We start from the raw sequence: 56,624 nt of genomic DNA, 5'->3' as shown, positions 1-56,624 counted from the left end.
ATGGCAGCGATTGAGCGGGATGTCGAGGTTGCTGTCGATGATCTGGCCCGGATGATCGAAGTTGACACCTCATTCCCGCCGGGTCTGGGCTATGACGCTTTTGCCGATCTGATGGCCGAACTCCTTTCGCCCCTGGGGTTTGAGTTCGAGCGGGTCGTCGTGCCGCGTGATCTTTGGCACGTGGCCGGTGGGCCGGCATCCGGCGAGCGAACCAACCTGATTGCCACCCGCGAAACGGGAAAGCCCGTCTGCGGTCTTTATTATCACGTCGACACGGTCCCGGCCGCGCCCGGTTGGGCACGCGATCCTTTGAAACTGACCGTCGAGGGTGACGATCTGTTCGGGCTCGGCGCAGCGGACATGAAGGGCACGATCGCGGCAACCCTGCTGGCGTTGCGGGCTGCCAAAAAATGCGGCCTGCCTCTTTATTACGATCCGATGCTGCTCCTCTGCACCGACGAGGAAGGGGGCCTGTATCCCGGTATTCGCTATCTGGCGGAGCAGGGGAAGTTGAAAGGTCATATCCTCAATTTCAACGGGTCCGCGGCGCCGCGTATATGGGCTGGCTGCTTCGGTGTCTTCCATCTGCAGGTGACGATCAGGGGGCACGCCGTTCATGCAGGCGAAGGCAATCGCACCGGCGCTGGCATCAATGCTATCGAAGGCGCCTTGCCCTTGCTCAATGCCTTGATGGTCTTGAAGCCGGACGTGGCCAGCCGGGCATCCGCGCTGGCGCCGCCGCCGCACGCGTCAGGTCCGCTGCGACCGCAGCTTTCGATTTCGGCCGTGAATGGCGGCACCGCCGGCGGACAGGTGCCGGCGGAGATCAAGATTCTCGTGAGCCGACGTTATGCTCCGGAAGAAAACTATGAGATCGCGCGCGCCGAGATCGAAAGAGTGATCCGCGACAGCGTTGCCGGCACCGGGCTGAAGCTCGAAATTGATCTGGTCGGACACCTCATCCCGACGGGCGATCCGGAAGGTCCGCATTGGCCACGCTGGCAAGAGGCGCTGTCGCTGGGCTTCGGCTACAAGCCGGAAGACTTTCAAAAATGGGGCGCCGCAAGCTGCTCCGATTTCGGCTACGTGCAGAAGTCCGGCTTTGCACAGGAGGTGCTGCTGGGCGGGCTCGGCCGCCCGGAAAGCTGCATCCACAGTCCTGAAGAGCATACCACCCGCCAGGACATCATCGCCCTGGCGAAAAGCATACTGGCCTATCTCGCGGCGGACTTTGCCGCCGACGCCATTCCTGAAAACCGCGCCTGAACCATAAGGGACCTGAAAAATGCTGGAAATGAAACGTCGCCTCTTCCTCGCCGGCACCGCCGCCGTCTTTGCTGCACCGGCGCTTGGCCTGGCGCAGACCGCAAAGCCGGCCAAGGGCGGCACGCTGCGCATCTCCGTCGACCAAGCTGCAAGCGTCATCCATCCGCTTTTGACCCGCGTCAACCCGGAATACCTGGTGACCGAACTGCTCTATAGCAACCTGACACGCCTGAAGGTCGACATGTCGGTCGAGCCGGACCTGGCCGAAAGCTGGACGCCCAACGCTGGCCTGACCGAATGGACGTTCAAGCTGCGCAAGGGCGTGACCTTCCATGACGGCTCGCCGTTCACGGCAAAGGACGTCGTCGCCACCTTCAAGGCAATCCTCGATCCGGCAACCGCGTCGCCCGGCCGCAACAATGTCGGCCCGATCTCCGACATCGTCGCCGTCGACGATACAACGGTGCTGTTCAAGCTCTCCGGCGCCTATGCCGACCTGCCGGTCGCCATGGCCTACACCAACGCTCGCATCATTCCCGCCTCGATCGCCACCGGCGACCTCAAGAGTCTTGCCACCAAGGCTGTCGGCACCGGCCCGTTCAAGCTGGTATCCTACGAGCCGGACCGTCTGATCGTCGTCGAACGCAACCCGAACTATTACGACCCGGCACGCCCTTATCTCGATCGTATCGAAGTCCAGGTATTCCCGGATATCTCCGCCGAAGGCTCGGCGATGATCGCCGGCAATGTCGACATCATCTCGACGCTGCAGCCGACCGAATACCTGCGGCTTGACGGCAATGACGGCGTCGAGGTCTTGCGCACGCCGTCCGGCCAGTTCTGCAACATCAACTTCGGTTGCGACACCGCGCCGTTCAACGACGCGCGCGTCCGCCGTGCGATCGCGCTCACGGTCGATCGCGAGGCGATGGTCAACTTCGTCACAGAAGGTTTTGGCACGCCGGGCAACGACACGCCGCTGAACCCGTCCTACCAGTTCTTCAAGGCTGCCAAACAGCGCCAGAAGAATATCGCCGAAGCCAAAAAGCTGCTTGCGGAAGCCGGTTTCCCGAATGGCCTGCAAGCAACGCTCATCGCCTCCGACCGCCCAGCGGTGCGCACCCAGCTTGCCGTCGCCCTCAAGGAAATGGCCAAGGAAGCGGGCATTACTATCAACGTCCAGACGATGCCGCACGCCACCTATCTGGAGCAGGTGTGGAAGAAGGGCAGCTTCTATGTCGGCTTCTACAACATGCAGCCGACCCCGGACGGAATCTTCAAGCTTCTCTATACCTCGGATGCCTCCTGGAACGAGACGCGCTGGAACAACAAGGCCTTCGACGCCCTGGTCGCCGAAGCTCGCGGCACGATCGACGCAGCCAAGCGCACCGAGCTTTACACCAAGGCTCAGGAACTGATGAACGAGGAAGTACCCTCGATTATCCCGTCCTTCTTCGACGTGCTGTCGGCCAAGCGCAGCTGGGTGAAGGGTTACGAAGCGCATCCGCGCGCCTCGGTCTTCCGCCTCGACTACGCCTCCCTAACCGACAAGGCGCCCAAGCGCGGCTAACCCCAACTATGCCGGACGCTCTTCGAGCGTCCGGCTGGTGGAACAAGGAACACGACCGTGTCCCCGAATTATATAGCCAAGCGGCTGGTGATGATCGTCTATACGCTCTTCATCGTATCGCTCATCGTTTTCGCCATCACCCAGATCCTGCCGGCCGATGCCGCCGTCATGATGCTGGGTGAGAATGCGACACAGGACGCTCTCGCTGCGCTGCGTCAAAACATGGGGCTCAACGCTCCCGTGTGGCAGCAATATGCCATATGGCTCGGCCACGTGCTGCAGGGCGATCTCGGCACTTCGCTGCGCACCGGCCAGCCTGTCGGCCCGGTGATGTTCGAGGCGCTTGGGCGTTCGCTGCTTTTGGCCTTCCTGTCGATCGGCCTGATGCTGGTTCTCGCCATTCCGCTCGGCATCATCGCTGCCGTCCGTCGCGGCAAGATCGCCGACATGGTCGTCAGCCTGATCTCCTACGCCGGCGTGGCGCTTCCCGAATTCGTCACGGCGACCGTCGCCGTCCTCGTCTTCGCCGACCTGATGAAATGGTTGCCGCCGACCGGTTATGTGCCGCTCACCGAGAATTTCTCGAGCGGCATCGCGCATCTGGTCCTGCCGGTCTGCGTCATTTCGGTGATCCTGATCGCCCACGTCTCGCGGATGGTTCGCTCGGAACTCGTCGACGTGCTGCACACCGATTATATCCGTGCCGCCCGGCTGAAGGGAATTTCGCGCGGACAGGTCCTTCGTCGCCACGCACTGCGCAATGCGCTGTTGCCAACCATTACCATCGTTGCGCTCGATGTCGGTTACCTGCTCGGTGGCGTCATTGTCGTCGAAGAGATCTTTGCCATTCCCGGCATCGGCCGCCAGCTGATCGTGGCGATCCAGGCGCGTGACCTGCCGGCCATCCAGGCCGGCGTGCTGATCATGGCGGCCACCTATTCGATCGTCAATTTCATCGCCGACATCCTCTATGCCTGGCTCGACAAGAGGATCCAGTATGACTGATTTCATCAAACGCCTGCTGCGCACGCCGCAGGGCGCGATCGGTATGTTGCTTGTCCTGCTGGTGCTGGTGGTCGTGCTGTTCGGACCAATGCTCGCGCCGCACGACCCGGAAACGCTTGCACCGCTTGCGCGATACAAGGGGCCGAGCGCCGCCTATTGGCTGGGAACGGATCAATATGGCCGCGACATCTTCAGCCGCCTGCTGATCGGCGCCCGCGCCACCGTGGTCATGGCCGTGCTCGCAACCATCGCCGGTACGCTGCTCGGCGCCTTCGTCGGCACCACCTCCGCCTTCCTCGGCGGCCGGGCGGACGAATTGATCATGCGCACCATCGATGCCGTCATGTCGATCCCGAGCCTGCTGTTTGCACTTCTGGTGGTCAACCTTCTGGGGTCCAGCACGGTCAACGCGCTGATCGCCGTTGCCATCGCGTTTGCGCCGGGCATGGCCCGCATCACCCGCAGCGTCGCGCTGTCGGTGCGCAAGCAGGATTACGTCAATGCGGCGGTCGCCCGTGGCGAAAGCTCCGCCTACATCATCCTGCGGGAAATGCTGCCGAACGTCATCGCGCCGATCATCGTCGAGATGACCATCCGCATCTCCTTTGCGGTCATGCTGTTTGCGACGCTGAGTTTTCTCGGCCTCGGCGCGCAGCCGCCGGCGGCCGAATGGGGCCTGATGGTCTCGGAGGCGCGCCGCTACATGCACCTGAGTGCCGGCATCCTGATCTGGCCGAGCGTGGCGATCGCCGTCGTCGCCGTCGGCTTCAACCTTCTGGGCGACGGTCTTCGCGATGCCCTCAATCCGCGAACCTGAGGCCGCCATCATGACGACAAAACCAGAAACTCCGGTTCTCGCGATCGAGAATTACTCGTTGGATTACGACACGGCCACCGGCGTCTTCCATGCGCTCAAGAACATCGACCTTTCCGTCCACCGAGGCGAAATCCTCGGCCTGGTCGGCGAATCCGGTTCCGGCAAGACCTCGCTTGCCTGGTCGATCATGCGCTATCTGCCCAAGAACGCCCGCGAACCGGGCGGCCGCATCCTGCTGAGCGGCGAGAACCTGCTCGAAAAGACCGATGCCCAGATCGAGGCCTTTCGCGGCCGGCGGATCAGCATGGTGTTCCAGGATCCGAGCACGTCGCTCAACCCGACCCTGTCGCTCGGCACCCAGCTCGCCGAGGTGCTGGTCCGTCACCGCGGGCTGACACGACAGCAGGCCTGGAAGGAAGGCGAGGCGATGCTGGATCGCGTCGGCCTGAAGACGCCGGCCTCGATGATGAATCGCATGCCGCACGAGGCATCGGGCGGCGAGAAGCAGCGCGTCGTCATCGCATCGGCGTTTGCGTGCAATCCCGAATGCATCATCTTCGACGAACCGACGACGGCGCTCGACGTCATCACCTCATGCCAGATCCTCGACCTGTTCGTGGAACTGCAGGCTGAGACCGGTGTCGCCTCGCTCTACATTTCCCACGATCTGGCGCTGGTGTCGCGCACGGCCAGCCGCGTCGCCGTCATCCGTCGTGGCGACATCGTCGAGCAGGGCGCGGTGCGTGATATCTTTGCCAATCCGCAGCAGGATTATACCCGCGAACTGATCGCGGCGGTTCCCGATCCGGCCCGCAGGCTGGTCGGCGACATTGTCGTTGACACGGACAAGCCGCTGGTGCGTGTGGAAAACGTCAGTGTCCATTATGGCCGCAAGCCGTTTCTGGCGGCGCTGACCGGCCGCGCCACCGAACGCGTTGCCGGCAACAATGCCATCAGCCTCAGCATCAATCCGGGAGAAATTCTCGGCATCGTCGGCGAATCCGGCTCCGGCAAGTCGACGCTGGCGAAGGCGATGACCGGTCTCAACCGCTTCGAGGGCAAGATCTGGTTCGACGGTCGCGAGATCAGGAGCCTTGGCGACATGGACAATGCCTATCGCAAGGACGTGCAGATCATCTTCCAGCACCCCGACGCCTCGCTCAATCCCCGCCAGAAGATCAGCGAGATCCTGTCGCGGCCGCTGAAGCTGTTCGGGGACGCGTCTCATCTCGACCAGAAGGTCGGCGACATGCTGGAGCAGGTGCGCCTGCCGCGCACCCATGCCCAGCGGTATCCGCATCAGCTGTCGGGCGGCGAGAAACAGCGCGTGGCGATCGCCCGTGCATTTGCCTCCAAGCCGAAATTGGTGATCTGCGACGAGATCACTTCCGCGCTCGACGTGTCGGTGCAGGCGTCCATCGTCCAGCTGCTGCTGGAACTGCAGAAGGCCAGCGGCACCGCCTACCTGTTCATTACCCACGACCTCAACCTTATCCGCCAGATCGCCCACCGGATCGCCGTGATGTATCGCGGCAATCTCGTCGAGATCGCACCGGCAGCAGACATCGATAGCCAGGATCGCGCTGAATATACCCGCCGACTGATCGAGGCGGTGCCACGCGCGGCGGGCCAATACCTATGACAATGCATCAAGGAGTATGACAATGGACCCGAAATCCCTGGTGGATCGGATCGACGAAAAGGCCTGCCTCGACTTCCTGTCGAAGATGGTCCAGCACAAGAGCCATTCGGAAACCGATGGCGAGCGTGATCTTGCGCGCTACATGGCCGGCGAACTGGAAAAGATCGGGGTCGAAGCCGAATTGCAGCCGTTCGACGAAGGCCGCCGCTTCAACACGATCGGACGCCTCAAGGGTACCGGCGGCGGCAAGAGCCTGCTGTTCAACGGCCATCTCGACACCAATCCGGTTACCGAAGGCTGGACGGTCGATCCCTATGCCGGCCTCGTCGATGACAAGTTCATCTACGGTATCGGCGTGTCGAACATGAAGGCCGGCGATGCCGCCTATTTCTGCGCAGTCAAGACGCTGCTCGATGCCGGCGTCAAGCTCAAGGGCGACGTTGTCCTGACCTTCGTGGTCGGCGAACTGCAGGGCGGCGTCGGCACGCTTGCCGCGATCAAGCACGGCGTCAAGGCGGACTATTTCATCAACAGCGAGCCGAGCGATCTCGTCGCCGTCACCATGCACGCGGCAGCGCTCAGCTACGTCATCGAATTGACCGGCGACACGCGCCACCTCTCCAAGCGCGAGGAATCTGTCGACGCGATCGCCGCGGCTTGCGATATCATCCCGCGCATCAACGCCATGACCTTCAGCGGCGCCAGGAGCGACGTGCACCGGTCGATCAACCGCGGCCATGTCGGCGTCGTCCATGGTGCGCTCGGGCGCGGTCTGGAAGAATGGCGCCCGCCGCAGGTCGCGGATTTCGTCCGTCTCAAGGGCTCGTGCCGTTATGCGCCGGGGCAGACGCAGGAGGGCGTGCTGGCCGATCTCGAAAAGGAACTGGTGGCCCTCGAAGGCCGCTTCCCCGGGCTCAAGGCAAAGCTGGTTCCGGAGCTGATCGAGGGCCGCCCGCTGATGCCGCCCTTCGAGGTCTCGCCGACATCGCGCATCGTCAAATCGATCAACGCAGCCTATGAAGCCGTGCGGGGCGAAAAACAGCCGACCGGCGCGATCACGCCGACCCGCTTCTATGGCACCGATGCCGGCCATCTCTACAAGGAGCTCGGCATGGAAGGTATCGTGTGCGGCCCCGGCGGCCGTTACAACACCATGCCCGACGAGCGTGTCGACATCGTCGACTATCTCGACATGATCCGCGTCTACATGCTGACTATCCTCGATATCTGCGAGGTTGCCTAACCATGTTCTCCCGGGCGGAATTCGATCGCCGTATCGCATGCGCCCGGGACGCCATGGCATCCGCCGGCGTCGATCTGCTGCTCGTCGATAGCGGCGAGTTGCTGGCCTGGCTGACCGGCTACACCGTCTCCGAAACCATGTACCGCGCCGCCTTTTTGCCGCGCGAGGGCGATGCCTGGTTCACGCTGCGGGCGCTGGACGAGGCGCCGTGCCGGGAAAAGAGCTGGATTTCCGACGTGGTCGGTTTCGCCGATACCGACGACGCGCAAGCGGCCGTCGCTGCAAGCATCTGCGAGCGCCGATTTGCTGGAGCGCGCATCGGCCTCGATACCAATTCCTATAGCATGAGCGCTGCGACGTTCACTCGGCTTTCGGCGCTGCTGCCGGATGCGCGCTTCATTCCCATGCCGGGGCTCAGCGACAGCCTGCGTTGGGTCAAGTCGGAGGATGAGATTGCCGTACTCCGTCAGGCGTCCGCAATCGCCGACAAGGCGATGCTGGAGATCGCACGGCAGGCCCGTCCGGGAATGACCACCCGCGATGCGGCGGCGATCGCCTCGCAGGTCTTCCTGCGTGAAGGTGCCGATACCGGCGAAGTCGGCCCCGTCGTCAAGGCCATCGGCAGCCACGAGTTTCTGCATGGTGCGTTCAAGACCGAAACGATCATGCAGGGCGACATCCTGCATGTCGAACTCATCCCGCGCGTTGGAAACTATGGCGCCCGCGTGATGCGGCCGGTCGTGGTCGGGGAGCCGTCGGTCGCCCTCAATGCGGCTGCCGAAAAGCTCGTCGCCCTGCAGGATCGCCAGATCGCCGCGATGAAGGCGGGCGCCGTCGCTCGCGATATCGATGCCATCATGCGGCAGGGCGCGCTTAACGCGCATCTGCGGCCGACATACGAGAACGTGACGGCTTATACATTGGGCCTCTATACCCGCACGCCGCGCACCAGCGACTTTTCGAGGGTTTTCCTGCCGACATCGAACTGGGTTCTGGAAGAAGGCATGGTCTTCCATCTTTATGCGACGGCGCAGGGGCTTGGTTTCAGCGAGACCGTGGCTGTCGGAGCGGATGGAGGTGTCCGCCTGACGACCAGCCCGCGATGTGTTCTGACAGGTCTCGCCAGGCACTCATTCGAGCAGACGCTCCCGGGGTCATAGACCCCCTGCGCCTGCCGCGCCGCTCCTGGCCACTTTATGTAGGCATGTAGGCGCTCGCAGCAAAGCGCTGATTCACGCGCATCCGGACATCGCCTCCATACGCCGCGCAACGCTCCGGTGCGGCGGTTTTTTGGCGCCCGAGAATCTTGGGCATCTGGACTTGACAATTCTCAGCTAGGACATCAATCTGGCGACTAAGATATCAGTTGGTGAATAGATATGTCTGAAGTCGTGCAGATTCCTGCTCTTCCCCTTGAGGAATTGCTCCGGCCGTTCCTGATGGAAGGCACGGGCAATACGACCAACAAGGTCTATCGCCTGCTGCGGCAGCTTATCGTCGAAGTCAGGCTGCTTCCCGGCCGCGCCCTTCCCGAGAAGGAGGTCGCCGCGATCCTGCATGTCAGCAAGACGCCGGTGCGCGAGGCAATCATCCGTCTTTCGGAAGAGGGCCTGATCAAGGTCGTCCCGCAAGGGGGCACGTTCGTCGCGACGATCGAGGTGCAGCGTTACATCGAGGCCTGCTTTATCCGGTTCCGCCTGGAGGCGGGAGCTGCAGCGGAAGCGGCCAAGCGCCACACGTTCGAGGATCTCGGCCGCCTGGAACTCCTGCTCAACCAGCAGATCGAGGCCGTCGCGAGCGAGGACTACACCAGCTTCTTCGAACTGGACGAGAGCTTTCACAAGGCGATCTTTACGGCGGCGCGCCTCAGCGGCGTCTGGTCTTTCGTCAATCAGGCGAAGGGGGAAATCGACCGAATGCGTCATCTGAAGATGGTGTTCGGAGTGCGCCGCACCGGCGAGGTCATCGACGAACATCGTGCCATTGTCGAGGCCATCGGGGCTGCGTCCCCGGATGCCGCGGTGGCGGCGATGACCCGGCATCTGGGTTCGTTGGAAAGCAAGATCACGGAGCTTTCAAAAGATCCGAAGCTGTGGAGCTACATCGAATCCATCAATGCAACTACGACGGAAAAACGGAGGCCGCGGCGCAGTCTGACCTGAAGGCGGACGCAGCGGGAGGAAACTGAAATGTCTGCAGTGGAATTGAACGACGTAGTGAAACGCTACGGCGCACTCGAAGTCGTGCATTCTATCGATCTGTCGGTGGTGCAGGGAGAATTCGTCGTCCTGGTCGGCCCGTCGGGCTGCGGCAAATCGACGACGCTGCGCATGGTCGCCGGGCTTGAGGATATCTCCGGCGGCACGATCTCCATCGGTGGGCGCGTCGTCAACCGCATGGCGCCCAAGGATCGCGATGTCGCCATGGTCTTCCAGAATTATGCGCTTTACCCGCATCTCAATGTCGCGGAAAATATCGCCTTCGGCCTGCGCGTCCGCGGCGAGAAGAATGCAGTGGTTGAGGCAGCTGTCAGCGAGGCGGCGACGATCCTCGATCTGACGCCCTACCTGAAGCGCAAGCCCGCGGACCTTTCCGGCGGTCAAAGGCAGCGGGTGGCGATGGGACGCGCGATCGTGCGCAAGCCAAGGGTCTTCCTCTTCGACGAACCGCTTTCGAACCTGGACGCCAAGTTGCGCACCCAGATGCGCGCCGAAATCCGCCGGCTGCACAACCGCATGGGTGTCACCAGCATCTACGTGACCCACGACCAGGTGGAGGCCATGACACTGGCCGACCGTATCGTGGTGATGAATAGCGGCCGCGTCGAGCAGGTGGGCTCTCCCATGGAGCTTTTTCTCAATCCGGCGAATGCCTTCGTCGCGAGCTTCCTCGGTTCACCACCCATGAACCTGCTGAAAGCGACCGTGACCGCTGCGAACGGCGCAGCCGTCGCACGGATTGACGGGACCGATGACAATCCGGCGCAACTGACGCTCCCCGCCTGGAGCGCCGCCGCCCTTGACGCGGGCCAGCGCATTCTCGTTGGTCTCCGTCCGGAGCACCTGGAGATCGAGACGGGCACGGTCGCGGATGTCCAGAACATCCCGACGACAGTCGATCTCGTCGAGCCGCTTGGTTCCGAAGCCCTGCTGCATTGCCGGATCGCCGGCCAGCCGGTCGTCGCCAAGGTCGACACGCCGTCCGATGTCCAGAAGCTCGCCGAGGTCCGGCAACTGCTGATGCCGACCGACAGGCTTCACATTTTCGACCTGGAAACCGGCCGGGCCGTCAATGGCCGTTCGTGAGGTGGATGATGACATCGAGGATGACCCACTATCTGAAAGGCATAGGCGAAGATCTTCGCCGGGACTGGCAACTCTATCTGCTCGCCTTGCCGATGATCGTCTGGTTTCTGCTGTTTCTCTACAAGCCGATGGAAGGGCTGCAGATAGCCTTCAAGGACTTCAGCCCCTTCCGGGGCATCGCCGGCAGTCCCTGGGTCGGGCTTGAGAACTTCCGCACCCTTCTCGAAGACCAGATCTTCATCCGCGCCTTCATCAACACGATCACCATCAGCGGGCTCGGGCTGATCTTCGCTTTCCCGGTGCCGATCATCCTGGCGCTGATGTTCAACGAACTGCAGAACGAGTTCGGCCGACGGTTCTCCCAGACGATCGTTTACCTGCCGCACTTTATCTCGGTGGTGATCGTCGCCGGCATCGTCATCAATCTTCTGTCCCCCACGACGGGCGTGATCAATCTCATCCTATCCAGCCTGGGGTTCGAACCGGTCTATTTCCTCACCCAGCCGGAATGGTTCCGGTCGGTGTTCATCGGCTCCAACATCTGGAAAGAGGCGGGCTTCGAATCCATCGTCTACCTGGCCGCGATCGCCGGCGTCAGCCCGACGCTCTACGAGTCGGCGCGGGTGGACGGCGCCTCGCGGTGGCAGATGATATGGCGGATCACGCTGCCCTGCATCCTGCCGACGATCATCATCATGCTGATCATCCGCATCGGCAACCTCGTCGAGGTCGGGTTCGAATATATCATCCTTCTCTATCAGCCGGCCACCTATAGCACCGCCGACGTCGTCTCGACCTACGTCTACCGGACCGGTCTGCAGGGAACCCAATACGACCTCGCAACCGCGGCCGGCCTGTTCAACGCCGTCATCGCCTTCGCTCTCGTCTTCACGGCCAACCGGATCAGCCGGAAGGTCTCGTCAACCTCGCTCTGGTGATGTCATGGCACATTTCAACCTCTATTCCCGGGGCGACTGGATCTTCGGATATGCCAATGCGGCGCTGATCGGCATCTTCGTCCTGTCGACGCTCTATCCGTTCATTTACATCCTGGCGGTATCGGTCTCCTCGGGCGCCGCGGTCACCTCGGGGCAGGTTATCCTTTTCCCGAAGGACCTGACGCTTGCGGCCTACGAGTTCGTGCTGTCGGACCGGCTGTTCTGGATCGCCTACGGCAATACTTTCATCTACACGTTCGGCGGCACCGCGGTCAGCCTCGCGATCATGATCCCCGGCGCCTATGCCCTGTCCCGCTCACGGCTGCGCGGCCGCAAGTTCCTGAACCTGATGGTGGCGTTCACGCTCTGGTTCAATGCGGGAATGATCCCGTTCTTCCTGAACATGCGCGATCTCGGCCTGCTGGACTCACGCTTTGGGCTGATCATCGGCTTTGCCTGCAACGCCTTCAACGTCATCCTGCTGCGCAATTTCTTCGAGGCCGTCCCGAAATCCTTCGAGGAGGCCGCCAAGATGGACGGCGCAAGCGAGTTCCAGCTGCTCTGGAAGGTCTTCATTCCGCTCTCCAAGCCGGCGATCATCACGGTCGGCCTGTTCTGCATCGTGTCGCGCTGGAACAGTTATTTCTGGGCCATGGTGCTTCTGCGCGGCGAAGAGAAGATCCCGCTGCAACTCTACCTGAAACGGATCATCGTCGACCTGAGCGCCAATGACGAGTTCGCCAGCAGTCTGATGACGTCGCGCTATTCGTTCGAGACGGTGACGGCAGCGATCATGATCGCCTCGATCATCCCGGTCCTGCTCATTTATCCGAGCATCCAGAAATACTTCAACAAGGGCATCACCCTTGGCGGAGTGAAGGAATAACGCCGTCAAAGCCAATTCTGTTTAAGGAGGAGAAATGGATGAGACACTTTCGAAAAAGCCTTACCCTGCTGGCCACATGCGCCTTTCTGCAAGTCGGTACAGCCCATGCTCAGGACGCCTCGACCAAGATCGTCGCCAATCCGCTCGAGCTGACGATCCACTTTCATTTCCGTGACAAATACGTCTACACGGAAAACTGGCCGGTGGAGAAGAAGGCGGCCGAATGGACCGGCATCCACGTCAAGAACGTGGCGTCTCTCGCCACCAGCAACAGCCGCGACGCGTTCAATCTGTTGATGGCGTCCGGGAACCTGCCGGACATCGTCGGCGGCGACGTCACCGGCGGCCTGAAGGACGATTTCATCCGTTACGGGATGGAAGGAGCATTCCAGCCGCTCGACGACCTCATCGCGGAACATGCCCCCAATCTGAAGAAGTTCTTCGACGAGCACCCTGTCGTGCGCCAGACGATCAGCGCCCCGGATGGCCATATCTATTTCATCCCTTATGTCCCGGAGGGCGAATATTCGCGCGCCTGGTTCATCCGCAAGGACTGGCTGGAGAAGCTGGGCCTCAAGGAGCCCGGCAATGTCGACGAGCTCTACACGGTGCTCAAGGCGTTTCGCGAGAAGGACCCGAACGGCAACGGCAAGAAGGACGAGGTTCCGTATTTCGCCCGCGAGCCGATCGAGGCCGTGCGGTTGATCAACATGTGGGATGCCCGCGTCTCGGGGTCGGAGCGTTATGGCGATTTCATGGTCGAGAACGGCAAGATCGTCCATCCCTGGACGACGCCGAACTACAAGACCGGGATTTCCAAAGTCGCCCAGTGGTTCAAGGAAGGCTTGATCGATACCGAGATCTTCACGCGCGGCGCGCGTGACCGGGAATACATGCTCGGCAATAATATCGGCGGCATGACGCATGACTGGTTCGCCAGCACCTCGAACTATACCGAAGCTTTGAAGGACAGCGTTCCCGGCATCAATTTTGCGCCGATGCTGCCGCCGAAGACGGTTTCCGGCAAGCGGTTCGAAGACAGCCGCCGCGCCACCGTGCAGCCGGCCGGATGGGCGATCTCCTACAGCAACAAGCATCCGGTCGAGACGATCAAATATTTCGACTTCTGGTTCTCCGAGAAAGGCCGCATCCTGTCCAACTGGGGTATCGAGGGCGTCAATTACGACATGAAGGACGGCAAGCCGCTCTACAAGGACAGCGTGCTGCACAATCCGAAGCCCGTAAACGCCCAGATGTGGGAGATCGGCGCCGGCGTACCGCGCGGCTACTGGGCCTCCTATCCGTCCGAGGAGCAGTGGACCAACAAGATGGCCCTCGACGGCATCGCCATGTACAAAAAGGAGCCAGGCCTCCTGCAGCCGGAATTCACCGGCGTCTCCATGGATGCCAAGGAGCGTGCCACCTACGACAAGTACTGGCCGAGCCTGCTTACCTACATGACCGAGATGCAGCAAACCTGGGTGCTGGGCGCACAAGATGTCGCGGCATCCTGGGACGCCTACCAGGCCCGTCTCGAACAGCTTGGCCTCTCCAAGGTGATCAAGGTCATGCAGACGGCTTACGACCGCCAGTACGGCAAGAACTGACGCCTCCGGGCGCGGCCGGCCCGCGCCCTCTTCTCCATAGATTTAAAGGATCTCACTGCGATGCCCAAAATCGCCGAAGCCCCCCGTTTGCAATATCTCGACGAGCCGAAGCCCGGCACGCTGACGATCACATACCAGCCGGACGGCGCCCCCATCCAGGAGAACCCGCCGCGCTTCAGCTGGCTGCCGGCGCTTGACGATGATGCCCGTTACGTTCTGAAGGTCTCGTCCGATCCGGACTTCGCGCCCGGGGTCACGCACGTCTTTGACAATCTGGCCTGGAACTTCTTCACGCCCGACGTGATATTCGAGCCCGGCTCCTATTCCTGGGCGTTCGCGCTCTGGGACGCCAAAGCAAAACGCGTCGCCTCGGGGTGGAGCAGCGTCCGGTCGTTCGACATCACTCCCGACCTGCCGCAAACGCAGCTGCCGCGCGCTGAAGCCCGGCTTCAGGCGAGGGACCTTCGCCATCCCCGTCTATGGCTCAATCCCGATGGGGTGATCGCCTTTCGGGAGAAGCTCAAGTCGGCACCCGATCACTGCGGCTGGCAGAATTTCTTCCATAATTCCGTCGAACCCTGGCTATCGCGCGCGATAATTTCCGAGCCTTCCCCTTATCCGGACAATATCCGCATCGCAACGCTCTGGCGGCAGATGTATATCGACTGCCAGGAGGTCATCTATGCCATCCGCCATCTGGCCATCGGCGGCGTGATCCTGGATGACCCCGCCCTGATTGCCATGGCCAAGACCTGGCTTCTGTCCGTTGCCGCATGGGATCCGAAAGGCGCGACGAGCCGCTCCTACAACGACGAGGCGGCCTTCCGCGTCGTCACCGCGCTCGCCTGGGGGTACGACTGGCTACACGACCATCTGGATGAGGATGAGCGCAAACAGGTCCGAAATGTGCTGCTTGCCCGCACCCGCGAGGTGGCCGACCATGTCCTGTGGCGCGCGCGCATCCATGTCTTTCCCTATGACAGCCATGCGGTACGCTCCCTTTCGGCGGCATTGACGGCCGCCTGCATCGCGCTGGCCGGCGAGGAGAAGGAGGCGGAGGGCTGGCTGGACTATACGGTCGAATTCCTCTTCACCCTCTATTCCCCCTGGGGCGGCAAGGATGGCGGCTGGGCCGAGGGGCCGCATTACTGGATGACCGGGATCGCCTATCTGACCGAGGCGGCCAACCTGATCCGCGCCTTTCTCAAGGTCGATCTCTACCAGCGGCCGTTCTTCCAGAAGACCGGTGATTTTCCGCTTTACACGAAGGCGCCAGGCACGCGCCGCGCCTGTTTCGGAGACGACTCGACACTCGGCGATCCGCCGGGCCTCAAGGTCGGATACAATGTCCGTCAGTTCGCCGGGGTCACGGGCAATCCCTATTACCAATGGTATTACGAACGCCTGAACGCGGGGGCGGCCGGCACCGCGATGGAATTCTATAATTATGGCTGGTGGGATCTCAATTTCGACGATCTCGTCTATCGCCACGATTATCCGCCGGTCGAAGCCAGGGCGCCATCCGACCTGCCGCCGGTCAAGTGGTTCAAGGACATCGGCTGGGTTGCCGTCCAAAAACACATGGACGACCCTGCTCGGCATATCCAGTTCCTGTTCAAGAGCAGTTCCTTCGGCTCCCTCAGTCACAGCCACGGCGACCAGAACGCCTTCCTTCTTTATGCCTTCGGCGAGGACCTGGCGATCCAGAGCGGCTATTATGTCGCCTTCAACTCCACCATGCACCGCAACTGGCGGCGCCAGACGATCTCCAAGAACGCCGTCCTGATCGAAGGCAGGGGCCAGTATGCGGACGGCGACAAGACGATCGCCAAGAAGGCCGGCGGCCGGATCCTCGCGGTCCGGGAAGAAAAGACACATGTCTTCATCAGCGGCGATGCGACGGCCGCCTACCATGCCGCCGATCCGGATGTCCTGCGCGCCGAGCGAGATATCTATTTCTCGCACAGCGATTTTCTGGTGATCGTCGACCGTGTCGAATGCGCGACTGCCAAGTCGATCCAGTGGCTGTTCCATGCCACCCGATCCATGGATGTCGGATCGAACAGCTTCCGGCTGACCGGAGAACGCGCCGGGCTCTACGGACAGTTCGTCCATTCCACGTCCGGAGCGCCCGAAGTTCGGCTGGTGGAAGGCTTCGAGGGCGTCGATCCGGTCGAAGTCGAGGGGCTGGCGACGCAATTCCATATCGAGGCAAGCCTTCCCCCGTCCACCAAGCACACGCTCGTGACCCTACTCGTCCCTTATTCGCTGAACGAACCGAGGCGGGTCTTCCACTTCATCGACGACCAGGGCTTCAGCGCCGACATCTATTTCACCGATGTCGACGACAACCAGCTGCGGATCGTCATCCCGAAGAACTTCTGACTGCACGAGGAATTTTCCATGAACGGATTGAAAGACAAGGTCATCCTGGTGACCGGCGGCGGACGCGACATCGGCAGGGCCTGTGCTGAATGGCTGGCTGAGGAGGGCGCCCGGGTGGTGGTGACCTATTTCGGCTCGGCCGCTGGGGCGCAGGCCAGCATCGCGGCCATTTCTGCCGCAGGCGGCAGGGGCGTCGCCATCAAGGCGGATATGACCAAGGCTGCGGATGCGCAGGCTGCCGTCGACAAGGCGCTGTCGGATTTCGGTAGGCTCGACGGGCTGGTCCACGTCACTGGGGGCATCGTCGCGCGCAAGACATTGGCAGACATGGATCAAGCCTTCTTCCAGGAGGTCATCGACCTCAATCTCACCTCGCTGTTCAACGCCACGAAGGCGGCCACAGCCGCGATGGCAGGCCACGGCGCGATCGTGACCTTTGCCTCGCAGGCAGGGCGCGACGGCGGCGGCCCCGGCGCGCTCGCCTATGCGACCTCGAAAGGCGCGGTGATGACCTATACGCGCGCACTCGCAAAGGAGCTCGGTCCAAAGATCCGGGTCAATTCGGTTTGCCCCGGCATGATCTCCACAACCTTCCACGATATGTTCACCAAGCCCGAAGTGCGCGAGCGCGTCGCTGCGGCAACGCCTTTGAAACGCGAAGGCAGTTCGCAAGAGGTCGCAAGCCTCGTCGCCTTTCTGATGTCGGACGACGCGGCCTTCATTACCGGCGCCTGCTACGACGTCAACGGCGGCACCGTGTTCTCGTGAGACCGGCAGACATGACCCGCACATTGCCGATCCATGGCCCGATCAACGGCCGCCGCATCGCGTTGCTCGGAACATCGCTTGTCCAGCAGAACCACCATGCCGGCGAACGACATATCTGGTCGTCGGCACGCGGCTGGGTCACCTGGGCGGAGGTGCTTTCGGCAGGCCGGCTCGAGATCGGCGTGTTTCACGATCCTATCGTGCATCCAGGGTGGGAACCGAGCGGCAGGGTCGGCGTCACCCGCGGCTTCGGGGGATTGAACGCCGGCGTTTCGGGCCAGAAGGCCCGCGACATCGCCCTTCGGCTGGACGACGTGCTCAAGCTCGACTTCGACCTCATCATCGTCGATGCCGGCACGAACGACATGATGGTCGAAACCAAGGAAGTGATCCAGGCAACCCGCGAGGCGATCGTCGACCGGCTGCTTTGCGCCGGCAAGCTGGTCATCCTTCTGCCCATCCTCGCCCGCGGCACGCAGAAATGGGCCGTCGGTGGTCCGGAACGGGCAAAGGCGCATTGGATCAACCAGAAGAGCCTGGCCTTCGCGGCGCAACGGGCAGGGTGCCATGTCTTCGACTGGAACGAGCCGTGGATCGACTGGAGTTCGGCCGACGGGGTTCCGCAGGCTGGGTTTTCGGACGACGGGACGCATTTCTCGGTGCCGGGCGGTTACGCCGTCGGCAAGGCGCTGACCGCCTATCTGGCGGATTTCCTTCCCCCACCAAGTGTCCTACGCCCGGCACCGGACGACAGGTTCGATCCGGTCAACAATCCATTGGGCAATCTTCTGCCCAACCCTTCTCTCGGCGGCACCGGATCGCTTCGCGACGAGATCAGCGTTTCCGGATCCGATGTGGTGGTCGACCGACTGGCCGGATCAACGGACGGCCAGGACGGTTGGCAAGTTTCGCTTTCCGAAGGCCAGGCCTCAATCGATGTTCTCAATCGTGACTACCTCAATCCACTACCGGCCGGCGCCTGGGTTCAGGCAAGCTGCCTCGTGGAGGTCGACGCGCATGACGGCTGGCGCGAGATTTCGCTGGAGCTTCAAGACCAGGCGCCGAAAGGGCTGACCGCCCGGGCACTCGCGCCCTTCGATCTCGGGGAGGGGACACTGGCCCCTTATCCCGGCGAAGCCTGGAAGGGTCTGCTGCGAACACCGCCGATCCAGCTGAAGACGTCCATGCAGAGCCTGCGCCTCAGACTTTGCCTGCAACTCGCGCCATCGCCTTCGCGTGCGAGCATGCGGTTCGCCGCACCCGTCCTTCGACAGGTTGTTCCACCGTCACTCTTCTAGGAAGGCAATTGCCGCTCCGCCGCGTTAAAGCGGCGATGGCTGGAAGCAGGCTCGCGAGCGCGAGATCAACGCCAGGTACCACCGCCTTCATTCATCCGGAGTGTATCGCGAATAGGCTCCGGGCGACGTGCCGACATGCCGGCTGAACGCCACGCTGAACGCGCTTGCCGAGCCGTAGCCGACGCGTCGGGCAATGTCGGCCAACGCAACATCACGACGAAGGAGTTTCTTCGCCAGCGCCATGCGCCAGGTCGTTACATATTCCATCGGTGCTACGCCGACCTCGCATCGGAACCGGTCAAAAAAGGTGGACCGCGACATGGCTGCATCCCGCGCCAGGGCTGCCACTGTTATGTTGCCGCCCGGATCGTCGTGAAGACGACGCAATGCGGCTGCCAGTTGCGGATCGGCAAGTCCGCGCAACAAGCCCGGCGGAGCCGTTTCACCGCCGACCGAGCGAAGAGCTTCGATGAGCAGTACTTCGAGCAGCCGACCGAGCACCATGTCGCGGGCGACGCGGCCGCTGCGTGTTTCATCGTGAATCAAACCGACCAGCGTGGTCAGCCGATCCTCGCCGTGAACATGGATTACCTCCGGCAGCAGCGAGACGAGCAGAGTTCGCTCGCGAGCGACGAAGGCACAATGCCCCACCATGGCCCTGACCTCGACCGGAGCCTCGGGATCCCCCAGTCGGAATACGCCCGGACTTGTCTCGAGACGCTGCGGGGGTGCAGCGCGAGATGGCAGGTCCATGCTGCTCATCGTGAACGAGTAGATATCCGGCACCAGGACGAAATCGCCCGCGGTGAGCAGGATCGGCTGGCGGTCGGCGACGCTGAGGCGGCAACGGCCTTCGACGACGGCGCAGTAGAAGGGACTTCCGAGCTCTGTACGTTCGACGATCCAACGACCGCCTCCGGTCACCAGCTTCGATATCGACGGGCTCGGCTTCAGCAGGGAAACTACTTCAGCGAGAGGGTCGGACATAATTCGGACTTTCACTAATCAATGTCGGATCATTGAATATAGAAAGTCCATGCCGATTGGTCCATCTCTTCAGGGCACACATCATCGGGAAACAAGCACAGATGTCCAAGATACTCATTACAGGATGCTCCTCCGGTTTTGGTCTCGCCATCGCGGAGACCTTTCTTGCTGGGGGATGGGAGGTCGTCGCGACCATGCGGAGACCGCGCGAAGATCTGCTGCCGAGCCACGACCGGCTTAACATCCTTCCCCTGGACGTCACGGACGCGGATAGCATCGCGAAGGCCGTGGAGGCGGCGGGCGCCATCGACGCTCTGGTCAACAATGCCGGGGTCGGCATGCTGAACGTCCTGGAGGGCGCCGACATGGGGAAAGTCCGCGAGCTGTTCGAGACGAACGTCTTCGGCGCGATCGCCATGACGAAGGCCGTCCTGCCGCAGCTTCGCGCACGCGGTTCGGGCATCATCGTCAATGTCAGTTCCAGCGTCACCATCAAGCCACTGCCGGCGCTTTCCGTCTACAGTGCCAGCAAGGCGGCGCTGAACGCCTTTACCGAAAGCCTGGCATTGGAGGCCGCATTGTTCGGTGTGCGTGCGCGGCTCGTGTTGCCCGGTTCGGCGCCGACGACAGGGTTCGGGAAGAATGCCATGGCGCGCATGGGAATGGATATTCCCGAGCCTTACAGCGCATTTGTTCACAACTATCTCCAGGAGCTGCGCTCCGGGAGCGAGGTGACGACGCCGGGAGATGTGGCGCAGGCTGTCTGGCGTGCGGTGACGGAACCTGACGCGCCGATGCGAATTGCCGCCGGCGCCGATGCGCGGACATGGTTCCGCGAAGCAGGTCTCTCTGCCGGCTGAGGCATGTCGGCTTAAAAGCCGGGCCGACTTGATCTGGTCGTCGAGGCGCGTGTCGGATCTGATCTTCCCGACGCCGCACGATACTTCTCAGCTTCCGCGGATGACGTAGTCGCGCATGACCGCACCGAGCTTGGCGAGATTGGCCTTCACCTCGTCATAGCCCTCGATCTTCTCGCGGGTTTCCTCATTCATGTATAACCGTCGATTGAGTTCGATCTGGATACTGTGCCGGTTCTTGGCCGGCGCAGAATAGGCCGAGACCAGTTCGGCACCCTTGAAGGGCACGTTGAGCGATACCGAATAACCAAAGCCCTCCAGCGTCTCGACGACCAGTCTCACGAAATCCGGTTCGCTCGACACGCCCTCGTAATCGCCGACCACGATATCCTTGCGGACAGTGCCGGCGGGATCGGGCGAGAGCACATGGCCGATCGCCGGCATCGAGTGGCAGTTGACGTGATAGACCTTGCCGAAGGCCGCATGGGTCTCGTCCAGCAGCCGTACCATTTCGCGGTGGTAGGGCCGCCAATAGGTGTCGATGCGGTCTTCCAGCTCCTTCACCGTCAACTTGCGCCCGTACATGGGCGTATCGCCCCAGGCGTAACGCCAGGTGAGCCCCATGCCGCGGCGAGCCGAGGCGCTGTCGCGGGTTGGGTGAGGCCATTCCCCCTCGACCATTTGCAGGTCGACATCCTTCAGCGACCGGTTGAGATCGAGGAAACTGCGCGGAAAATGGGCGATCAGCAGCGGCGCGCCGAGCGACGGCGCAAAGCCGAAAAGGTCGTCCACATAGGTGTCGGAGGCGACGCGCACCAGTTCGTCGGAAACCGTTCGCTCGAAATCCGGCAGTGTCAGGCCGCTATGCGGCGAGTCGAACACCAGCGGGACGGCCGGTGCCGTCGGCGGAATGATCTTCAGAACGCCGTCGATCTCGACGGGGGCAAAAGTCAGCTCTGTCATCTTGGTCTCGTTCAGGCTGTGGCGGCGTAGGCGGCCGGATAGGTGATGTCGGGCATGCCGATGAAGGCATTGCCGCGCCTTCCCACCATGCCGGGAGCGGCGAAGGGCCGGGGATAAACGACGGCTGCGGCGGGCTTCACCTTGGCGATCTTTTCGAGTGCCTCGATCTGCTCGGCGGGCATATCGACATTGACGATGATGTCGTTGTGCGGGCCGGTGGTCATGCGCGGCAGGTTCATCGCCTCCTCGATGTCGAGGCCGGCATGCAGGATCATGCCGGTGAGCTGGGCTAGCGACGGCACGATCTGGTTGCCGCCGGCCGCACCATAGGCTGCGAAAGCCCCGTGTTCGTCGGTGATCGCCACCGGGCACATGTTGCTCGGCGCATAGGCGTTCGGCGTCAGCGAGTTGGCGCGGCCGGGTGTCGGGTCGAACCAGGACATACCGTTGTTCAAGAGGATTCCGGTCGAGGGCGACAGGGCGCGGGCGCCAAAACGGTTGAGCAGCGTGAAGGTGATCGCGACCATACGACCTTCGGAATCCACCGCATTGACCTGCGTCGTGCTGGTCTTGTTGGTCGTCTCGGCGGGATTGAGGCGTTTGCGATGAGCGCCGAAACTTTCCCAGAGGGCTTCGGCCATGACTGTGAAGAAACCAGCGTCGACCGGGCCTTTTCCGCGCTTCCTGTCGAAGTGATCGAGCGCGTCGAAGAGCCGCTGGCCGGCGCTGGTTTCCCCCGCCACATGCAGGGTTTTGCCCTGCAATGGCATGGTTCGGGACGGATAGAGGAGGGGGGCGTAACTGGCCATGTCCTCCAGGGTGATTGAGCTGCCGCCGGCATTGAGGTCGGCGACCAGCCTCTCGCCGATCGCGCCGCCATAAAGCGAATCCGGGCCTTCGTTGGCCAGTTGCTCCAGCGTCTGGGCGAGCTGGTGGAGCGGCAGGGTGGCGCCGGGTTCCGGCGCATGGCCGCTCGGCAGGAAGATCGAACGGGCGCCGGGATCCATGGCGAGTTCGCCTTCGGCGATCGCAATGGCCAGCGTCGTATGCCAGTCGACATACATGCCCTTGCGGGCACGATCGATCGCGGGCTGAAGTACGCGATCGAAGCCGATCGAGCCGTAGCGTTTCAAGGCTTCCGCGAAGCCGCGCACGCAGCCCGGCACGACCGCCGCTGTGAAACCGCGGACATTGCGGTTGTCGATCGAAGCCGGGTGGCCGATGAAGGTCTTGATGCTCGGATCGGGCTTATAGAATTCCTCGTCGAAAGTGGAAGGTACGCGCCCTGTGAATTCGACGACCTCGACCTTTCCGTCCGGCTGGGCGACCAGCATGTAACCGCAGGCGGCGAGGCTGGTCATCCAGGGTTCGACGGTCTGCAAGGTGAAGGCGGCAGTCACGGCAGCGTCGACGGCATTGCCGCCCGCTGACAGGACCGCCGCCCCAGCCTCGGCCGCCGCGTAGTGCTGGGAGGTAACGACGCCGCGTTCGCTGACGCCGGCGACCTTGCGATAGACGCCGCGCTCGACGCGGAGATGATTGTATTGCGGATTTTCCATCATTTCGGCTCCAGCGCAGCGGCAACCAGACGGCTGGCACCCGAGAGGTCGCCGAGCTTTTCGCCGGCTGCGATCTTGTCCTTGTTGCGGCCCGCCCGGGCCTGGCGCGCGATTGCCTCCTCGACGACATCTTCAGCTTCATCGACCGGGATCACCACGACGCCGCTTGCATCGGCAACCACGATATCGCCCGGCATGACCGGGACGTTGCCGCAGGAGATCGGCAGGTTGAGCGAGCCGCCGAGATCGTTGAGCCGTGTGGTGATACCGGAGACACCGCGTGACCAGAACGGCAGATCGAGTTCAAGAATTTCCTCGACATCGGTGCAGGGACCGTCGAGCACGACGCCGATGGCGCCGGCGGTCTTGATCGCGAAGGCGACGCCGCCGCCGATGCAGGCATGCCGGTCGTCACCGAGCCTGTCGACGAACAGGAAATCGCCGGGGCGGATGAAACCGATCGCGTGGTGGAGAAGGGTGGAGTCGGTTGCCGGGATCGCCACCGTTACCGCCGTGCCGACCAGCGTCCTGCCCGGCTCGACAACGGGGGAAATCGAATGATGCACGAAACCGCGGTGGCGAAAATGGCCGATGGTCGCCACTTCGACGCTTTCGAATTTGGCGATCAGTTCCGGGTCGACCTGTTTCGGCACGCTGCCGATATGATATTTCTTCATGGGGTTTCCTCCCGGGATTTTACCGTCCCGGCCTCGTTTTCACTGGAGTGACGCTGCCAGCCCTTGCCGGGCACGGCGGCGAGCAGTTCCTTGGTGTAGGTTTCCTTCGGCGCACCGAACAGCGAGGCCGGATCGCCGCGCTCGACGATCCGTCCGTTGCGCATCACCGCGATGTTGTCGCAGATCTGGCTCGCGACGCGCAGGTCGTGGGTGATGAACAGGATGCCGAACCCAAGTCTCTCTTGCATGTCGGCGAGCAGTTTCAACACCTGCGCCTGCACAGAGACGTCGAGGGCGGAGACACTCTCGTCGGCGATCAGCAATTCCGGTTCGACCGCGAGTGCGCGGGCGATGCAGATGCGCTGCCGCTGGCCGCCGGAGAACTCGTGTGGGAAACGGGTGGCCGAAGCGCGGTCGAGGCCGCAGGCTTCGAGCAGGTCGAGGGCGCGCGCCATCGCCGCCTTGCGGTCTAGGCCGTGGATGACCGGGCCTTCGGCGATGGAATCTCCGACCTTCTGCCGCGGATCGAGTGCGGTGTACGGATCCTGGAAGACGATCTGAACCTTGCGGCGTGCCTCGCGCAGCGCCTTGCCGTTGAGGCCGGCAAAATCGCCGCCGGAGATCAGGATGTCGCCGCTTTCCGGCTGCACGAGGCGGATGACGCATTGCGCCAGCGTCGATTTTCCGGAGCCGGACTCGCCGACGAGCCCCAGCGTCTCGCCACGACGGATGGTGATATCGACGTCGTCCACCGCCTTCACGGTGCGGCCGCCGCCGAAGAGGCCGGAGCGGGCGAATGTCTTGACGATGTTCCTGGCGATCAGCACTGGGTTGCCGAGGCCTTCGCGTTCTTTTCGCGGCGTCAGTGTCGGCACGGCGGCGAGCAGGCGGCGGGTATAGTCTTGCCTGGGGTGGTTGAGGATTTCGTCGCGGGTGCCGATCTCGACCAGCTTGCCCATCTGCATGACGGCGACGCGGTCGGCGATCTCGGCGACGACGCCGAAATCATGGGTGATGAAGACGATGCCGGTATCGTGTTTGGCGCGCAGGTCCAGCATCAGCTTGAGGATCTGCGCCTGGGTGGTGACATCGAGCGCGGTGGTCGGCTCGTCGGCGATCAGCACGGACGGATCAAGGGCGAGGGCGGTGGCGATCATCACCCGCTGGCACTGACCGCCGGAAAGCTGATGCGGATAGGAATGGTAGATCTGCTCGGGATTTGGGAGCTGAACTTCGCGGAAGAGATCGATCACCTTCTTGCGGATCTCGGCCCCACTCAGCGACGTGTGGATGCGGAATGTCTCCGACACCTGTTCGCCAACCCGGAAGATCGGGTTGAGTGCCGCCGTCGGCTCCTGGAAGATCATGGCGATGCGTCGGCCGGTAATGTCCCGGCGGGTCGCCTCGTCGAGGGTCAGCAGGTCCTTGCCCTCGAACATCACCTTGCCCGCCGGCCGCCCGAGGTTGCGGGGCAGGAGCCCCATTGTGGCGAGTGCGGTCAGCGATTTGCCGGAGCCGGATTCGCCGACGATGCAGAGGATTTCGCCCTTGCTGACCGATAGTGACAGGTCTTCAACCGCAAAGGCGCGATCGGCGCCGCGTGGCAGCAGCACGTTCAGGTGCTCGATGGAAAGCCGCTCGTTGCTCATGAGGCCGCCTTGTCCGTCTGCGGTGAAAAGGCCGTCACCGAGCGCATGTCGCAGCGGCGCAGGTGCTCGACGAAGCGGGCGCAGAAGCCGACGAGATGTTCGACCATCTTCTCGCCCTTTTCGGCACTGGCGAGCAGCGGATCGCCGCCGAGCATGCCATCGGCATTCACCTCGTCGCAATTGAGCGGCACATGCACCGGCATGCCCTCGAACTGGACATTGTTGACGCCGCCGGTCGGCAGGCCGAAGGCTTTTTCGCGCACCGAGGGGCGGGCGAGATCCATGCGCATCAATTCGGGGAAGAGATGCAGGTAGATCGACGTCAGCGGATCGCCGCCATGGCCACGGGCTGCGGCGGCAGAAGAGCCGTGCAGCTCCTTCCAGAGGGTATCCGGGATTGCCTGCCAGAGATTGATGAAGGCGACGGAAACGCCGCGCTCAGCGCGGATGCGGCGAAGCGTCTGGTCGAAAAGCGGCGCATTGCTGGTATGGCCGTTCAGGATCAGGATATGCTCGATGCCGTGATCCAGAAAGGCGGTCACGGTGTCCTCGACCACGGCCGAGAAGGTCGAGGCCCGGAACTGGATGCCGCCCGGAATGGTCTTGAAGAAATCGGCATAACCAAACGGGATGATCGGCGCGACGATCGCGTCGGAGGCTTTCGCTATTTGTCCCGCCACCGCTTCAGTCAGCATGAAATCGCCCATCGGGGCGTGGGGTCCCTGTTCCTCCTGGCTTCCGAAGGGCAGCAGGATGACGGGCTTTTCGGAAAGACGTTCGCGGAACTCCGCGAACGTCATGTCCTTCAGCGCATGCTTGCGTTTGATGCTCATCATACGAACTTGAAGTAATCGCCGTAGATGCGCATCTCGCCGTTCGGCTTGAACTTGAACTGGATGCCGGCGCGGTGGGCGCAGTTGTAGACGCTCTTCCACATGTAGTAGCCGGGCGTCACCTTCTGCCAGGCGTCCGAAAGTTCCAGATAGGCTTTTTTTCGGTCCTCGAACTCGATCGCCTCGTCGAACTTCTTGCCGGCAGCCAGATATTCCGGCGTCGGATCCCAGGTCTTCCAGGTGGCCGTGGAGCGCGATGCGGTCGGGCCCCAATCGAGCCACAGCGGCTGATAGGGATCGCCGGGGATGAAATCCGAGCTCATCGACATGTTCATCAGATGGTAGGGGCGGCGGTAGACGAGTTCGAAATTGTCGAGGATCTGCGCCTCGACATTGATGCCGACCTCGCGCCATTGCTCGACCATGATTTCGGCTGCCGCCTCGTAGTTCGGATAATACTGGCGGGTGATGTGCCAGAGGAGCTTCTCACCCTTGTACTTGGTCTTGGCGACGAGCGCCTTGGCGGCTGCGACATCGTAGGGGAGTTTCACCGGCAAGTTCGGGTCATAGAATTTGCCGTATTCCGTAAAGTTGAACGGAACCGCCGGGTGTTCCGTCGTGCCGTTGAAGAGCGCCTGGACGATCGCGTTCATGTCGATCGCCTGGACCATGGCGTAGCGCAGGTTCGGATCGACCAGCGGATTGTCAACCGGGTCCGGACGCGTGTTGAAGGCGAGAGCCGGGTAATTGTCGGCCAGAACGCGCTTCAGCGTCACGCCGTGATATTTTTCGAGCGCTGCTTCCTGGTCGGTCGGAATGTTGACGATGAAGTCGAATTCCTTGGAGACCAGGCCAGCCATGCGGGCGGCAAATTCCGGAACGATCTTCCAGGAGATCTGCTTGACCGGCGGCGGACCGTCCCAATAGTCGTCGAAGGCTTCGAGAACCATGATTTCGCCGGAGCGGAAGGTCGTCACCTTGTACGGACCGGTGCCGATCGGCTTCTGGCCGAAGGCGTCGACGCCGACTTCCATGTAATATTTCTTCGGCACCACAAAGCCGATATAACCAGTGAGCTTGCTCGGGATGTTCGGATCCGGCCGCTCGGTCTCGATCTCGAACGTATATTTGCCGGTCGCTTCGACGCGCTTGAAGCCGGCGGTAAAGGTCTTGCCGCGCGGTTCGAACGGCTTTGCGCCCCAGAGGCGTTCCGGCGACAGCGTGAAGACCGCGTCTTCCGCCGTCATCTCCGTGCCGTCGTGGAACTTGACCCCTTCGCGCAGGGTGAACTTCCAGACGTTGCCGTTCTGCTCCCATTTGGTGGCGAGCTTCGGCGCAAAGATCAGGCCGTTCTCGTCCTTGATGTAGTCGCGGTCGACGAGGTTGTCGTAGAAATTCGGGAAGATACGGCGCGACGTCGTCGAGATGCCGTTGATCGTCGCCATGTTGGCCCAGAGATTGTCGACCGCGATATTCAGCGACGGCCTGTCCGCAGCGTTTGCCTTCGGAAGGTTGCCCACCATCGACAGGGCCCCCGCTCCGAGGATGAGACTTCCCACTTCACGTCTTGTAAACATCGTTCCACCTTCCCTTGTTCATTTATATTCGAGCGGCATTTTCAGGTTGTTCGGGCACGCAGCATCGGATCGAGGCGGTCACGCAGCCAGTCGCCGACGATGCTCATCGAAAGAGTGACGAGAAAAATGACCAAGCCGGGCCAGACCGAGATCCACCAGGCGGTCGAGAGATAATCGCGGCCGTCGCCGAGGATCTGGCCGAGGCTGGTCTGGGGCGCCTGGATGCCGAGACCCAGGAAGCTGAGCGAGGTTTCCAGCAGGATGATCTGCGGGAATGTCAGCGTCACCTGGACGATCAGGGCGCTCGCCACGTTCGGCAGCACGTGTTTGAGATAGAGCCGGCCGTTGCCGGCGCCGAGCGCGACGATCGCCTTGGCATAGGGCTGGTTGATCGCCGACAGCACCACGCCGCGGGAGAGGCGGGCGTATTTTTCCCATCCGAACAGGCCCATCAGGATGATGAACAGCGTCATGCTGTTGCCGAAGAAGGCAAGCAGCGTCAGCGTGATGAGGATGAAGGGCAGCGATGCCTGGAAGTCGACCAGCATCATCAGTCCTTCCTCGACCCAGCCGCGGAAATGCGCGGCGATAAAGCCGATCGCGGAGCCGACGACAGCGCCGATGATCGTGCCGGCGATCGCCACCGAAAGCGACATCCGCAGGCCGGCGATCACCCTTGCCACCATGTCGCGGCCGATGCGGTCGGTGCCGAGCGGGAAGCTCGGACTGCTGCCGGTCATGAAGGCCGGGGGCTTCAGGCGGGCGAGCAGATTCTGCTGCGACATGCCGTGCGACGTGAAGACATTGCCGATGATGGCGACGGTCACGGCGGCCGCCAGGATAATGATGGCGAGAACGAGAATGGGGGAAACGCGCTTCATTTGCCGGCCTTCAATTCTGCACGCGGATGCGCGGGTCGAGGAGGCCGTAGAGCAGGTCGACGACGAGGTTTGCGAGCACCATCGTCACCGCCATGATCAGCACCAGCCCCTGCACGACGGCAAGGTCGCGCGAAGAGACGGCGGTCACCAGCAGGCGGCCGACACCTGGCCAGGCAAATACCGTTTCGACGACGATGGCGCCGCCGATCAGCTCGCCGAGATTGAGGCCGATGATCGTGACGAGCGGGATGCTGGCATTCGGCAGCGCGTGGAAGATGATCCGTTTCCAGTAACCGACGCCCTTGGCGGCCGCGGCCCGGATATAGAGCTTGTCCAGCACTTCCAGCATGGCCGAGCGCGTGAACCGCGCCAGCGTTCCGGCCGTGAAGGTTGCAAGCGTGATGGCGGGCATGATCAGATGCCAGACGGTGCCTGTTCCCGAGCTGGGAAGCCATTGCAGGCTAAGCGAAAAGAGCAGGATCATCAGGATGCCGAGGAAGAAGTTCGGCAAAGCGAAACCGAACACGGCGGTCGCCATGATCAGATTGTCGAAGGTCGAGCCGCGCTTGATGGCAGCGATGATGCCGGCCGGAACGCCGATCAGGATGGCGCCGATATAGGAGAAAACGCCGAGGATCAGCGTCCAGGGAACGCGCTCGACGATGATGTCGATGACTTCGCGGCCGTCGCGGTAGGAAATGCCGAACTGGCCGGTCGCCATCTGGATGACGTAGCGGAAATACTGAATCCAGAGCGGATCGTCGAGACGCCAGAGCTGGCGGAACTGTTCGACCTCCTCAGGTGTGGCATCGGCGCCGACAAGTGCCACGACCGGATCCCCGGACGTTCTCAGTACCACGAATGCGAAAGTCACCACGAACCAAAGCGTCAGCACGGTGCGCAGAATTTTTAATACCCAGAAACGCGTCATCACGCTCCGTTCCGGGAGCCGAAGCTCCAGCTGTTCCAACTTTATCGTCTTTTTTTTGAAAACTAATCACGGGAATAGATTATTATCTATTACAAAATCGAGCGAGCATTGATATGTTTTAGATATGAAATACGGCATCGAATTTCGTCACCTCCACTATTTCGCCTGCGTCGCCGAAGAGCTGCATTTCAGCCGAGCCGCAGACAAGCTCGGCATGGCGCAGGCTCCGCTCAGCCAACAGATCCGTCAGCTCGAAGATCGCCTCGGCACCAAGCTCTTCCGCCGCACGACGCGGCGCGTAAAACTGACGCCGGCAGGCGAAATCTTCCTGCGCCACGCCCAGGAAATCCTAGGCGGGATCGACAGGGCGGTCACGCATACCCGTTCCATTTCCGGTGATGATAGCGGAACGATTTCCGTCAGCGGCGTGCATGTGGCGTTATCGCATGTCCTGCCGCCGGTAATTTCGGACTTTCGAAAGCGCTATCCGGCGATGACCGTCGACGTGCAGGTGCTCGGCACGGCACAGCAGCTCGAACTGCTCCAGAACAACAAGGTTCAGGTGGCCTTCATCCGCCCGACCAACCCGGCAGGCTTTCTGAAGACCGAGCATATCCTGCAGGAAGGTTTCGTGGCGGTGCTGCCCAGGGAGCATCGGCTGGCGCAGAAGGAAAACCTGACCGTCAAGGATTTCGCCGGCGAACCCGTCATCACCTATGCCCCGACCGTCGGAGCGAGCTACTATCACGCGATCATGGGTGCGTTGCGCCGCGCTGGCGTCTATCCGGTCATCGTGCAGGAGGTCTCGCATACTTTGGCGATCGGCACGCTGGTGGCGGCCGGCGTCGGGATTGCGATTGCGCCGTCCTGGCTCGCCCACAATCCCAGCCCATATCTCGTCTACCGGCGGCTCGACGACATCCCCGCCGAAGTCGAATTGCTCGTCGCCTGGCATGCGGAGGAAAAATCGAAGATCGTGCTCGATTTCGTCGAGACGACGCGTCGGGTTGCAGCAATGAAGGATGTGAGAACCGCGATCAGGTGGCCGATCAAGTCTATCCCGCCGACCCAATTGGAATCGGTCGACGGATGATGGTCAACTCGGCCAGGCACATCGTGCAGCCTTGATTGACAGGGAGCCTGAAATCTGGTGCGATTGTCGCGCGGCTTGAGGAGGCTGCGTCACGGAGGAGGACGATCGGATATGGTCAAGCTGCTTGTAGCCACAGCTTTTGTTGCCCTCATGCCCGGCTTGACGCCGGCCGTCGCCGCGGATTCTTCGCCCGAAGCCCAATGCTCGGCGGCGAAGAACCTTCAGCTGCCGACTTTCGACATGAAGGTCGCGAGCGCCGATCACGTCAAGGACAAGGGACCAGCGCATTGTCTCGTCAGCGGGTCGTTCGAGCACCGGACCGGCGCGGACGGCAAGCCTTATGCGATCGGGTTTTCGATCGCCCTGCCGGACAATTGGACCGGAAGGTTTCTGGTGCAGGGCGGCGGGGGCCTGAATGGCGTCGTGCGGCCGGCGGTGGGGGACGTGGCCTCCGGAGGCAAAAATGCTCTTTCCCGCGGTTTCGCCGTCATTTCCCATGACAGCGGCCATAAGGGCGAGGTCTGGGACACCTCCTTCAGGGCGGACCAGATAGCCACGCTGAATTTCGCGGGCTGGTCGGTCGAGAAGGTCACGGCCCTCGGCAAGGCATTGGTCGCCGCCTATTACGGCAAGGGCGCCGATCGCTCCTATTTTGCAGGGTGCTCGACCGGCGGCCGCGAGGCGATGGCCTCCGCGCAACGCTTTCCCACATTGTTCGACGGCATCATCGCCGGGGCTCCTGCCATGCGCACAAGCCGTTCGAACATGTCGCTCGCCGCCAAGAACGTCGCGATGAACAAGATATCTCCGGCCGGTGCCGATGGCGCGCCGGACCGCTCGAAAGCCTTTTCGGATGCCGACCGCGATCTGGTCCTCAAGGGAATACTGAAGGCCTGCGATGGCCTTGATGGCCTCGAGGACGGAATGATCGCAAATCCGGGCGCATGCAAGTTTGACCCGGCGAGCCTTGTCTGCCCTGCCGGTAAAGTCGACGGTTGCCTCACGAAGCAGCAGGCGGACGTCGTGGCCGAGACGTTTTCGCCGACGCTTGATGCATCGGGCCGGCCGGCCTATGTGGCGTTTCCCTACGATACGGGCGTCATGAGCACGACAGATCCTATTCCTGGGCTCATGCGGTTCGATGACAAGCGCAATCGGCAGTTCAAGAACAACGCCATGAGTTTCGATGTGGACGATGCCGTCGAGAAAGCCGATATCGGCGATCCGCAGCAGCGGCTGATCAACGCCGACCAATGGACGGATCTCAGTTCCTTCGCCGCCCGAGGAAGCAAGATCATTTTCTTCCATGGGGTGAGTGATCCGTGGTTTTCCTCCAACGATACGGTCGGTTTCTTCAACCGGATGAGCACTGCGACCAAGACAGGTAAGCCGGTGGAGGACTGGGCGAAGCTCTATCTCGTTCCGGGCATGAGCCATTGCAGCGGCGGACCAGCCGGTCTCGACCAGTTCGACATGTTGACCAGGCTGATCGACTGGGTGGAAAAAGATGAAGCTCCACGAAGCGTCGAAGCGTCGGGCAAGGCTTTTCCGAACCGCACACGACCGCTATGCCCCTATCCGTCGCACGCGCAATACAAGGGAGAGGGGAGTGCCGACAGCGCGGCAAGCTTTGAGTGCCGCAATAACTGACGCGGGCGCGTCCATGAGATGCCCGCACAGCGGTCGGAACTTCATGTGAATAGCGCGGCCGTTTCCTGCGCGTAAATTTTCAATCTGTCATCCCTGCTGACTTCACATCAATCTGCCCCAGGCCGGGTCCCACTGCACCCCTTCGGAAAGCTCGACGAAGATCGGCGGCTTGTCCGGTCCGCGGTTCTTGTTTTCAGCCATTCGGAAGGCGGCTTCGGGCTCCATTTCCTCGCCCGGAAAAATCGCGTCGTCTTCGGAGGGCTCGGCGATCTTGCGAATGAAGCCGCGGATCTGGTCGCCGGAGTGATAGAACTTGATGATGAGAGCGCCGGGCGCGGGTGCGCCGCCGTGATAACGGTAATAGGTATGCATGGGTCTCCTCCATAGTCAGAGCCTTATACCTGACGTCCGGGGAGCGGAAATGTTCCGGCGTGCGAGGCGTGATCGTGGATCAGGTCCTTTTGCCGGTCGGCCGGTGCGGCGTCTTGTTCCAGAAGAAGGGTTTTGACCGCAGCTCGATCACCGCCCGCCAGGCGGCGGCCGAGGTCATCATCCAGTAGAGCGGCACGCCGATCCAGCGCCAGCCGACCAGTCGCCGTTCGTGCTCGACCATCGGGCCTCTCCCGAGCCCGACGAAGATCAGATAACTGCCGAGGATGTTGATGGTGTCGATGATGAAAAGCGAAAGCACCCCGGCTGGAATGCCGTCCGCCGGCGCGTCCAGCATGGAATAAGTGCCAACGCCCATGAAGATGATGATCAGCGGATGCAGGAGCGACGAGACCAGCATGCCGCCGATCATCAGCTGAAAGATGCAGAAGGCTGGAAACCCCATCTCGCCGATCAGCCGGCGCGGGTCGCGCATCAGCACCAGCCAGGTCTGCAGCCAACCTTTGAACCAGCGGCTGCGCTGGCCCATCCACACGCGCATCGTGGTCGGTGCGTCTTCAAGTGTCTGGCGGGTGATGACATCCGAGTGATAGCCGAGGCGATACAGGCGAAAACCGAGATCGGCGTCCTCGGTGACGTTGAAGGGATCCCAGCCGCCGGCGGCACGCAGCGCTTGGGTTCGGAAATGATTGGACGTGCCGCCGAGCGGCAGCGGCATCTGTCTGCGCGCCAGCATCGGCAGCAGCCCGCGGAAGAGGCCGCAATATTCGAGCGAAAACAACGCGCTGATCCAGGATTCCCGGGCATTGGTGATGATCAGCGGCGCCTGAAGGCAGGCGACGTCCGCTGCCGAGGCGCGGAAGCGTGCATAGGCCTCGCGCAATTGCTGCGGATGCGGCCTGTCCTCTGCGTCGTAGATCACCAGAAACTCGCCTCGAGCAGCCATCAATGCATAGCTGAGCGCCTTGGGTTTCGTGCGCGGCGTCGCGGGCGGTACCTCGACGATCTCGAAATGTGAGGCGGGCTTCAGCACCTTCAGCGCAGCAATTGTACCCTGGTCGTCTGCCTCGCAGACGAGCTTGATGTCGAGCAGGGAGGGCGGCCAGTCGAGCCGCCCGAGGCTGGCTATCAGCTGTTCTGCCACCGCAGCTTCCCGGTAGAGCGCGACCATCACCGTGTAACAGGGAAGCGCATCCTCTCGAGGCGGCGCGGCTGGCGGGACCGGCCCTGCGAATTGTTGCCGGGTGAAGGCGGCGAGCCGCAGGACAAGGGACGCGAAATAGATCAGCGACAGAAGAATATGCAGGAAAAGCAGGGTCTCGATCGGCACTGCGATCAGCGCAGAGGCGAGGGCGGCAAGTCCAAGCCCGGCATAAAAACCCTGAGAACCGGAGAGCACGATGCGGGCCGAAAACTCGGGAAAACGGTCGAAAAGCCCGTCAATCGTCTCGCGCACGCGCCGCGCCGCGCCGGTTCTCCAGACAGCTCCGCGGATTGCTGATGGAGTGGTGATCGCAAGGTCCTGCCCGAGCAGCGGCATTGCAAGCAGTGCCGCCTTGAGGTCGGCAAGCCGCGTCGCTTCGGGCACGACCGCCACCTGCGGCGCCTTGTGCCGATGGTTGATCCTGATCTGGTTCGGGCGTTGCAACTGCGTGTCGAGCCCCGGCATATCGGCGACTGAGCCCGGATCGATCTCCGCGATGAAGGGCAGGCGAAGGTAGCGCGCCATGGCGCCGTAATAGGCCGCCTCATCAACCTGACGGCTGTGAAGCAGCTCGCTTTCGATGCTGGTGCCGTTGCGCCGTGCCCTGTCAGTGAGCGTCGCAAGCAATGGCTTCGAAAAGCCGAGCGCCGAAAGGGCGACGAGTTCCGGATCGTCGGCCGCAGTGCCCTGGTCGCTCGGCAGATTTCCGATCAGGGCCGGATTATGCCGCGCATCGTCTTGCACCGGCAGCGTTGCTGGCGGATATTCCCCTAACCGCATGTTTCTGCTACACCGCCCGCAAGCGAACGCCCCAACCTGTCCCGATCTGGATCATAGAGATGCATCCCATGATTGCATCCCCGAAAATCAAGGGGGTTTTCAATCTTCTGCAGCTTTGCCTTGTAGCCGGCGGGATCGTTTCCGCCGCAATCCCGGCCCGTGCCGCCGAAGGCAGCAATCCGCTGCCTTTGATGTTCGATGCCAAGGAGCGGCTCGCCCGCCCTGATCTTTCCACGATCATCCGGGTGCGCATCCTGACGAGCGTCGATTTCCCGCCGTTCAATTTCGCCGACCAGACCGGCCGGCTTGCCGGCTTCAATATCGACCTCGCCCGTGAAATCTGTTCCGAACTGAAGATCGAGGCGAAGTGCCAGATCCAGGCGCTGCCCTTCGACGAATTGGAAAAGACCCTGGAAGGCGGGGCCGGCGAAGCCGTCATCGCCGGCATTGCCGTGACGCCGGAGCGGCGCCAGCGGTTTGCCTTCTCGCGGCCTTATCTCGGCGTGCCGGCCCGTTTCGCCCGCAACCTGAAGGCCAGGATCGACGGCGATACGGCGGCAGCGCTTTCCGGCAAGCCGGTCGGCGTTGTCCGGGGCACCGCTCACGAGCTGATGCTGAAGGCGTTTTTCCCGAAGGTCACCGCCACGCCGTTCGACACTTACGAGGCGATGCTGGAGGCTTTGAAGATCGGCAAGGTGGATGCCGTCTTTTCCGATGGCCTGAGACTGCCCTTCTGGGTCGCCGGCGAAGGTTCGGCGAAATGCTGCGCCCTCTTCGACGGTCCCTATCTCTCGGAGAAATTCCTCGGCGAAGGCCTGTCGATAATGCTGCGCAAGAACGACCCGCTTCTGACGGCCGCCGTCGACCAGGCGCTCAGCGTTCTGTCGCGCAACGGCCGCCTGCAGGACATCTACCTGCGTTATTTCCCGAACGGGCTTTACTGATCGGCGAGTAGGAGCAGTTTCCTACCCGCTATTCAAGCTCACTGGCTCGCCCAGATGATGCGGGCGATCCATTCCACGTCGGAAAGATCGAAGCTGCGGTTCGGATGTTCCGGGTTGAGCGAGAGCAGTTCCACGGTCCGGGCGCTCTGGCGGGCGAGCACTTTTGCCATCACCTCGCCTTCCTTGGTCTTGAGCACCACGCGGTCGCCGCGGCGCACCTGGGCGCCCGGTTCGACGATCAGCACGTCGCCGTCGCGATAAAGCGGCATCATCGATTCGCCCTGGATTTCCAGCGCATAGACGCCGGCCTTGCGGGACGGGTCGACCGGAAATTCCACCACGTCCCAGCCCTGGCCGGCCGGAAACCCGCCATCGTCGAAAAAGCCGCCGGCGCCGGCCTGCGCAAATCCGAGCAGCGGGATGGAGCCGCCCTGCGGCGGGAAATTGCCGTCCGGTATCGAGGAGCGGCCGGGAACGGCGGGCAGATAGCTCATGAACTGGTCGATCGTGGCACCCGTCGCTTCGAGCACCTTGGCGATCGATTCGGTCGAGGGCCAGCGCAGCCGCCCGTCCGGTCCGAGGCGCTTCGACTTGTTGAACGAGGTGGGATCGAGGCCGGCGCGCCGCGCCAGTCCGGAGGGCGTCAGCTGGTGGCGTTGGGCGAGCGTATCGATCGCGCTCCAGATCGTATCATGTGACAGCATCGTCGTCCGTACCCGTGACCGGTGCGCGAGACAAGCCGGACAAGCCAGCGCTCTGCGAACCTCTCGCCCTTGACCGATCAGACTTTTGTCGACCAGACTCTCTAACGCTCCGTTCCAGCGGGCTGCCGGCTCGCGCGCACACCCCGAATTTTAACGGAACCGCAGCTTCGCGTAAAGGGACGAGAGGAATAAAATCCTGTTCCCGCGGCGGCCCTCGTCAGGCCACCAGCGCCATGTTGATCTTGCCGAGCTTGATTACCGCCTGGGTGCGGCTGTCGACATTGAGCTTCAGGAGGATTGCCGACACATGCGCCTTGATGGTCGCCTCGGAGACGCCGAGTTCATAGGCGATCTGCTTGTTGAGCAGCCCCTCGCCGAGCATCGAAAGCACACGGTTCTGCTGCGGCGTCAGCGTCTTCAGCCGCTCGATGATCTCGGTGAGGCCCGGGTCTTCGTCCGGTGCGGTGAGGTAACCTTCCGGCACCCAGATGTCGCCTCTCAGCACCGCCTGGATGCCGGCGCGGATATCGTCGAGCCCGGAGGATTTCGAGATGAAGCCGGAGGCGCCGAGTTCCAGCGCCCTGCGGATGGTGGCGCAATCGTCGCTGGCCGAGACGATGACGATCGGCAGGCCGGAAAATTCGGCGCGGAGCGACATCAGTCCGGAAAAGCCGCTGACCCCTGGCATCGCCAGGTCGAGCAGCATCAGGTCGGCATCGGGATTGTTTTCGGCCGCCCGTCGCGCCGCCTCGAAATCGCCAGCCTCGATGATCACGAGTTCTTCGGCAATGCCCCGCACCGAATGGCTGAGCGCGCCGCGAAACAGCGGGTGGTCGTCTGCGATGATGATCGTGAGTGTCTGCATTTCCACGCCCCCTCCCAAGAGCATAGTCGTGCCAATGAATCTTAGTAGGTTGTAAACCTCTCCCAGACCCGAAACAAGTGCGGGAAATCACGTACGATTGGGCTGTGGTTTATCGGGCTCTTTTTCGTTCGCGAACTCACCGACGATCGCCATGAAGCGCCGCATGAACTTCTCCATGATCGATAGCGACCGGTCGACTTCCTCGTCGCTCGGCAGCGCTTTCGGCAAGGCATCCGGCGGAATGTTGCTGAGCCGCTCCTCGAGCGCGGTGACGCGTTTTGCCAGCCGGTCGAGTTCCTGTTCGTAGGCCGCCCTTTCGTCGGGCTGCATGCGGCAGGCGAGCGTGCCGTTCTCGTCGCGGCAGAGCGTCATCGCGCCGGTTTCGGTATCGAGCCGGACGATGCCGGTTTCGGTGCGCTGAAGCTGGAAACGGTTGGTCTGCGGCTGCTGCGCCGAGGCGGCGAGCGGCAAGAGCAGTGCGCAAGTCGTCAATGCGAGCGTTTTCATGTTGTGGTCCTCCTGCTGTAACGGTGGACAAGCGCCGGGCTTTGCGGCAAACGGTCGGAGAATAGCAGGTCTCCGAGAGTTGATGATGACGGATATAGTGTACAAGATCGTGCCGGAAACGCTTTGGCGTCAGGCAAAGCAGAAAGGTGTCTTCGAAGGCGCCGAAATCGACCTGAAGGACGGCTTTATCCATTTTTCGACCGGTACACAGGCCAAGGAGACCGCCAGGCTGCATTTCGCCGGCGTCTCGGGCCTGATGCTGGTCGCGGTCGATGCGACCCTGCTCGGCGAGGAACTGAAATACGAAGCCTCGCGCGGCGGCGATCTTTTCCCGCATCTTTACGGCACGCTTCCGGTGTCCTCGGTCCTCTGGGAGATGCCGCTGCTGATCGGCGTCGATGGCCTGCATGCCTTTCCGGAGAAGATGCCATGATCGGCCCCTTCGCCGGACTTGCCTCGCGCAGCCTCTTTGTTTTCGATCCGGAAACCGCCCACGGCCTGTCGATCGCCGCGCTGAAGACGGGTCTCGTGCCTGCCTGCCGCTTGGCCGCCGATCCGCGGCTTGCCCAGACCGTCGCCGGTATCCGTTTTGCAAATCCGGTCGGGCTTGCGGCCGGTTATGACAAGAACGCCGAGGTGCCGGACGCGATGCTGAAGCTCGGCTTCGGTTTTACCGAGATCGGCACCGTGACGCCGAAGGCTCAGACGGGCAACGACAAGCCGCGCATCTTCCGCCTGGTGGAGGACCGCGGCGTCATCAACCGGCTCGGCTTCAACAACGAGGGCCATGAGGCGGCGTTCACGCGCCTGACCGCGCGGCGCAATGCGCCGGGCATCGTCGGCGTCAATATCGGCGCCAACAAGGATGCGGTCGACAGGATCGCCGACTACGTCGCCGGCATTCGCAAATTTTATGCGCTCGCCAGCTATTTCACCGTCAATATCTCCTCGCCCAATACACCGGGCCTGCGCGATCTTCAGGCGCGAGACAGCCTGAAGGCGCTGCTTGAGGCCGTTCTTGCTGCCCGCGCCGAAGAGACGCTGCGCCATGGCCGCACCGTTCCGGTCCTTCTGAAGATCGCACCCGATCTGACCGAGGAGGGTCTCGACGACATCGCGGCTGAGGCGACTGCCCATCCACTCGACGGGCTGATCGTTTCCAACACGACGCTTGCCCGAGATGGATTGAAGGACCAAGCCCAGGCGAAGGAAGCGGGCGGTCTTTCCGGCGCGCCGCTCTTCAAGCGCTCGACTGCCGTTCTCGCCAAGATGCGCAAGCGCGTCGGGCCGGATCTCGCCGTCATCGGCGTCGGCGGCGTCTCGAGTGCTGCGGATGCGCTTGAGAAGATCCGCGCCGGTGCCGACCTCGTGCAGCTCTATTCCTGCATGGTCTATGAAGGTCCGGGCCTGCCGGCGACAATCGTCAAGGGGCTCTCCGGCCTTCTGGACCGGGAGAAGGTCTCCTCGATCCGCGAATTGCGCGACACGCGCTTGGATCAATGGGCCGAGACGAAACTCTGACGCGCCTTGCGCGGCACCATGGCCGCCAGGAAAAAGCCGCGCATCAGCAGGAACAGGTTGAGCGACAGCCAGAGCCCATGATTGCCGATCATCGGCACGAGCACGGCGAGACTGGCGCAATAGCCCGCAAATGACGCGAGCATCATGTTGCGCATCTCGCGCGACCAGGTGGCGCCGATGAACACGCCGTCCATCTGGAAGGCGAGCGCGCCGGACAAGCCGGTCACCGCCGCCCAGCCGAGATAGACATAAGCCTCCTGCCGCACGTCTTGCGAGGTGGTCAGAAGCTCGATGATCGGCTGGCCGAAGACCACGAAGAACAGCCCGACCACGCCCGCCATCACGAAGGACCAGAGGCCGGTCAGCTTCAGCGCCCGATCGAAGGACGGGCGGTACTGGGCCCCCACCGCCCGGCCGGCGAGCTGTTCGGCGGCGCCCGCGAGCCCGTCGAGGAAGAAGGCCGACAGCATGAAGATGTTCATCAGCACCGCATTCGCCGCCAGCGTCACCGCCCCGAAGCTCGAACCAACGCGGGTCAGCACCGCAAATGCGCCGTTCAATATCAGCGAGCGGATCAGGATATCGGCATTCAGCTGGAAAAGCTGGCGCAGCTTGGCCGCATCGAAAATGTCCGCCCGCGTCGGCCGGTAAGCGGCGGAAAATTGTCGGCTGACGATGACGAGGCCGATCACCACGGCGGTCACTTCCGCCGCCGCGGTCGCCCAGGCGACGCCCGCCACCCCCCAGCCCAACACCAGGCCGAACAGGATGGCGAGCACGATATTGGTGCCGTTGAGGATGATCTGCAGCGTAAGCCCGAGCACGCCCTGGCCCCGCCCGAGGACGAAACCGAGGATCGCGAAATTGGCGAAGGTCGCTGGGCTGGTCAGCACCCGGATCGCGAAATAACGCCGTGTCACTTCGGCGACGGTCGGGTCGCTGGTCATCAGGTCCGGCGCGTATCGAAGGATCAGCGGCGAGAGCGCCAACATAATCACCCCAAGGCCGATCGCGCTCAAGAAGGCCCGCCAGAACACTGCCTGCTGTTCTCGGCTGTCTCCTCGGCCGAAAGCCTGCGCCACCAGTCCGGTGGTCGAGGTGCGGAAAAAGCTGGGGCTGCCGTAGATAAGGTCGAAGAGGATGGCGCCGATCGCCAGACCCGCGAGCGCCTCCGCCTGGCCGAGCTGACCGACCACCGCCGTATCGGTAAGGCCGAGCAGCGGCGTCGTCAGGAACCCGAGCGTCATCGGAATGGCGATGCCGAGCACCAGCCGGTGCGTTACATCGAACGGCTTTACCGACCCAGTCTCGTGGTTACGCCCCCCGCTCTCCATCGGTCAGCCGGAAAGGACCATGGCCCAATAGGGCCGGGCGCCAGCGGAGGTGCGTGCCATGGCAACCCCGAGCCCCCGGTAGGAGCCGAGCATGTTTTCGAGATGTTTGGGCGAATCGATCCAGGCCTGAACGGCGGCCGCGACCGTATCCTGCCCGCTGGCGATGTTTTCGGCTGCCGGCAGCGCCACGTCATTGCTCTTCATCCGGGCGCCAAAATCGTCGCCGAAACCGATCAGGTGCTTCATTTCGTTGGCTTTCGCCATACGAACCGCCTGGCGGGCCGCCGCCTTGCGCGCCGGCATGTCGAGCGTCAGCGTGGACAGGCCGCGGCTCTGCCGCAGCTTGTTGACCATCGGAAGTGCGGCCTGGGTCTCGTCCTCGGCGCCGGCCGCCGGCGTCAGGACGGATGTGGTGGAGCAGCTGGCAAGCACCAGCGCCATGCCGGAAAAGACGAGAAGGTCCCGCCGGGAAGGTTTGATCAGTGAAGTCATGTCAGCGGCGGTAGCTCATCAGGCGCAGGATAACGAAGATCGGAATGACGATGATCGCGCCGAGCACGAGATAATTGCCGACCCGTCCGAGCGCCCGGAAGCCGTTATACCAGAGGTCCAGGAACCAGTAGCGGATCTCGCTGACAATATTGTCCGGCGTGAAGCCGAAGAATGCCAGCACGAAACCCACAACCAGGCACACCACGATCAGCTTGACGATCGTGCGACCTGGCGTATCGCCCAGGAACTTGTTGACCCCGTCCGCCATCCTTGTCCTTCTCCAAATTGCAAATGAGAGATAGTCGGCAGCCATTGCCACCGCAAGCGTTTCCCCTCAGATAGAACTTGAGTTTTTTTGTGGCTTCGGCAAAGAACCTCCACCTCCGAGGATCATCCATGTCGCCCAGCCCGTTTTCCAGCCAATTCTCCTCGGGCGATGCCACCGCCGATCGCCGCGCCGATTACGCCCGCATGCTGGCGGAGGGCGGAGATTTCGCGGCTGCGGCGGAACTGATCGAACAGGCGCTCGAACTGACGCCCGACTGGGCCGCCGGCTGGTTCCGGCTCGGCGAATATCGCGACAAGGCTGGTCTCGGCACGGCCGCGGACGCCTATCGCCAGACACTGGCCTTGCGGCCGGACGATGTGTTCGGGGCCCGCCTGAAGCTCGCGCTGATCGGGGCAGAGCAGACGCCCGACCGGCCGCCGAGCCGTTATGTCGAAGGCCTGTTCGACGACTATGCCGACCGGTTCGATACCGCGCTCGTCGAAAAGCTCGGCTATTCCGTGCCCGGCAAGCTGGCGGCGCTGGTCACACCGCACGGACCTTTCCGCAATACCGTCGATCTCGGCTGCGGCACCGGCCTGTTCGGTGCCGAAATCCGTGACAGGACCGAGCGCCTTGGAGGTTTCGACATTTCGCTCAACATGCTCGCTAAGGCGCGGGCCAAGGGCCTTTACGACCATCTCGGCCAGTCCGACCTCAGTCTCGCATCGAACGAATCCGGCCTCTTCGGCGACCTGGCGGCCCACCGCGCCGATCTGGTCTCGGCAGCCGACGTGCTGATGTATCTGGGCTCGCTCGAAACCGTCTTCCCGCTGGTGCTTGAGCTGTTGTCGCCGGCTGGTCTCTTCGCGTTCTCGGTCGAGGATGCGGGCGAGGGGGAGGGTTTCGTGTTGCGGGATTCCCTGCGCTATGCTCATTCCGAGGCTTTTATCCGCACGCTGCTTTCCCGCTTCGGCCTCGATCTCCTCAAGGTCGAAAACACCGTCATTCGCATGGATGCCGGAAAACCCATCCACGGCATTCTGTTTCTGTCGCGAAAGCGCGGTTGAACCGGCCGTTTCTTGCTTTTTTCAGTGCTCGCCGATGATCGCTTGAAGACCCTTGCCGACGGTTTTATTGCAGTGCAATATCACCGAAAACCTGAGGGGTTCACATTGGCTGAGCAGCAGAGGCGCGGTCTCGGATTTTACAGCGCCGATCCGGCACAACACACGCTGCTGGAAGATGGGCAAGGCCTGTTCATCGGCGCCATGGTGTCGGCGCTCGGCTTTTATTTTCTAAACGAGGTCGGCCTTTTGACCGGCGGCACGGCGGGCGTCGCCTTCCTGCTGCATTATGCGTTCGGGATTTCGTTCGGCCTGCTGTTCTTCATCGTCAACCTGCCGTTCTACTACCTGTCGTTCAAGCGCCTCGGCCTCGCCTTCTCGCTGAAGACATTCATCGCCATCGCGCTGGTCTCGGTCATCACCGAACTGGAAAGCCATTTCTTCCTGATCCAGTACCTGCACCCGTTCTGGGCAGCCCTTCTCGGCGGACTGGTGCTCGGTTACGGCCTGCTCGGGCTTTATCGCCACCGCGCCTCGCTCGGCGGCGTCGGCATCCTGGCGATCTATATCCAGGATCGCTTCGGCATCCAGGCAGGCCTCATCCAGCTCGCCTTCGATCTTTGCGTCATGCTCTGCGCCTTTGCCGTGGTTTCGCCCATCACCGTCGCATGGTCGGTGCTGGGCGCCGTCGTGCTCAATCTTGTGCTCGCCATCAATCACCGCTCCGACCGGTATATCGTCGCGCGGTGATCGAGGCGGGAGCTTGCGTCAGGCGGCCCCGATCAGGCCGCTTTGCTGGCCGGCTTATCGACCGGATGCTGGTTGCGGAAGCCGACGGCAAGCCGGTTCCAGGTGTTGATAACGCCGAGAGCGACGGTGATCTTGACGATCTCTTCCTCCGTGAAATGCGCCTTCAGCGCGTCGAAGGCGGCATCCGGAATGCCGGTATCGGCGATGCGGGTCACGGCATCGACCCAGCCGAGCAGGGCGCGTTCCTTGTCGTCATAGACCGGCGATTCCCACCAGACGCACATCATGTTGATCCACTGTTCGGAAAGTCCGTCATGCCGTGATTCTTTCACATGCATGTCGACGCAATAGGCGCAGCCATTGATCTGCGAAGCGCGCAGCTTGATGAGGTGGATGAAGCGGCGCTCCAGGCCGGAAGCCTGCACGTAGTTTTCGAGTGCCGTGACGGCCTTGACGGCTTCAGGGGCGGCCTTGAGCATGTTGAGACGCTGATGCATGGGTCTTCTCCTTGGGTTATGGCCGCCTTCGGCGTGCCTATGGCCCTTTAACGGGCGGTTCTGCGTTCGTTGATTTCCAGAAAGGCGCAGCCTCGGGCGGCGATGCCGCCGTCGTCGGTTGCGCTGAGGTCCGCCAGGATGTCGGCGATCGTCACCTTGGCGAGTTCGGCGCGATAGGCCTTTTCGGCCTTCAGCATCGCGGCGTTGATGCCGCAGGGTTTGGTGAAATAGCGGCCCGGCAGCGGGTTCGGCCCGCGCTGGCGGATTTCGGCGCAGCGGAAGGCGGGTGCCGGTCCTTCGACAGCGAGCACGATATCGAGAAGCGTGATCTCCACCGGCTTCTTCGCGAGCCGGTATCCGCCTTTCGGACCCGACACTGTTTCCATCAGCCTGGCGCCCGAAAGCGCCTGGAGATGTTTCAGCAGATAGCTGGTCGATACCCCGTGGAATTCCGCAAGGGCAGCGGCCGACAGCACCCCGCCTTCGGAAAGGCTGGACAGCATGCTGATGCTGTGGATCGCCTGTTCGACACCGTCGCCGAGTTTCATCGCTCATCTCCCTATCGTGGATAAAATTTATCCACGATTATCGGGACGTCGTCAAGCCCCTTCTTTTTCGCGCGCTTTCTCTTAACTTAGCGGCGTGGATATCGTCGAAACCCATTCCTCCGGCCGTGACGCCGCGCTTCTGCCCCGGCCGTTCCAGAAATGGTTCGCGGAGAAGGGCTGGCAGCCGCGCGCCCATCAGCTGGAATTGCTGTCGCGCTCCACAGCCGGCGAAAACATGCTGCTGATCGCGCCGACTGGCGCCGGCAAGACGCTTGCCGGTTTCCTGCCGTCGCTGACCGACCTCACCCGCCGCGGCAAGATCCCGCCGGGCTCGGCCTTCACCGGCATCCACACGCTCTACATCTCGCCCTTGAAGGCACTCGCGGTCGATATCGAGCGCAACCTGATGAAGCCCGTCTTCGAAATGGGCCTGGATATCTCGATCGAGAACCGCACCGGTGACACGCCGCAGGCCAAACGCCAGCGCCAGAAGCTCAACCCGCCGGATATCCTGCTGACCACTCCGGAACAGGTGGCCCTGCTGCTGGCCAACAAGGAGGCCGAGCGTTTCTTCAAGGACCTGAAATACGTAGTCCTCGACGAGCTGCATTCGCTGGTCACCTCCAAGCGCGGCCACCTCCTGTCGCTCGGCCTCGCGCGCATCCGCAAGCATGCGCCGCATATGCGCACCATCGGCCTGTCCGCCACCGTCTCCGATCCCATGGACCTGCAGCGCTGGCTGGTCTCGCAGGGCGAAAACCCGGCCCAGCCCGCCGGCCTCGTGCATGTCACAGGCGGTGCCGCGCCCGATATCACCATCATGCGCACCGAGGACCGCATCCCCTGGTCCGGCCATGTCTCGACCTACGCGATCCCGGAGGTCTACGAGGAGATCAAACGCCACAAGACGACGCTGATCTTCGTCAATACCCGCTTCCAGGCGGAACTGCTGTTCAAGACACTGTGGACGATCAACGAGGACAACCTTCCGATCGCGCTGCATCACGGCTCGCTCGATGCCGGGCAGCGCCGCAAGGTGGAGGCCGCCATGGCGGCCAACAAGCTGCGGGCCGTCGTCGCCACTTCCACGCTCGATCTCGGCATGGACTGGGGCGATGTCGATCTCGTCGTGCATGTCGGCGCGCCGAAGGGTGCTTCCCGCCTTGCCCAGCGCATCGGCCGCTCCAACCACCGCATGGACGAACCGTCGAAGGCCATCCTGGTGCCGGCCAACCGCTTCGAAGTGATGGAATGCCAGGCAGCGCTCGACGCCAATTATCTCGGCGCCCAGGATACGCCGCCGGTCGGCGAGGGCGCGCTCGATGTGCTCGCCCAGCACGTGCTCGGCATGGCCTGCGCCGAACCTTTCGATCCGGTCGAACTCTATGACGAGATCACCAGCGCCTCACCCTATGCCACCCTCTCCTGGGAAATGTTCGAGCGCATCGTCGATTTTGTCGCGACCGGCGGTTATGCACTGCGCTCCTATGAGCGTTACGCCAAGATCCGCAAGACCAAGGAAGGCCGCTGGCGGGTCTCAAATCCGGCCGTCGCCCAGCAATACCGCCTGAACCTCGGCACAATCGTCGAGGCGACCGAGCTCAATGTCCGGCTGGTGAAGCGCAACGCCAAAGGCACCGTCGGTCGGGGCGGCATGTCCCTCGGCAAGGTCGAGGAATATTTTCTGGAACAACTGGTGCAGGGCGATACCTTCCTGTTTGCCGGCAAGGTGCTGCGTTTCGAAGGTATCCGCGAGAACGAATGCCTCGTCTCCAACGCCTTCTCGCTCGATCCGAAAATCCCCGCCTATGCGGGCGGAAAATTTCCGCTTTCCACCTATCTCGCCGACCAGGTGCGCGGCATGCTTGCCGATCCCGATCGCTGGGGCGTGCTGCCGGACCAAGTCCGCGACTGGCTGAACATCCAGCGTGAGCGCTCGATGCTGCCGGCCAGGGACGAGTTGCTGATCGAGACCTTTCCGCGCGGAAAACGGTTCTTCATGATTGCCTATTGTTTCGAGGGGCGGCTCGCCCACCAGACGCTCGGCATGCTGCTGACACGCCGGCTGGAACGCATGGGCGCCTACCCGCTCGGTTTCGTTGCCACCGATTATTCGCTGGCCATCTGGGGCCTCAACGACATCGGCGCGATGATCCGCGCCGGGCGCCTCAGTCTTTCCGACCTTTTCGACGAGGACATGCTGGGCGACGACTTGGAAGCCTGGCTTGACGAAAGCTATATGCTGAAGCGCACCTTCCGCAATTGCGCGGTGATTTCCGGCCTGATCGAGCGCCGCCATCCGGGCAAGGAAAAGACCGGACGGCAGGTCACCGTCTCGACCGATCTGATCTACGACGTGCTGCGCAGCCACGAGCCGGATCACGTGCTTTTGGAGGCGACGCGGCGGGATGCGGCATCCGGTCTTTTGGATCTTGCCCGATTAGGCGATATGCTGGCGCGAATCAGGGGGCACATCACCCACCGCGATCTCGACCACGTTTCGCCGCTCGCCATCCCGATCATGCTGGAGATCGGCAAGGAGCCGGTACCGGGCGAGGCGCATGACGCGGTACTGCAGGAAGCCGCCGACGAACTGATCGCGGAGGCGCTTGGCTGATGCGGTATTCTGGACTGGAAGACATTGAATTGATGCACCGCCTCGCTTTGGCGCGAACGATCACAGGGGGACCTGCCGCAACCGGTGCGGAAGAGATCGTCGTGAACGGCGTCATCGCCGTCTGCGATCCGCTCGGAGGCCTTTACCTGCCCGAGACCGGCCTGCTCGTCGTCTCCGACCTGCATCTGGAAAAGGGTGCTGCCTTTGCCCGTCGCGGCATGATGCTGCCGCCCTACGATACGATCGCCACGCTCAACATCCTGTCGGCCGTCATCGCCCGCTATGATCCGAAGATCGTCGTCTCGCTCGGCGACAATTTCCACGATCGCAAGGGCTCGGAACATCTTCCCCCGGACCTGCGTTCGCTGATCACGACCATGGCGCGGGGCCGCGATTGGATCTGGATCAACGGCAACCATGATCCGGACGGCACGGTCGACCTGCCCGGCACCTGCACTGACGAACTCTTTTATGGCGGCCTCGTCTTCCGCCACGAGCCGAGCCTGATTTCCGGGCCAGGCGGGAGCAAAGGCGAGATCGCCGGCCACCTGCATCCGTCGGCCACCGTCCGGCGCCGCGAAAAATCCGTCCGCCGCCCGTGTTTCGCAAGCGACGGCAACCGCCTCCTCATGCCGGCCTTCGGCGTGCTGGCCGGCGGCCTTGACCTGCGTCACCGTGCCATGCACGGCCTGTTCGACCGCGAGGCCCTGGTCGCGCATCTTCTCGGCCGCGACCGCATCTATTCGGTCCGCTACGGCAACCTGATCGGTTGACCGTCTGTTCCAGACGCATCCAAGCACTCTACCACCCTCAACAGCAAACGGAGTGTCCAGTTCCTTCAGAGTTTCGAGCAGACGTTTGCCTACTCGTTCTGTTAGTGTCAGCTCGTCTTTGCTGATCGGGGTCTTGGATACTTTAAGCATTCAATCCTCTGTCAGTCAGTTCTTGCTGACTGCTGAATAGTCAGTTTAAGAGTGGGTGTTTAGCTTTTTTCGATGGTCCAATCCATAACTTCTGATTGCAATAGAAGGTTAGACCCAATACTTTACTCGCGGTTAACCATAGGGGGTGGACATGGAATCTGTAGATCACACGAATGGAGTAGGAGTACTTGGCGTACGCGGACCACTTGCCGGGGTTCCTGGGGATAGGGCGATTCGCTATGAGTGGAGCGAAAATCTAGAGCCAGATCACAAGCACTGGGTTATCCCGAGCTCATTTGAGGTTCATGAAAAGGGGCTGATGGTTTTTAAAGTGCGCCACTTGGCGAACATGGTTCGTCACCCAGGGTCGGGAATTAGCGGGCCAAACTATCATTTTATCGTGCGACTCAAGAGCGTTGGCCAAGTTCCATTTCAAGTTGGGTTTGTAGTTGCGACCCTCCGCTACAAACAAGAACTAGACTACGCGGTCATCCAATTCGAGCAACCTGGTTGGGCCGCAAAATTCTATTCGAGCTTGGACCACGGCGACGAGGTCGAGATAACGCGCGACTTCGTGAAAGAAATCAAAGACGATTCGATTATCATTCCCATTTATCCGCTGCCCTTTGGTGGACTGATTGAGGGAACGCTCCAAACCGCAGCCGAAGCGCCCATCTGGATCCGCAATGGCTAACTGCCATGTCGCTCACGGTCGTTTTGCCGTCCTTCTTCTCGATTTCGACGACCTGCGAACACTGCGCGGCCGCGGATCGGCGACATCAGTCGACCGCGCCGATAAAGCCGGAACCGGCTCCACAACGATTACGATCTCACCAGATCCAACAACCAGCGTTCCCGCTTAGGGAAACCGGTCCAGATGAAACGATACCCAATCCTCATGCTCGACCGCATTGAGGGTTATGCGGTGACCGCCGAGCCGGAGGGTCGGAGCGTTCAGTGCAGTTCGTAGAATGGACGGTTTGGTGCGAACGTGCCCGACATAACGGCAACTGTCGCCGTCGCGAAATTCGGTGACATTGTAGTCGACCAGCGCCAAGACTGTCGTGCCGGCGGCGAGTTCCCCTTTTAGGCCTTCAAATACGGTCATCATTCGCTGTCCCCCGGGCCAAGGGAGCATTGTGCGCCGCAATATCGAAGGTGTAAAGCACCGCATGACCGGCCGGTTTTGAACGAACATCCGCAGCCAGTGCCGGCGTAGACCAGATCTCACCGATAAACCAGCACCGGCGTCTTGGAATGTGCCAGCACCTTCATCGTCACGCTGCCGAGCATGAAGGCCTTGAAGCCGGAGCGACCGTGCGAGGCCATGGCGATGACGTCGCAATTATAGGTGCCGGCGGTCTCGATGACGGCGCTTGCGGGGTCGACGCTGCCAAGCTTCACCGTTTCGCAGGCGACGAGCCGTTGTTTCGCCGCTTCCTTGGCGTCGGCGAGAATGTGGTCGGCCGCCTCGTTGTTCTGGCGGTCATATTCCGCATAGGCGACTTCCATGCCCGTCGGATTGAGCGTCAGGACCTGCAACGGTTCCATCACGACCAAGACGGTGGCCTCCGCACCGATTTCGTGGGCAAAGTCGAGTGCCTTTTCCAGCGAACTGGTCGAAAGCGGAGAGCCGTCGGTCGGAATGAGAACGTGTTTGAACATCTGTTCCTCCTTCTAAGTTGATGGCATCGTCGCAGTTCTCCGGGGATTATTCATTGATCCAAAGCAAGCCGCAACGGCCACATGTTCAGGACGATGCAATTCCATGCCCGGACCAGGGATTGATGCCGTCCCGCAGCCAGCGAACGGTATCCTGCCAGAAGCCTTGCCTGTGCCTGGAGTGGAACAGGCTGAAATGCCCGATGGCAGCCAGACCGTAATCCTCCGGGTTCAGCAGCACCTGCGTCACCTGGGCATTGCGATAATAACCGAGCGTCCGCCGGATCGCCGCCACGGTGCCGATATCGTCGTCCGACATCGTCACCGCCAGGATCGGCGCCGTCACCGCTTCGAACCGCCGCAGCACGTCGCTTCGCTCCTCAGCCGGATGGGTCAGCTCCATCCGTGCCCCGCGAAAACTCCATTCGTTGGCCACGCCCGCCGGCAGGTCCTCCAGCCATCCGAGACGCTTTCCGGGGAAATAGCCGAATATCGCCGTCAGCGCCGGCATCACCACGTGCCATTTCAGAAACAGCCGCAGGCGACGGCCGCTGGCATAGTCCGGCCAGTAGGCATATTGCGCCCCCATGGTCAGCATCCGGTCGATGCGATCCGCCTTGGCTGAGAGCCCCGGCAGATAACCGCCGATACTGTGGCCGACCACATAAAGCGGTTGCGCCGGCCGGATGACATCCATGAACCCCAGCGCCGCGTCGAAATCCTGCTCGCCCCATTCCCGCCAGCGATAGCCGCATCCTTTCAGGCTTTCGGGGCGCGAGAGGCCGATGCCGCGATAGTCGTAGGTCAGAACGTCGAAACCTTCACCGGCCAGGAAGTCTGCGTAATAGTGGTAATAACGGGCGAGCACCCCGGTCGCCGGATTGACGATGACGCTGCCGATGGCGGGGGACCGGGCCGGCCAGAGGTGTCCGTGGAGAACGATGCCGTCCCGGCAGGCCATGCCGACCGGCTCCCCGGCGGGACGCGACGATCGGGCACTGCCATCGCTTTCCAGAACCGCGGGCGCTTCGCATTCCGTATTGGCCATCGTCCTTCTCCCTGGAACGGCGACCATATATCGCGTTTCGCAAGGTGCAATTAGCCGAAGGGCGAAGGCGGCTTAGATCTCCCCGGAAACTTCGCGCCGCCGCCGGTCGAGTTCTTCTGCGTAGCGCCGCAGCGTGTGGCTTTCGCTGAGCTGTCCCACGACCTTACGTTCGACCTGGTTGTTGACGACGGCCAGCGCTTCCGCCTCCAGCCTGTCGAAGATCGCCGCCGCCTGCTTGGCGTTCATCGAGCGCAGCAGCACGTCGTTCTTGTATTTGATGAAGGAGGCAAGTGTCGGTTTTTCCGCCGCATCCTCGGTGGGCGCCGCGTAGATGTCCGGCAGAAGCACCATGCCCGCATATTTTTCCGCGTCGTCGACAAGGATCACCCGCTGGGTTGAGCCGAGCGGGAAGTCGTTGCGGAATTGCTCGATGCTCATGGAAATCGGCGCGGTGCGGACGTCGGCGCGCATCATCCGTTCGACGGTCAGGTTACGGATCCAGCCGATGTCATGGGCGCTGCGGATGCTTTCCCCGCGCAGATGGAAACGCCAGGTGGCGAACGAATAACCGAACGTGTTGCGGACGGTCAGCGAGGAGGTGATCACGGCCGCAAGCGCCAGTACGGTGATCGGAAAATCGCCGGTGATTTCGAGCGCCAGGAACGTCATCGTCAGCGGCCCGCCGATCACCGCCACCGCCATCGCACTCATGCCGACGACCGCATAGATGACCGGCGTCAGCGTCGCATGGGCGAAGATATAGGGCGCCGAATAGGCGAAGATCTTGCCGAGCAGCGCTCCCATGAACAGGGACGCGAAGAACAGGCCTCCGCGAAAGCCGGAACCGATAGACACCGCCGATGCCAGCGATTTCAGCGCCAGGATTGCCAGCAGCGCCGGGATCGTCGGGTTCTGGCTAAGATTGAGATGCAGCGCGCCATGGCCGGCCGCCATCACCTGCTGGTCGACAAGTCCCAGGAGCCCGATCAGGATGCCCCCGATCGCCGGCCGGAAAACGGGTGAAAGCGAGCTCTTGCGCGCCGTCTCCTCGACGAAGGTGACGCCTTTCATCAGCAGGATGCCGCCGCCGGCGCAGAAGGCGCCGAGCAGGATCGCCGGCAGGTAATCCGTCGGAACGACGGCGCCGAAATCGCCGACGTCGATCAGGAATTCCTGGCCGAAGAGCAGCCGGGTCACGATTGTCGCGACCAGCGCCGAAACGACGACCGGCGTCAGGCTCATGATCGTATAGGTGCCGATGATCAGCTCGAAGGCATAAAAGGCACCCGTCAGCGGCGCGTTAAAGGCCGCCGCGATGGCGCCGGAGGCACCGCAGCCGACGAGGATGCGCAGATCCGACCGGCGCAATTGCAGCAGCAGCCCGATCTTCGAAGCAATCCCCGAGGAGAGCTGCGTATATCCCGCCTCCAGCCCGACGGACGCGCCAAAACCGTTCGAGACCAGGTTTTGGACGGCAACGAGAATGCTGTCGGTCAGGGACAGGCGTCCGCCATGCAGCGCGTTTGCCTCGATCGGATCGACCATCGGCTTCTTGCGCCAGCGCCGCAGGATCAGGAACAGCAAGCCGAGAAGGGCGCCGCCACAGATTGGTGCGAGCAGGATGGCCAGCCGGTTGATATCGGTTGCCGAGCTCAGCCTCTCGCCGCCGCCGAGTTCGAAGATCGCCCGGTGCATTTCCTGGGAGACGAAACTCATGCCGGCGATCGCCAGCCCGGAGAGCGCGCCGACTAGGGCCGCAACGGCGATGAGCCCGAATTCGCTGCGCCGGACGAGTACCCGCAGCTGGCCCGGATTGAGAAAAACCCGGGCGGAGGGCAGGAGGGATGAGAGCCGGCTGAACATGAACATCTTGCAGAAACGAGTTGGCGCGTCTCTAGCGCAAATATCCCTTCAGGCCAACAATCAATCCCTTGATGCCCTTTGCCTGCGGCGTCAGGCCGCCTTGCTGACTGCGTAGGTCAGGATCACCGCGCCGTTGGCCGCTGCGGTGGAGCTCAGCAGTTTGAGCTCGGCCTGGTGCCCGGTTTTCTTGAAGAGCGGATTGCCGGAGCCGAGAACCACCGGCGCGATGCAGAGCCGGTATTCATCGACGAGGCCGTCTTTCATCAGCGAAGCCACCAGTTCGGCGCTGCCGAAGATGAAGATCGTCTTGCCGTCCGCGGCCTTCAGCGTGGTGAGCTCGGCGACCGGATCGCTGACGACCCGGGTATTGTTCCAGGTGGCGTCCTTTATCGTCTTCGATACGGCGATCTTGGCGATATTGTTCATGTAGTTCTTGACCTTGCCACCCTCCTCGGCGGTCGGCCAATAGGCGGCCATGCCCTCGTAGGTCCTGCGGCCGAACACCAGGAGGTCGCCTTCCTCGCCGAATTGTTCGGAGAGCTTTTCCAGCTCCGGCCCCCAGGCGTAGTTGTGGAAGGCGAGGTCCCAGGGCTTTTCTCCCTCGAAATAACCGTCGAGGCTCATCAGGTTCCAGACTACCAGCTTTCTCATGTCATCCTCCGTCGTGTTTAAACCAGTTGCAAAAAGCAATCAGTTGAAAGTTAACCAAACTGATTGTAGAATGCAAGCGGTATTGGAGAAAAAAATGAACGAAGCATATCGGTCGGGTTGCCCGATCAATCTGACGCTCGAGGTTCTCGGAGATCGCTGGAGCCTGATCGTCATCCGCGATATCATGTTCGGCAATCGCCGCCACTTCCGCGAACTGCTGCAGAATTCCGAGGAAGGCATCGCTTCCAACATCCTTGCCGACCGGCTGAAGCGGCTGGTGGAGCGGGGCCTGCTTTCTCGGGAGGACGATCCGAGCCACAAGCAGAAGGGGATCTACAGTCTCACGGAGATGTCGATCCGGCTGGTGCCGATCTTTGCGGAAATGGGCGCCTGGGGCCGGCGCTTCATGCCGGTGTCCGAAGAGCTCTCGATCCGCGCGCAATTGCTGGAGGAGGGCGGCCGGCCGCTCTGGGAGGATTTCATGGACGAACTGCGCGTCCTGCACCTGCACGCGCCGCGCGATCCTGCCAAGCCCTCCGTCTTCGACCGCCTGCGCGCCGCCTATCTCGAAGTCGTCGCTCGCAACGCGGCGGCGGCCGACGCCGCGGAATAATCAGTCCTTGCGGAAGACGATGCTGGCGCCCCAGCCGGTGATCACGGCGATCAGCACGCAGAGGAAACCGTAGGCGAGCGGCCGGTCATGGGCCGCGTCGGTGATCGCCTGTTCGATGCCGGTCTTGACGACCCGCAGCGGCATTTCCCGCTGATTGATCAGCTCGCCGCTCTTGAACAGGTAGGCGCGCACCATGTGCATCCCATCCGGGATATTGGCCGGCAGTTTCAGCGAGGCGCGGAACAGGCTCGACGAGACGAAGCGCACACCGCTCGTGTCGCGCTGATAAAGTCCGTTCGACAGCTTCAGGCGCCGATAGGCGTCGCGGAACTCGCCGATCATGCCGGAGTCGGGAATGTAGCCGACCGGGTTGAGCGCCAGGTGGTCGATGCCGACGCCGATATTGTTGAGGCTCGGTGCCTCGTCGATGGTGTCGATCATCCGGGTGCTGGCCAGCGAATAACTTTCCGGCACCTGTTCGAAGGTCATGCCCTCGGTGTTCATCCAGATCCCGAAGACGCGCTCCTTCTTGCGCACCGTCGCATAGTCCTTCGGCCCTTCGAGCGTCACCACCACGTCATACTGGCCGATCGCCAGGAACAGCTCGTCCGCATTGGTGAGCGCCCCGAAAATGGTGAGGTCGGCGCCGCGGAAATCAGACGTGATGGCGATTTCGCTGGTCGAGGCGCCGATCTCCAGCCCTTCCTTCACCGCCGATGCCTGCCCGAACGGCACCTGCGCCGCGGCCGGCAAGGAGAGCGCGAGAAGCGGCAGCAGAAGGAGGGTGCGGAGAAGCCGGCGCATCAGTAGGACATCCCCCCGACCGCGACCGAATAGACGTCGTCCGGCGTGACGATCAGCCCGATCGCCAGACGGATGCCGACCGCAAGCACGAGCAGCGCCAGGAGCGCGCGCAGCTGTTCGCCGCGCAGCTTCTGCCCGACGCGCACCCCGTATTGCGCGCCGATCACGCCGGCGACCATCAGGATCGTGGCGAGCACGATGTCGACCGAATAGTTGGTCGCCGCCTGCACCATGGTCGTGTAGGCGGTGACGAAGATGATCTGGAACAATGAGGTCCCGACGACGACATTGGTCGGGATGCGTAGGAGATAGATCATCGCCGGCACCATGATGAAGCCGCCGCCGACACCCATGATCGAGGTGAGCACGCCGATGCCGAAGCCGAGCCCGACGATCGGAATGGCGGAAAGGTAGATCTTCGATTTCTTGAACCGCATCTTCAGCGGCAGCCGGTGCACCCAGTTGTGCTGGCCCGGCCGCTTGACCGGCAGGGGCTGGCTGTTCTTCGCCCGCCTGAGCGCCCGCAAGCTCTCCTGCAGCATCAGCGCGCCGATCGAGCCGAGCAGCACGACGTAGAGGATCGAGATGAACAGATCGAGCTGGCCGAGTCGCCGAAGCCAGGAGAAGACCCAGACGCCCGCCGTCGCCCCCGCAAGACCGCCGACCAAAAGCACCGAGCCGAGCTTCATGTCGAGCGTGCCCCGCCTGAAATGGGTGATCGCGCCCGAGATCGACGAAGCGACCACCTGGTTGGCGCCGGTCGCGACCGCCACGACAGGCGGGATGTTGTAGAAGATCAGCAGCGGAGTGATCAGGAATCCGCCGCCGACGCCGAACATGCCGGAGAGAAAGCCGACGGCCGCGCCCATGCCCAGAATAATGAAGATGTTCACCGACAGCTCTGCGATCGGCAGGTAGACAGTCACGGCAGAACCTCGACACGGCAAAAAGCGACGCCCTCGCGGGCGTTCGCGATGTGGTTGTCCGCCCGGTGCGGCGAAGGAAACGTGATCTCACATGCCATGTGAACAGGGCATGAAGGACTTCATCCGTCATGCGCCCGGGCTTGGCCGCAAGTCAATTCGCAAGTGTCAGATAATGCGGCAATTTTACCGTTTTTGTGCGGGCGTGATTAATATCCCGCAACTCCCCTATATCGGTCGGGTAAGTAGACTTACTTGTTCTTCGCAAGTAGTTCCTTGACCAGCGCGTCGGTGATCCTGCCGTTCGGCTCCTGGCCGACCGAGGTCTGGAAGGCCTTGATCGCGGTCACGGTCTTGGCGCCCATCTTGCCGTCGGCGGTGCCGGCGTCAAAACCGCTCTTGTTCAGGATCGCCTGGATGTTGCGGATCGCCTTTTCCATGTCGACCGAGCCCGTGGTGAGCGGCTTGCCGGAAGCCCATTCGTCCGGAAGATTGACGGAGTTGGCCTTCGGGTCGAGCGGCTTCACCTTCCACTGGTCGACCTTGGTGCGGGCGCTTTCGAGCTGTTCCTTGCGCATGGCGTTGCCCACTTCGTCGCGCTTCTGGGCGGCGTCCTTGTCGCCTCCCTTGGCCGCAACCGCGAACCACTTGTAGGATTCCTCGAGATCCTGCTTCACGCCGTTGCCGCGGGCAAGCAGGATGGCGAGGTTGAACTGGCTGTCGGCGACGCCGAAGTCGGCGGCCTGGCGGAACCAGGTGACGGCGGCGGCATAGTCCGGCTGGCCGGCGGCGCCCGATGCATAGAGCACGGCGAGATTGTGCATGGCGCTGGCATTGCCGGCATCGGCGGCCTGCTTGTAGTAGGTCATCGCCTTGGTCAGGTCGCGGGAGACGCCCGTGCCCTTTTCGAAGATATTGGCGAGCCGGTATTGCGCCGGTGCCAGGCCGCGGTCGGCGGCAAGCTTGTACCAGTTGGCGGCCTCCGACAGATCGCTCTTGACGCCCTTTCCATCGGTAAAGCGTGCGCCGATCTCAAAGAGCGCGTTGGCGTCGCCGCCAGCGGCGGCGTCGGCCAGCGACTTGGGTTCGATGCCGACAGGCACGACGATCGCAGCCGGAGCCGTGACCTTGGCGGCGGCAGCGAACGTGTTCGCGGTAGCCGGCGCATTGCCCGACTGATCCATGACGGAAGGAGCGCCCGACGCGGGCCGAGGATCGGTCAGATGGTTTGCGGCAACCGCTGGGGCCTGTTCGACGGGTTGCGT

Annotated in this window: 54 protein-coding genes (1 of these 54 running past the window's edge); 27 read left to right on the top strand and 27 right to left on the bottom strand. The window is 62.3% G+C overall.

Annotated features, from left to right (window positions below):
• From MOV63_RS02110 to MOV63_RS02040, 15 genes are all read left to right on the top strand, one after another.
• Window positions 1-1,266 carry the 3' portion of a M20 family metallopeptidase gene (locus MOV63_RS02110; RefSeq protein ID WP_247031301.1) on the top strand. Its footprint begins 48 nt before the window's first position, so the window shows 1,266 of its 1,314 coding nt (coding positions 49-1,314); the start codon falls outside the window, past its left edge; its stop codon occupies window positions 1,264-1,266.
• A 19-nt stretch (window positions 1,267-1,285) separates the two neighbouring features.
• A complete protein-coding gene (locus MOV63_RS02105; protein WP_247031299.1) occupies window positions 1,286-2,836 on the top strand; it encodes an ABC transporter substrate-binding protein in 1,551 nt (516 codons plus the stop codon).
• Between the two features lie 57 nt (window positions 2,837-2,893).
• Window positions 2,894-3,841, top strand: a complete 948-nt coding sequence (locus tag MOV63_RS02100; RefSeq protein WP_247031297.1) for an ABC transporter permease — start codon at window positions 2,894-2,896, stop codon at window positions 3,839-3,841.
• A complete protein-coding gene (locus MOV63_RS02095; protein ID WP_247031295.1) occupies window positions 3,834-4,658 on the top strand; it encodes an ABC transporter permease in 825 nt (274 codons plus the stop codon). The genes MOV63_RS02100 and MOV63_RS02095 overlap by 8 nt, the downstream gene beginning before the upstream one ends.
• A gap of 10 nt (window positions 4,659-4,668) precedes the next feature.
• Window positions 4,669-6,300, top strand: a complete 1,632-nt coding sequence (locus tag MOV63_RS02090; RefSeq protein ID WP_247031293.1) for an ABC transporter ATP-binding protein — start codon at window positions 4,669-4,671, stop codon at window positions 6,298-6,300.
• A 22-nt stretch (window positions 6,301-6,322) separates the two neighbouring features.
• Window positions 6,323-7,543 carry a M20 family metallopeptidase gene (locus MOV63_RS02085; protein WP_247031291.1) on the top strand — a complete coding sequence of 407 codons (1,221 nt, stop codon included), beginning with the start codon at window positions 6,323-6,325 and terminating at the stop codon, window positions 7,541-7,543.
• A 2-nt stretch (window positions 7,544-7,545) separates the two neighbouring features.
• Window positions 7,546-8,703, top strand: coding sequence for a Xaa-Pro peptidase family protein (locus MOV63_RS02080; RefSeq protein WP_247031289.1), 1,158 nt, complete (start codon window positions 7,546-7,548; stop codon window positions 8,701-8,703).
• 219 nt (window positions 8,704-8,922) lie between these two features.
• On the top strand, window positions 8,923-9,705 hold the full coding sequence (locus tag MOV63_RS02075) for a GntR family transcriptional regulator (RefSeq protein WP_247031288.1): 783 nt from the start codon (window positions 8,923-8,925) through the stop codon (window positions 9,703-9,705).
• Window positions 9,706-9,732: 27 nt separating this feature from the next.
• On the top strand, window positions 9,733-10,848 hold the full coding sequence (locus MOV63_RS02070; RefSeq protein ID WP_247031287.1) for an ABC transporter ATP-binding protein: 1,116 nt from the start codon (window positions 9,733-9,735) through the stop codon (window positions 10,846-10,848).
• Between the two features lie 20 nt (window positions 10,849-10,868).
• On the top strand, window positions 10,869-11,786 hold the full coding sequence (locus tag MOV63_RS02065; RefSeq protein ID WP_247031286.1) for a sugar ABC transporter permease: 918 nt from the start codon (window positions 10,869-10,871) through the stop codon (window positions 11,784-11,786).
• A gap of 4 nt (window positions 11,787-11,790) precedes the next feature.
• Window positions 11,791-12,672: a carbohydrate ABC transporter permease gene (locus MOV63_RS02060; protein ID WP_247031285.1), complete on the top strand. Its 882-nt coding sequence runs from the start codon at window positions 11,791-11,793 to the stop codon at window positions 12,670-12,672.
• A gap of 38 nt (window positions 12,673-12,710) precedes the next feature.
• Entirely contained in the window at window positions 12,711-14,279 is a 1,569-nt protein-coding gene (locus MOV63_RS02055) for an extracellular solute-binding protein (RefSeq protein WP_247031284.1), read from the top strand.
• 60 nt (window positions 14,280-14,339) lie between these two features.
• On the top strand, window positions 14,340-16,664 hold the full coding sequence (locus tag MOV63_RS02050) for a DUF4962 domain-containing protein (protein WP_247031283.1): 2,325 nt from the start codon (window positions 14,340-14,342) through the stop codon (window positions 16,662-16,664).
• 18 nt (window positions 16,665-16,682) lie between these two features.
• A complete protein-coding gene (locus MOV63_RS02045) occupies window positions 16,683-17,432 on the top strand; it encodes an SDR family NAD(P)-dependent oxidoreductase (RefSeq protein WP_247031282.1) in 750 nt (249 codons plus the stop codon).
• 11 nt (window positions 17,433-17,443) lie between these two features.
• Complete coding sequence (locus MOV63_RS02040; protein WP_247031281.1) at window positions 17,444-18,730, top strand: SGNH/GDSL hydrolase family protein; 1,287 nt, start codon at window positions 17,444-17,446, stop codon at window positions 18,728-18,730.
• 87 nt (window positions 18,731-18,817) lie between these two features.
• Here MOV63_RS02040 and MOV63_RS02035 read toward each other — a convergent pair whose 3' ends face one another.
• Window positions 18,818-19,717 (bottom strand): AraC family transcriptional regulator, encoded by a 900-nt coding sequence (locus MOV63_RS02035; RefSeq protein WP_247031280.1) that lies wholly within the window; start codon window positions 19,715-19,717, stop codon window positions 18,818-18,820.
• A 101-nt stretch (window positions 19,718-19,818) separates the two neighbouring features.
• Here MOV63_RS02035 and MOV63_RS02030 point away from each other — a divergent pair, with 101 nt between their 5' ends.
• Entirely contained in the window at window positions 19,819-20,577 is a 759-nt protein-coding gene (locus MOV63_RS02030) for an SDR family oxidoreductase (protein WP_247031279.1), read from the top strand.
• A gap of 87 nt (window positions 20,578-20,664) precedes the next feature.
• On the opposite strand, the gene MOV63_RS02025 is transcribed toward MOV63_RS02030, so the two are convergent.
• The 8 genes from MOV63_RS02025 to MOV63_RS01990 are packed head-to-tail and all read right to left on the bottom strand — an operon-like array spanning window position 20,665 to window position 29,644.
• Window positions 20,665-21,537 (bottom strand): N-formylglutamate amidohydrolase, encoded by an 873-nt coding sequence (locus MOV63_RS02025; RefSeq protein WP_247031278.1) that lies wholly within the window; start codon window positions 21,535-21,537, stop codon window positions 20,665-20,667.
• Between the two features lie 11 nt (window positions 21,538-21,548).
• Window positions 21,549-23,099, bottom strand: a complete 1,551-nt coding sequence (locus tag MOV63_RS02020) for a gamma-glutamyltransferase (RefSeq protein WP_247031277.1) — start codon at window positions 23,097-23,099, stop codon at window positions 21,549-21,551.
• Entirely contained in the window at window positions 23,096-23,773 is a 678-nt protein-coding gene (locus tag MOV63_RS02015; RefSeq protein ID WP_040124443.1) for an RraA family protein, read from the bottom strand. The genes MOV63_RS02020 and MOV63_RS02015 overlap by 4 nt, the downstream gene beginning before the upstream one ends.
• A complete protein-coding gene (locus MOV63_RS02010; RefSeq protein WP_247031276.1) occupies window positions 23,770-25,422 on the bottom strand; it encodes an ABC transporter ATP-binding protein in 1,653 nt (550 codons plus the stop codon). Before MOV63_RS02010 ends, MOV63_RS02015 begins: the two co-directional genes overlap by 4 nt.
• Window positions 25,419-26,255, bottom strand: a complete 837-nt coding sequence (locus MOV63_RS02005) for a creatininase family protein (RefSeq protein WP_247031275.1) — start codon at window positions 26,253-26,255, stop codon at window positions 25,419-25,421. The genes MOV63_RS02010 and MOV63_RS02005 overlap by 4 nt, the downstream gene beginning before the upstream one ends.
• Entirely contained in the window at window positions 26,255-27,832 is a 1,578-nt protein-coding gene (locus MOV63_RS02000; protein ID WP_247031274.1) for an ABC transporter substrate-binding protein, read from the bottom strand. The genes MOV63_RS02005 and MOV63_RS02000 overlap by 1 nt, the downstream gene beginning before the upstream one ends.
• 41 nt (window positions 27,833-27,873) lie before the next feature.
• The gene (locus tag MOV63_RS01995; protein WP_247031273.1) at window positions 27,874-28,713 is read right to left on the bottom strand and encodes an ABC transporter permease; all 840 of its coding nucleotides are present in this window, start codon (window positions 28,711-28,713) and stop codon (window positions 27,874-27,876) included.
• Window positions 28,714-28,723: 10 nt separating this feature from the next.
• Window positions 28,724-29,644 carry an ABC transporter permease gene (locus MOV63_RS01990; RefSeq protein WP_040125722.1) on the bottom strand — a complete coding sequence of 307 codons (921 nt, stop codon included), beginning with the start codon at window positions 29,642-29,644 and terminating at the stop codon, window positions 28,724-28,726.
• 124 nt (window positions 29,645-29,768) lie between these two features.
• Between MOV63_RS01990 and MOV63_RS01985 the strand changes: the two genes are divergently transcribed.
• Together MOV63_RS01985 and MOV63_RS01980 are read left to right on the top strand one after the other, a co-directional pair.
• Window positions 29,769-30,737, top strand: a complete 969-nt coding sequence (locus MOV63_RS01985; RefSeq protein WP_247031272.1) for a LysR family transcriptional regulator — start codon at window positions 29,769-29,771, stop codon at window positions 30,735-30,737.
• Between the two features lie 111 nt (window positions 30,738-30,848).
• Window positions 30,849-32,387, top strand: a complete 1,539-nt coding sequence (locus MOV63_RS01980) for a tannase/feruloyl esterase family alpha/beta hydrolase (RefSeq protein ID WP_247031271.1) — start codon at window positions 30,849-30,851, stop codon at window positions 32,385-32,387.
• Between the two features lie 102 nt (window positions 32,388-32,489).
• Here MOV63_RS01980 and MOV63_RS01975 read toward each other — a convergent pair whose 3' ends face one another.
• Window positions 32,490-32,759, bottom strand: a complete 270-nt coding sequence (locus MOV63_RS01975) for a hypothetical protein (protein ID WP_040124451.1) — start codon at window positions 32,757-32,759, stop codon at window positions 32,490-32,492.
• A gap of 79 nt (window positions 32,760-32,838) precedes the next feature.
• Window positions 32,839-34,761, bottom strand: coding sequence for a glycosyltransferase family 2 protein (locus MOV63_RS01970; protein WP_247031270.1), 1,923 nt, complete (start codon window positions 34,759-34,761; stop codon window positions 32,839-32,841).
• A 59-nt stretch (window positions 34,762-34,820) separates the two neighbouring features.
• On the opposite strand from MOV63_RS01970, the gene MOV63_RS01965 reads away from it, so the two are divergent.
• Window positions 34,821-35,705: a transporter substrate-binding domain-containing protein gene (locus tag MOV63_RS01965; RefSeq protein WP_405029294.1), complete on the top strand. Its 885-nt coding sequence runs from the start codon at window positions 34,821-34,823 to the stop codon at window positions 35,703-35,705.
• Between the two features lie 38 nt (window positions 35,706-35,743).
• On the opposite strand, the gene MOV63_RS01960 is transcribed toward MOV63_RS01965, so the two are convergent.
• The 3 genes from MOV63_RS01960 to MOV63_RS01950 all read right to left on the bottom strand — a co-directional run bounded on the left by MOV63_RS01960 (window position 35,744) and on the right by MOV63_RS01950 (window position 37,781).
• Entirely contained in the window at window positions 35,744-36,409 is a 666-nt protein-coding gene (locus tag MOV63_RS01960) for a helix-turn-helix transcriptional regulator (RefSeq protein WP_040124456.1), read from the bottom strand.
• A 217-nt stretch (window positions 36,410-36,626) separates the two neighbouring features.
• Window positions 36,627-37,274: a response regulator transcription factor gene (locus MOV63_RS01955; RefSeq protein ID WP_040124457.1), complete on the bottom strand. Its 648-nt coding sequence runs from the start codon at window positions 37,272-37,274 to the stop codon at window positions 36,627-36,629.
• Window positions 37,275-37,361: 87 nt separating this feature from the next.
• The gene (locus MOV63_RS01950; RefSeq protein ID WP_247031268.1) at window positions 37,362-37,781 is read right to left on the bottom strand and encodes a hypothetical protein; all 420 of its coding nucleotides are present in this window, start codon (window positions 37,779-37,781) and stop codon (window positions 37,362-37,364) included.
• Between the two features lie 82 nt (window positions 37,782-37,863).
• Between MOV63_RS01950 and MOV63_RS01945 the strand changes: the two genes are divergently transcribed.
• Window positions 37,864-38,214, top strand: a complete 351-nt coding sequence (locus MOV63_RS01945) for a DUF952 domain-containing protein (RefSeq protein ID WP_173426776.1) — start codon at window positions 37,864-37,866, stop codon at window positions 38,212-38,214.
• Window positions 38,211-39,302 (top strand): quinone-dependent dihydroorotate dehydrogenase, encoded by a 1,092-nt coding sequence (locus MOV63_RS01940; protein ID WP_247031267.1) that lies wholly within the window; start codon window positions 38,211-38,213, stop codon window positions 39,300-39,302. Before MOV63_RS01945 ends, MOV63_RS01940 begins: the two co-directional genes overlap by 4 nt.
• Here MOV63_RS01940 and MOV63_RS01935 read toward each other — a convergent pair.
• From MOV63_RS01935 to MOV63_RS01925, 3 genes are read right to left on the bottom strand one after another with little or no spacing between them, the layout of a single operon-like run.
• Window positions 39,278-40,636 carry an MATE family efflux transporter gene (locus tag MOV63_RS01935; protein ID WP_247031266.1) on the bottom strand — a complete coding sequence of 453 codons (1,359 nt, stop codon included), beginning with the start codon at window positions 40,634-40,636 and terminating at the stop codon, window positions 39,278-39,280. The genes MOV63_RS01940 and MOV63_RS01935 overlap by 25 nt on opposite strands.
• A gap of 3 nt (window positions 40,637-40,639) precedes the next feature.
• The gene (locus MOV63_RS01930) at window positions 40,640-41,128 is read right to left on the bottom strand and encodes a CAP domain-containing protein (RefSeq protein WP_247031265.1); all 489 of its coding nucleotides are present in this window, start codon (window positions 41,126-41,128) and stop codon (window positions 40,640-40,642) included.
• Between the two features lies 1 nt (window position 41,129).
• Window positions 41,130-41,396, bottom strand: a complete 267-nt coding sequence (locus MOV63_RS01925) for a DUF6460 domain-containing protein (protein WP_247031264.1) — start codon at window positions 41,394-41,396, stop codon at window positions 41,130-41,132.
• Between the two features lie 128 nt (window positions 41,397-41,524).
• On the opposite strand from MOV63_RS01925, the gene MOV63_RS01920 reads away from it, so the two are divergent.
• Window positions 41,525-42,463 carry a class I SAM-dependent methyltransferase gene (locus tag MOV63_RS01920; protein ID WP_247031263.1) on the top strand — a complete coding sequence of 313 codons (939 nt, stop codon included), beginning with the start codon at window positions 41,525-41,527 and terminating at the stop codon, window positions 42,461-42,463.
• Between the two features lie 105 nt (window positions 42,464-42,568).
• Window positions 42,569-43,210, top strand: coding sequence for a YitT family protein (locus MOV63_RS01915; protein WP_247031262.1), 642 nt, complete (start codon window positions 42,569-42,571; stop codon window positions 43,208-43,210).
• 32 nt (window positions 43,211-43,242) lie between these two features.
• Here the strand turns inward: MOV63_RS01915 and MOV63_RS01910 are convergent, their stop codons facing one another.
• Together MOV63_RS01910 and MOV63_RS01905 are read right to left on the bottom strand one after the other, a co-directional pair.
• Entirely contained in the window at window positions 43,243-43,707 is a 465-nt protein-coding gene (locus MOV63_RS01910; protein ID WP_040124467.1) for a carboxymuconolactone decarboxylase family protein, read from the bottom strand.
• Between the two features lie 47 nt (window positions 43,708-43,754).
• On the bottom strand, window positions 43,755-44,255 hold the full coding sequence (locus MOV63_RS01905) for an Rrf2 family transcriptional regulator (RefSeq protein WP_247031261.1): 501 nt from the start codon (window positions 44,253-44,255) through the stop codon (window positions 43,755-43,757).
• A gap of 94 nt (window positions 44,256-44,349) precedes the next feature.
• On the opposite strand from MOV63_RS01905, the gene MOV63_RS01900 reads away from it, so the two are divergent.
• From MOV63_RS01900 to MOV63_RS01890, 3 genes are all read left to right on the top strand, one after another.
• Entirely contained in the window at window positions 44,350-46,872 is a 2,523-nt protein-coding gene (locus tag MOV63_RS01900) for a ligase-associated DNA damage response DEXH box helicase (RefSeq protein WP_405029293.1), read from the top strand.
• 32 nt (window positions 46,873-46,904) lie between these two features.
• Window positions 46,905-47,645: a ligase-associated DNA damage response endonuclease PdeM gene (gene pdeM / locus MOV63_RS01895; protein ID WP_293404566.1), complete on the top strand. Its 741-nt coding sequence runs from the start codon at window positions 46,905-46,907 to the stop codon at window positions 47,643-47,645.
• A gap of 301 nt (window positions 47,646-47,946) precedes the next feature.
• Complete coding sequence (locus MOV63_RS01890) at window positions 47,947-48,489, top strand: hypothetical protein (protein ID WP_247031259.1); 543 nt, start codon at window positions 47,947-47,949, stop codon at window positions 48,487-48,489.
• Window positions 48,490-48,654: 165 nt separating this feature from the next.
• Here the strand turns inward: MOV63_RS01890 and MOV63_RS01885 are convergent, their stop codons facing one another.
• From MOV63_RS01885 to MOV63_RS01865, 5 genes are all read right to left on the bottom strand, one after another.
• Window positions 48,655-48,906: a hypothetical protein gene (locus MOV63_RS01885; protein ID WP_041364525.1), complete on the bottom strand. Its 252-nt coding sequence runs from the start codon at window positions 48,904-48,906 to the stop codon at window positions 48,655-48,657.
• Between the two features lie 116 nt (window positions 48,907-49,022).
• Window positions 49,023-49,460 (bottom strand): universal stress protein, encoded by a 438-nt coding sequence (locus MOV63_RS01880; protein ID WP_247031258.1) that lies wholly within the window; start codon window positions 49,458-49,460, stop codon window positions 49,023-49,025.
• 85 nt (window positions 49,461-49,545) lie between these two features.
• Window positions 49,546-50,505 carry an alpha/beta fold hydrolase gene (locus MOV63_RS01875; RefSeq protein WP_405029292.1) on the bottom strand — a complete coding sequence of 320 codons (960 nt, stop codon included), beginning with the start codon at window positions 50,503-50,505 and terminating at the stop codon, window positions 49,546-49,548.
• Window positions 50,506-50,577: 72 nt separating this feature from the next.
• Window positions 50,578-52,368 (bottom strand): chloride channel protein, encoded by a 1,791-nt coding sequence (locus tag MOV63_RS01870; RefSeq protein ID WP_247031257.1) that lies wholly within the window; start codon window positions 52,366-52,368, stop codon window positions 50,578-50,580.
• A gap of 90 nt (window positions 52,369-52,458) precedes the next feature.
• Entirely contained in the window at window positions 52,459-53,019 is a 561-nt protein-coding gene (locus MOV63_RS01865) for a dihydrofolate reductase family protein (protein WP_247031256.1), read from the bottom strand.
• 94 nt (window positions 53,020-53,113) lie between these two features.
• On the opposite strand from MOV63_RS01865, the gene MOV63_RS01860 reads away from it, so the two are divergent.
• A complete protein-coding gene (locus MOV63_RS01860) occupies window positions 53,114-53,632 on the top strand; it encodes a helix-turn-helix domain-containing protein (RefSeq protein ID WP_247031255.1) in 519 nt (172 codons plus the stop codon).
• Here the strand turns inward: MOV63_RS01860 and MOV63_RS01855 are convergent, their stop codons facing one another.
• The 3 genes from MOV63_RS01855 to MOV63_RS01845 form a co-directional block, all read right to left on the bottom strand.
• Window positions 53,633-54,436 (bottom strand): TIGR02186 family protein, encoded by an 804-nt coding sequence (locus MOV63_RS01855; protein ID WP_247031254.1) that lies wholly within the window; start codon window positions 54,434-54,436, stop codon window positions 53,633-53,635.
• A complete protein-coding gene (locus MOV63_RS01850; RefSeq protein ID WP_247031253.1) occupies window positions 54,436-55,362 on the bottom strand; it encodes a sulfite exporter TauE/SafE family protein in 927 nt (308 codons plus the stop codon). The genes MOV63_RS01855 and MOV63_RS01850 overlap by 1 nt, the downstream gene beginning before the upstream one ends.
• A 248-nt stretch (window positions 55,363-55,610) precedes the next feature.
• A partial coding sequence (locus MOV63_RS01845; protein WP_247031252.1) for an SEL1-like repeat protein occupies window positions 55,611-56,624 on the bottom strand: 1,014 nt, incomplete at its 5' end.

Origin of the sequence: Neorhizobium sp. SHOUNA12A (genome assembly GCF_023006505.1) — a bacterium.
Taxonomy (GTDB): Bacteria; Pseudomonadota; Alphaproteobacteria; order Rhizobiales; family Rhizobiaceae; genus Neorhizobium.
The sequence above is the reverse complement of the archived record's forward strand: the minus strand, read 5'-3'. Positions and strand labels throughout refer to the sequence as shown.

Excerpts from the sequence above, each read along its gene's own strand:
- MOV63_RS01905 (WP_247031261.1), bottom strand. The coding sequence starts at position 44,255 with ATGAAACTCGGCGACGGTGTCGAACAGGCGATCCACAGCATCAGCATG.
- MOV63_RS01965 (WP_405029294.1), top strand. The coding sequence starts at position 34,821 with ATGCATCCCATGATTGCATCCCCGAAAATCAAGGGGGTTTTCAATCTT.
- MOV63_RS02015 (WP_040124443.1), bottom strand. The coding sequence starts at position 23,773 with ATGAAGAAATATCATATCGGCAGCGTGCCGAAACAGGTCGACCCGGAA.
- MOV63_RS01930 (WP_247031265.1), bottom strand. The coding sequence starts at position 41,128 with ATGACTTCACTGATCAAACCTTCCCGGCGGGACCTTCTCGTCTTTTCC.
- MOV63_RS02095 (WP_247031295.1), top strand. The coding sequence starts at position 3,834 with ATGACTGATTTCATCAAACGCCTGCTGCGCACGCCGCAGGGCGCGATC.
- MOV63_RS01880 (WP_247031258.1), bottom strand. The coding sequence starts at position 49,460 with ATGTTCAAACACGTTCTCATTCCGACCGACGGCTCTCCGCTTTCGACC.
- MOV63_RS02085 (WP_247031291.1), top strand. The coding sequence starts at position 6,323 with ATGGACCCGAAATCCCTGGTGGATCGGATCGACGAAAAGGCCTGCCTC.
- MOV63_RS01885 (WP_041364525.1), bottom strand. The coding sequence starts at position 48,906 with ATGATGACCGTATTTGAAGGCCTAAAAGGGGAACTCGCCGCCGGCACG.
- MOV63_RS01870 (WP_247031257.1), bottom strand. The coding sequence starts at position 52,368 with ATGTTCAGCCGGCTCTCATCCCTCCTGCCCTCCGCCCGGGTTTTTCTC.
- MOV63_RS01995 (WP_247031273.1), bottom strand. The coding sequence starts at position 28,713 with ATGAAGCGCGTTTCCCCCATTCTCGTTCTCGCCATCATTATCCTGGCG.
- pdeM (WP_293404566.1), top strand. The coding sequence starts at position 46,905 with ATGCACCGCCTCGCTTTGGCGCGAACGATCACAGGGGGACCTGCCGCA.
- MOV63_RS01980 (WP_247031271.1), top strand. The coding sequence starts at position 30,849 with ATGGTCAAGCTGCTTGTAGCCACAGCTTTTGTTGCCCTCATGCCCGGC.
- MOV63_RS02080 (WP_247031289.1), top strand. The coding sequence starts at position 7,546 with ATGTTCTCCCGGGCGGAATTCGATCGCCGTATCGCATGCGCCCGGGAC.
- MOV63_RS02000 (WP_247031274.1), bottom strand. The coding sequence starts at position 27,832 with ATGTTTACAAGACGTGAAGTGGGAAGTCTCATCCTCGGAGCGGGGGCC.
- MOV63_RS01975 (WP_040124451.1), bottom strand. The coding sequence starts at position 32,759 with ATGCATACCTATTACCGTTATCACGGCGGCGCACCCGCGCCCGGCGCT.
- MOV63_RS02010 (WP_247031276.1), bottom strand. The coding sequence starts at position 25,422 with ATGAGCAACGAGCGGCTTTCCATCGAGCACCTGAACGTGCTGCTGCCA.
- MOV63_RS01855 (WP_247031254.1), bottom strand. The coding sequence starts at position 54,436 with ATGCGCCGGCTTCTCCGCACCCTCCTTCTGCTGCCGCTTCTCGCGCTC.
- MOV63_RS01945 (WP_173426776.1), top strand. The coding sequence starts at position 37,864 with ATGATGACGGATATAGTGTACAAGATCGTGCCGGAAACGCTTTGGCGT.
- MOV63_RS01920 (WP_247031263.1), top strand. The coding sequence starts at position 41,525 with ATGTCGCCCAGCCCGTTTTCCAGCCAATTCTCCTCGGGCGATGCCACC.
- MOV63_RS01970 (WP_247031270.1), bottom strand. The coding sequence starts at position 34,761 with ATGCGGTTAGGGGAATATCCGCCAGCAACGCTGCCGGTGCAAGACGAT.
- MOV63_RS01865 (WP_247031256.1), bottom strand. The coding sequence starts at position 53,019 with ATGAGAAAGCTGGTAGTCTGGAACCTGATGAGCCTCGACGGTTATTTC.
- MOV63_RS02005 (WP_247031275.1), bottom strand. The coding sequence starts at position 26,255 with ATGAGCATCAAACGCAAGCATGCGCTGAAGGACATGACGTTCGCGGAG.
- MOV63_RS02105 (WP_247031299.1), top strand. The coding sequence starts at position 1,286 with ATGCTGGAAATGAAACGTCGCCTCTTCCTCGCCGGCACCGCCGCCGTC.
- MOV63_RS01940 (WP_247031267.1), top strand. The coding sequence starts at position 38,211 with ATGATCGGCCCCTTCGCCGGACTTGCCTCGCGCAGCCTCTTTGTTTTC.
- MOV63_RS02055 (WP_247031284.1), top strand. The coding sequence starts at position 12,711 with ATGAGACACTTTCGAAAAAGCCTTACCCTGCTGGCCACATGCGCCTTT.
- MOV63_RS02050 (WP_247031283.1), top strand. The coding sequence starts at position 14,340 with ATGCCCAAAATCGCCGAAGCCCCCCGTTTGCAATATCTCGACGAGCCG.
- MOV63_RS01960 (WP_040124456.1), bottom strand. The coding sequence starts at position 36,409 with ATGCTGTCACATGATACGATCTGGAGCGCGATCGATACGCTCGCCCAA.
- MOV63_RS01985 (WP_247031272.1), top strand. The coding sequence starts at position 29,769 with ATGAAATACGGCATCGAATTTCGTCACCTCCACTATTTCGCCTGCGTC.
- MOV63_RS01935 (WP_247031266.1), bottom strand. The coding sequence starts at position 40,636 with ATGGAGAGCGGGGGGCGTAACCACGAGACTGGGTCGGTAAAGCCGTTC.
- MOV63_RS01890 (WP_247031259.1), top strand. The coding sequence starts at position 47,947 with ATGGAATCTGTAGATCACACGAATGGAGTAGGAGTACTTGGCGTACGC.
- MOV63_RS01925 (WP_247031264.1), bottom strand. The coding sequence starts at position 41,396 with ATGGCGGACGGGGTCAACAAGTTCCTGGGCGATACGCCAGGTCGCACG.
- MOV63_RS02025 (WP_247031278.1), bottom strand. The coding sequence starts at position 21,537 with ATGACAGAGCTGACTTTTGCCCCCGTCGAGATCGACGGCGTTCTGAAG.
- MOV63_RS02020 (WP_247031277.1), bottom strand. The coding sequence starts at position 23,099 with ATGATGGAAAATCCGCAATACAATCATCTCCGCGTCGAGCGCGGCGTC.
- MOV63_RS01860 (WP_247031255.1), top strand. The coding sequence starts at position 53,114 with ATGAACGAAGCATATCGGTCGGGTTGCCCGATCAATCTGACGCTCGAG.
- MOV63_RS02090 (WP_247031293.1), top strand. The coding sequence starts at position 4,669 with ATGACGACAAAACCAGAAACTCCGGTTCTCGCGATCGAGAATTACTCG.
- MOV63_RS01875 (WP_405029292.1), bottom strand. The coding sequence starts at position 50,505 with ATGGCCAATACGGAATGCGAAGCGCCCGCGGTTCTGGAAAGCGATGGC.
- MOV63_RS02040 (WP_247031281.1), top strand. The coding sequence starts at position 17,444 with ATGACCCGCACATTGCCGATCCATGGCCCGATCAACGGCCGCCGCATC.
- MOV63_RS02035 (WP_247031280.1), bottom strand. The coding sequence starts at position 19,717 with ATGTCCGACCCTCTCGCTGAAGTAGTTTCCCTGCTGAAGCCGAGCCCG.
- MOV63_RS02070 (WP_247031287.1), top strand. The coding sequence starts at position 9,733 with ATGTCTGCAGTGGAATTGAACGACGTAGTGAAACGCTACGGCGCACTC.
- MOV63_RS01950 (WP_247031268.1), bottom strand. The coding sequence starts at position 37,781 with ATGAAAACGCTCGCATTGACGACTTGCGCACTGCTCTTGCCGCTCGCC.
- MOV63_RS02060 (WP_247031285.1), top strand. The coding sequence starts at position 11,791 with ATGGCACATTTCAACCTCTATTCCCGGGGCGACTGGATCTTCGGATAT.
- MOV63_RS02045 (WP_247031282.1), top strand. The coding sequence starts at position 16,683 with ATGAACGGATTGAAAGACAAGGTCATCCTGGTGACCGGCGGCGGACGC.
- MOV63_RS02075 (WP_247031288.1), top strand. The coding sequence starts at position 8,923 with ATGTCTGAAGTCGTGCAGATTCCTGCTCTTCCCCTTGAGGAATTGCTC.
- MOV63_RS02030 (WP_247031279.1), top strand. The coding sequence starts at position 19,819 with ATGTCCAAGATACTCATTACAGGATGCTCCTCCGGTTTTGGTCTCGCC.
- MOV63_RS01955 (WP_040124457.1), bottom strand. The coding sequence starts at position 37,274 with ATGCAGACACTCACGATCATCATCGCAGACGACCACCCGCTGTTTCGC.
- MOV63_RS01910 (WP_040124467.1), bottom strand. The coding sequence starts at position 43,707 with ATGCATCAGCGTCTCAACATGCTCAAGGCCGCCCCTGAAGCCGTCAAG.
- MOV63_RS02065 (WP_247031286.1), top strand. The coding sequence starts at position 10,869 with ATGACCCACTATCTGAAAGGCATAGGCGAAGATCTTCGCCGGGACTGG.
- MOV63_RS01990 (WP_040125722.1), bottom strand. The coding sequence starts at position 29,644 with ATGACGCGTTTCTGGGTATTAAAAATTCTGCGCACCGTGCTGACGCTT.